Source organism: Halogeometricum pallidum JCM 14848, assembly GCF_000337095.1.
Taxonomy (GTDB): Archaea; Halobacteriota; Halobacteria; order Halobacteriales; family Haloferacaceae; genus Halogeometricum; species Halogeometricum pallidum.
Map to the genome: position 1 here is coordinate 112,205 of NZ_AOIV01000004.1, position 54,940 is coordinate 167,144.

The 54,940-nt window shown below is 67.9% G+C and carries 60 protein-coding genes and 1 pseudogene (2 of these 61 cut by a window edge); 33 read left to right on the forward strand and 28 right to left on the reverse strand.

Features of this window, described 5'->3' with window-relative positions:
* The 3 genes in view from C474_RS02250 to C474_RS02260 are tightly spaced (at most 11 nt apart) and all read left to right on the forward strand, a layout consistent with a single transcriptional unit that may run on beyond the window.
* Positions 1–1,496: the 3' portion of a cbb3-type cytochrome c oxidase subunit I gene (locus C474_RS02250; protein ID WP_008383534.1), read on the forward strand. It extends 1,072 nt beyond the left edge of the window; only the last 1,496 of its 2,568 coding nucleotides appear in the window; its start codon lies off the left edge, out of view; its stop codon occupies positions 1,494–1,496.
* An 11-nt stretch (positions 1,497–1,507) separates the two neighbouring features.
* A complete protein-coding gene (locus C474_RS02255; RefSeq protein WP_008383536.1) occupies positions 1,508–1,765 on the forward strand; it encodes a cytochrome C oxidase subunit IV family protein in 258 nt (85 codons plus the stop codon).
* A 9-nt stretch (positions 1,766–1,774) separates the two neighbouring features.
* Positions 1,775–1,996: a hypothetical protein gene (locus C474_RS02260; protein ID WP_008383538.1), complete on the forward strand. Its 222-nt coding sequence runs from the start codon at positions 1,775–1,777 to the stop codon at positions 1,994–1,996.
* A gap of 111 nt (positions 1,997–2,107) precedes the next feature.
* On the opposite strand, the pseudogene C474_RS23475 reads toward C474_RS02260, so the two are convergent.
* Positions 2,108–2,167, reverse strand: a pseudogene (locus tag C474_RS23475) (hypothetical protein); the annotation flags it as partial.
* Positions 2,168–2,418: 251 nt separating this feature from the next.
* Here C474_RS23475 and C474_RS02265 point away from each other — a divergent pair.
* Positions 2,419–2,622, forward strand: a complete 204-nt coding sequence (locus C474_RS02265) for a hypothetical protein (protein WP_008383540.1) — start codon at positions 2,419–2,421, stop codon at positions 2,620–2,622.
* 45 nt (positions 2,623–2,667) lie between these two features.
* On the opposite strand, the gene C474_RS02270 is transcribed toward C474_RS02265, so the two are convergent.
* Genes C474_RS02270 through C474_RS02280 form a run of 3 tightly spaced genes read right to left on the reverse strand, consistent with a single transcriptional unit; the run spans position 2,668 to position 4,838 of the window.
* The gene (locus C474_RS02270; RefSeq protein ID WP_008383542.1) at positions 2,668–2,955 is read right to left on the reverse strand and encodes a DUF7410 domain-containing protein; all 288 of its coding nucleotides are present in this window, start codon (positions 2,953–2,955) and stop codon (positions 2,668–2,670) included.
* Positions 2,952–4,379: a hypothetical protein gene (locus tag C474_RS02275; RefSeq protein ID WP_008383544.1), complete on the reverse strand. Its 1,428-nt coding sequence runs from the start codon at positions 4,377–4,379 to the stop codon at positions 2,952–2,954. The genes C474_RS02270 and C474_RS02275 overlap by 4 nt, the downstream gene beginning before the upstream one ends.
* Before the next feature lie 3 nt (positions 4,380–4,382).
* Positions 4,383–4,838, reverse strand: coding sequence for a hypothetical protein (locus tag C474_RS02280; RefSeq protein WP_239640362.1), 456 nt, complete (start codon positions 4,836–4,838; stop codon positions 4,383–4,385).
* Between the two features lie 236 nt (positions 4,839–5,074).
* On the opposite strand from C474_RS02280, the gene C474_RS02285 reads away from it, so the two are divergent.
* A complete protein-coding gene (locus C474_RS02285; RefSeq protein ID WP_008383548.1) occupies positions 5,075–6,082 on the forward strand; it encodes an FKBP-type peptidyl-prolyl cis-trans isomerase in 1,008 nt (335 codons plus the stop codon).
* Between the two features lie 75 nt (positions 6,083–6,157).
* Positions 6,158–6,427: a hypothetical protein gene (locus tag C474_RS02290; protein ID WP_008383550.1), complete on the forward strand. Its 270-nt coding sequence runs from the start codon at positions 6,158–6,160 to the stop codon at positions 6,425–6,427.
* A gap of 27 nt (positions 6,428–6,454) precedes the next feature.
* Here C474_RS02290 and C474_RS02295 read toward each other — a convergent pair whose 3' ends face one another.
* From C474_RS02295 to C474_RS02305, 3 genes are all read right to left on the reverse strand, one after another.
* Entirely contained in the window at positions 6,455–7,078 is a 624-nt protein-coding gene (locus tag C474_RS02295; protein ID WP_008383552.1) for an RAD55 family ATPase, read from the reverse strand.
* Between the two features lie 21 nt (positions 7,079–7,099).
* Positions 7,100–7,768 (reverse strand): nucleotide-binding protein, encoded by a 669-nt coding sequence (locus C474_RS02300; RefSeq protein ID WP_008383553.1) that lies wholly within the window; start codon positions 7,766–7,768, stop codon positions 7,100–7,102.
* An 82-nt stretch (positions 7,769–7,850) separates the two neighbouring features.
* A complete protein-coding gene (locus tag C474_RS02305) occupies positions 7,851–8,225 on the reverse strand; it encodes a YlbF family regulator (protein WP_008383554.1) in 375 nt (124 codons plus the stop codon).
* A gap of 121 nt (positions 8,226–8,346) precedes the next feature.
* Between C474_RS02305 and C474_RS02310 the strand changes: the two genes are divergently transcribed.
* Entirely contained in the window at positions 8,347–9,900 is a 1,554-nt protein-coding gene (locus C474_RS02310; RefSeq protein ID WP_008383555.1) for a hypothetical protein, read from the forward strand.
* Between the two features lie 209 nt (positions 9,901–10,109).
* Positions 10,110–11,144, forward strand: a complete 1,035-nt coding sequence (gene dph2, locus C474_RS02315; protein WP_008383556.1) for a diphthamide biosynthesis enzyme Dph2 — start codon at positions 10,110–10,112, stop codon at positions 11,142–11,144.
* Positions 11,145–11,274: 130 nt separating this feature from the next.
* Here dph2 and C474_RS02320 read toward each other — a convergent pair whose 3' ends face one another.
* Positions 11,275–11,721: a TIGR00725 family protein gene (locus tag C474_RS02320; protein WP_008383557.1), complete on the reverse strand. Its 447-nt coding sequence runs from the start codon at positions 11,719–11,721 to the stop codon at positions 11,275–11,277.
* Positions 11,722–12,259: 538 nt separating this feature from the next.
* Between C474_RS02320 and C474_RS02325 the strand changes: the two genes are divergently transcribed.
* The 3 genes from C474_RS02325 to C474_RS02335 all read left to right on the forward strand — a co-directional run bounded on the left by C474_RS02325 (position 12,260) and on the right by C474_RS02335 (position 15,790).
* Complete coding sequence (locus C474_RS02325; RefSeq protein WP_008383558.1) at positions 12,260–13,093, forward strand: MBL fold metallo-hydrolase; 834 nt, start codon at positions 12,260–12,262, stop codon at positions 13,091–13,093.
* Between the two features lie 67 nt (positions 13,094–13,160).
* Positions 13,161–14,774, forward strand: coding sequence for a hypothetical protein (locus C474_RS02330; protein ID WP_049916653.1), 1,614 nt, complete (start codon positions 13,161–13,163; stop codon positions 14,772–14,774).
* Between the two features lie 119 nt (positions 14,775–14,893).
* On the forward strand, positions 14,894–15,790 hold the full coding sequence (locus C474_RS02335) for a type 2 periplasmic-binding domain-containing protein (protein WP_008383560.1): 897 nt from the start codon (positions 14,894–14,896) through the stop codon (positions 15,788–15,790).
* Between the two features lie 35 nt (positions 15,791–15,825).
* Here C474_RS02335 and C474_RS02340 read toward each other — a convergent pair whose 3' ends face one another.
* The 4 genes from C474_RS02340 to C474_RS02355 all read right to left on the reverse strand — a co-directional run bounded on the left by C474_RS02340 (position 15,826) and on the right by C474_RS02355 (position 19,000).
* Complete coding sequence (locus C474_RS02340) at positions 15,826–17,067, reverse strand: AI-2E family transporter (RefSeq protein WP_008383561.1); 1,242 nt, start codon at positions 17,065–17,067, stop codon at positions 15,826–15,828.
* Positions 17,068–17,097: 30 nt separating this feature from the next.
* Positions 17,098–17,493, reverse strand: a complete 396-nt coding sequence (locus C474_RS02345; protein WP_008383562.1) for a hypothetical protein — start codon at positions 17,491–17,493, stop codon at positions 17,098–17,100.
* A gap of 72 nt (positions 17,494–17,565) precedes the next feature.
* On the reverse strand, positions 17,566–18,621 hold the full coding sequence (locus C474_RS02350) for a tyrosine-type recombinase/integrase (protein WP_008383563.1): 1,056 nt from the start codon (positions 18,619–18,621) through the stop codon (positions 17,566–17,568).
* Entirely contained in the window at positions 18,611–19,000 is a 390-nt protein-coding gene (locus C474_RS02355) for a DUF5805 domain-containing protein (protein WP_049916660.1), read from the reverse strand. Before C474_RS02355 ends, C474_RS02350 begins: the two co-directional genes overlap by 11 nt.
* A gap of 1,532 nt (positions 19,001–20,532) precedes the next feature.
* On the opposite strand from C474_RS02355, the gene C474_RS02360 reads away from it, so the two are divergent.
* The 7 genes from C474_RS02360 (at position 20,533) to C474_RS02390 (ending at position 30,308) form a co-directional block, all read left to right on the forward strand.
* A complete protein-coding gene (locus C474_RS02360; protein WP_008383565.1) occupies positions 20,533–21,090 on the forward strand; it encodes a gluconate 2-dehydrogenase subunit 3 family protein in 558 nt (185 codons plus the stop codon).
* Positions 21,087–22,709: a GMC family oxidoreductase gene (locus tag C474_RS02365; RefSeq protein ID WP_008383566.1), complete on the forward strand. Its 1,623-nt coding sequence runs from the start codon at positions 21,087–21,089 to the stop codon at positions 22,707–22,709. The genes C474_RS02360 and C474_RS02365 overlap by 4 nt, the downstream gene beginning before the upstream one ends.
* A gap of 73 nt (positions 22,710–22,782) precedes the next feature.
* Positions 22,783–23,955 carry a hypothetical protein gene (locus C474_RS02370; RefSeq protein ID WP_008383567.1) on the forward strand — a complete coding sequence of 391 codons (1,173 nt, stop codon included), beginning with the start codon at positions 22,783–22,785 and terminating at the stop codon, positions 23,953–23,955.
* The gene (locus C474_RS02375; protein ID WP_008383568.1) at positions 23,948–25,123 is read left to right on the forward strand and encodes an extracellular solute-binding protein; all 1,176 of its coding nucleotides are present in this window, start codon (positions 23,948–23,950) and stop codon (positions 25,121–25,123) included. Before C474_RS02370 ends, C474_RS02375 begins: the two co-directional genes overlap by 8 nt.
* 15 nt (positions 25,124–25,138) lie before the next feature.
* Positions 25,139–26,779: an ABC transporter permease gene (locus tag C474_RS02380; protein ID WP_008383569.1), complete on the forward strand. Its 1,641-nt coding sequence runs from the start codon at positions 25,139–25,141 to the stop codon at positions 26,777–26,779.
* On the forward strand, positions 26,772–28,073 hold the full coding sequence (locus C474_RS02385) for an ABC transporter ATP-binding protein (RefSeq protein ID WP_008383570.1): 1,302 nt from the start codon (positions 26,772–26,774) through the stop codon (positions 28,071–28,073). The genes C474_RS02380 and C474_RS02385 overlap by 8 nt, the downstream gene beginning before the upstream one ends.
* The gene (locus C474_RS02390) at positions 28,074–30,308 is read left to right on the forward strand and encodes a DUF7846 domain-containing protein (protein ID WP_008383571.1); all 2,235 of its coding nucleotides are present in this window, start codon (positions 28,074–28,076) and stop codon (positions 30,306–30,308) included.
* A 10-nt stretch (positions 30,309–30,318) separates the two neighbouring features.
* On the opposite strand, the gene C474_RS02395 is transcribed toward C474_RS02390, so the two are convergent.
* The 3 genes from C474_RS02395 to C474_RS02405 all read right to left on the reverse strand — a co-directional run bounded on the left by C474_RS02395 (position 30,319) and on the right by C474_RS02405 (position 32,318).
* Entirely contained in the window at positions 30,319–31,017 is a 699-nt protein-coding gene (locus C474_RS02395; RefSeq protein ID WP_008383572.1) for a dolichyl-phosphate hexose transferase, read from the reverse strand.
* Positions 31,018–31,078: 61 nt separating this feature from the next.
* Positions 31,079–32,110, reverse strand: a complete 1,032-nt coding sequence (locus C474_RS02400) for a hypothetical protein (protein ID WP_008383573.1) — start codon at positions 32,108–32,110, stop codon at positions 31,079–31,081.
* Positions 32,103–32,318: a hypothetical protein gene (locus C474_RS02405; RefSeq protein ID WP_008383574.1), complete on the reverse strand. Its 216-nt coding sequence runs from the start codon at positions 32,316–32,318 to the stop codon at positions 32,103–32,105. The genes C474_RS02400 and C474_RS02405 overlap by 8 nt, the downstream gene beginning before the upstream one ends.
* Positions 32,319–32,439: 121 nt before the next feature.
* Here C474_RS02405 and C474_RS02410 point away from each other — a divergent pair, with 121 nt between their 5' ends.
* A complete protein-coding gene (locus C474_RS02410; protein ID WP_008383575.1) occupies positions 32,440–33,750 on the forward strand; it encodes a DUF389 domain-containing protein in 1,311 nt (436 codons plus the stop codon).
* Between the two features lie 53 nt (positions 33,751–33,803).
* Here the strand turns inward: C474_RS02410 and C474_RS02415 are convergent, their stop codons facing one another.
* Complete coding sequence (locus tag C474_RS02415; protein ID WP_008383576.1) at positions 33,804–34,514, reverse strand: SOS response-associated peptidase; 711 nt, start codon at positions 34,512–34,514, stop codon at positions 33,804–33,806.
* Between the two features lie 124 nt (positions 34,515–34,638).
* Here C474_RS02415 and C474_RS02420 point away from each other — a divergent pair, with 124 nt between their 5' ends.
* On the forward strand, positions 34,639–35,445 hold the full coding sequence (locus tag C474_RS02420; RefSeq protein WP_008383577.1) for a ribonuclease H-like domain-containing protein: 807 nt from the start codon (positions 34,639–34,641) through the stop codon (positions 35,443–35,445).
* Between the two features lie 39 nt (positions 35,446–35,484).
* Positions 35,485–35,817 (forward strand): hypothetical protein, encoded by a 333-nt coding sequence (locus C474_RS02425; RefSeq protein WP_008383578.1) that lies wholly within the window; start codon positions 35,485–35,487, stop codon positions 35,815–35,817.
* Between the two features lie 67 nt (positions 35,818–35,884).
* Here the strand turns inward: C474_RS02425 and C474_RS02430 are convergent, their stop codons facing one another.
* Positions 35,885–36,085: a DUF5800 family protein gene (locus C474_RS02430; RefSeq protein ID WP_008383580.1), complete on the reverse strand. Its 201-nt coding sequence runs from the start codon at positions 36,083–36,085 to the stop codon at positions 35,885–35,887.
* Between the two features lie 98 nt (positions 36,086–36,183).
* Here C474_RS02430 and C474_RS02435 point away from each other — a divergent pair, with 98 nt between their 5' ends.
* The 3 genes from C474_RS02435 to C474_RS02445 all read left to right on the forward strand — a co-directional run bounded on the left by C474_RS02435 (position 36,184) and on the right by C474_RS02445 (position 39,249).
* Entirely contained in the window at positions 36,184–37,035 is an 852-nt protein-coding gene (locus C474_RS02435; RefSeq protein ID WP_008383583.1) for a polymer-forming cytoskeletal protein, read from the forward strand.
* 83 nt (positions 37,036–37,118) lie between these two features.
* The gene (locus C474_RS02440; RefSeq protein WP_008383584.1) at positions 37,119–38,015 is read left to right on the forward strand and encodes a DUF4349 domain-containing protein; all 897 of its coding nucleotides are present in this window, start codon (positions 37,119–37,121) and stop codon (positions 38,013–38,015) included.
* A gap of 58 nt (positions 38,016–38,073) precedes the next feature.
* A complete protein-coding gene (locus tag C474_RS02445) occupies positions 38,074–39,249 on the forward strand; it encodes a redox-regulated ATPase YchF (RefSeq protein WP_008383586.1) in 1,176 nt (391 codons plus the stop codon).
* A gap of 182 nt (positions 39,250–39,431) precedes the next feature.
* Here the strand turns inward: C474_RS02445 and C474_RS02450 are convergent, their stop codons facing one another.
* Both C474_RS02450 and C474_RS02455 read right to left on the reverse strand, forming a co-directional pair.
* Positions 39,432–39,728 (reverse strand): DUF7344 domain-containing protein, encoded by a 297-nt coding sequence (locus tag C474_RS02450; protein ID WP_008383588.1) that lies wholly within the window; start codon positions 39,726–39,728, stop codon positions 39,432–39,434.
* Positions 39,729–39,995: 267 nt separating this feature from the next.
* Positions 39,996–41,117, reverse strand: a complete 1,122-nt coding sequence (locus C474_RS02455) for a pyridoxal phosphate-dependent aminotransferase (protein WP_008383590.1) — start codon at positions 41,115–41,117, stop codon at positions 39,996–39,998.
* 254 nt (positions 41,118–41,371) lie between these two features.
* On the opposite strand from C474_RS02455, the gene C474_RS02460 reads away from it, so the two are divergent.
* Together C474_RS02460 and C474_RS02465 are read left to right on the forward strand one after the other, a co-directional pair.
* Positions 41,372–42,295, forward strand: a complete 924-nt coding sequence (locus C474_RS02460) for a sulfite exporter TauE/SafE family protein (protein WP_008383592.1) — start codon at positions 41,372–41,374, stop codon at positions 42,293–42,295.
* Between the two features lie 38 nt (positions 42,296–42,333).
* Positions 42,334–42,624, forward strand: a complete 291-nt coding sequence (locus C474_RS02465) for a hypothetical protein (RefSeq protein ID WP_008383594.1) — start codon at positions 42,334–42,336, stop codon at positions 42,622–42,624.
* 16 nt (positions 42,625–42,640) lie between these two features.
* Here C474_RS02465 and C474_RS22485 read toward each other — a convergent pair whose 3' ends face one another.
* A complete protein-coding gene (locus tag C474_RS22485; protein WP_008383596.1) occupies positions 42,641–42,793 on the reverse strand; it encodes a hypothetical protein in 153 nt (50 codons plus the stop codon).
* Between the two features lie 82 nt (positions 42,794–42,875).
* Here C474_RS22485 and C474_RS02470 point away from each other — a divergent pair, with 82 nt between their 5' ends.
* Positions 42,876–44,276 carry a DEAD/DEAH box helicase gene (locus C474_RS02470; RefSeq protein ID WP_008383598.1) on the forward strand — a complete coding sequence of 467 codons (1,401 nt, stop codon included), beginning with the start codon at positions 42,876–42,878 and terminating at the stop codon, positions 44,274–44,276.
* 28 nt (positions 44,277–44,304) lie between these two features.
* Here the strand turns inward: C474_RS02470 and C474_RS02475 are convergent, their stop codons facing one another.
* Positions 44,305–44,712 (reverse strand): hypothetical protein, encoded by a 408-nt coding sequence (locus C474_RS02475; protein WP_008383600.1) that lies wholly within the window; start codon positions 44,710–44,712, stop codon positions 44,305–44,307.
* Positions 44,713–44,799: 87 nt separating this feature from the next.
* A complete protein-coding gene (locus tag C474_RS02480; protein WP_008383602.1) occupies positions 44,800–45,180 on the reverse strand; it encodes a hypothetical protein in 381 nt (126 codons plus the stop codon).
* Positions 45,181–45,316: 136 nt separating this feature from the next.
* On the opposite strand from C474_RS02480, the gene C474_RS02485 reads away from it, so the two are divergent.
* Positions 45,317–46,906 (forward strand): DUF790 family protein, encoded by a 1,590-nt coding sequence (locus C474_RS02485; protein WP_008383603.1) that lies wholly within the window; start codon positions 45,317–45,319, stop codon positions 46,904–46,906.
* Between the two features lie 139 nt (positions 46,907–47,045).
* On the opposite strand, the gene C474_RS02490 is transcribed toward C474_RS02485, so the two are convergent.
* Positions 47,046–47,381: a hypothetical protein gene (locus C474_RS02490; protein ID WP_239640363.1), complete on the reverse strand. Its 336-nt coding sequence runs from the start codon at positions 47,379–47,381 to the stop codon at positions 47,046–47,048.
* Between the two features lie 169 nt (positions 47,382–47,550).
* Here C474_RS02490 and C474_RS02495 point away from each other — a divergent pair, with 169 nt between their 5' ends.
* Positions 47,551–47,928 (forward strand): hypothetical protein, encoded by a 378-nt coding sequence (locus C474_RS02495; RefSeq protein ID WP_008383607.1) that lies wholly within the window; start codon positions 47,551–47,553, stop codon positions 47,926–47,928.
* A 127-nt stretch (positions 47,929–48,055) separates the two neighbouring features.
* Here C474_RS02495 and C474_RS02500 read toward each other — a convergent pair whose 3' ends face one another.
* From C474_RS02500 to C474_RS02515, 4 genes are read right to left on the reverse strand one after another with little or no spacing between them, the layout of a single operon-like run.
* Complete coding sequence (locus tag C474_RS02500) at positions 48,056–48,262, reverse strand: cold-shock protein (RefSeq protein ID WP_004978121.1); 207 nt, start codon at positions 48,260–48,262, stop codon at positions 48,056–48,058.
* Positions 48,263–48,278: 16 nt separating this feature from the next.
* Positions 48,279–48,533, reverse strand: a complete 255-nt coding sequence (locus C474_RS02505; RefSeq protein ID WP_008383608.1) for a hypothetical protein — start codon at positions 48,531–48,533, stop codon at positions 48,279–48,281.
* A 47-nt stretch (positions 48,534–48,580) separates the two neighbouring features.
* Entirely contained in the window at positions 48,581–49,135 is a 555-nt protein-coding gene (locus C474_RS02510; protein ID WP_008383610.1) for a DUF7122 family protein, read from the reverse strand.
* Positions 49,132–50,070, reverse strand: coding sequence for an RsmB/NOP family class I SAM-dependent RNA methyltransferase (locus C474_RS02515; protein ID WP_008383612.1), 939 nt, complete (start codon positions 50,068–50,070; stop codon positions 49,132–49,134). Before C474_RS02515 ends, C474_RS02510 begins: the two co-directional genes overlap by 4 nt.
* Positions 50,071–50,202: 132 nt before the next feature.
* Between C474_RS02515 and C474_RS02520 the strand changes: the two genes are divergently transcribed.
* The gene (locus tag C474_RS02520; RefSeq protein ID WP_008383614.1) at positions 50,203–50,943 is read left to right on the forward strand and encodes a proteasome assembly chaperone family protein; all 741 of its coding nucleotides are present in this window, start codon (positions 50,203–50,205) and stop codon (positions 50,941–50,943) included.
* A 14-nt stretch (positions 50,944–50,957) separates the two neighbouring features.
* Here the strand turns inward: C474_RS02520 and C474_RS02525 are convergent, their stop codons facing one another.
* Positions 50,958–51,695: a hypothetical protein gene (locus C474_RS02525; RefSeq protein ID WP_008383616.1), complete on the reverse strand. Its 738-nt coding sequence runs from the start codon at positions 51,693–51,695 to the stop codon at positions 50,958–50,960.
* A gap of 101 nt (positions 51,696–51,796) precedes the next feature.
* On the opposite strand from C474_RS02525, the gene C474_RS02530 reads away from it, so the two are divergent.
* The 3 genes from C474_RS02530 to dnaK all read left to right on the forward strand — a co-directional run.
* On the forward strand, positions 51,797–52,480 hold the full coding sequence (locus C474_RS02530; protein WP_049916662.1) for a nucleotide exchange factor GrpE: 684 nt from the start codon (positions 51,797–51,799) through the stop codon (positions 52,478–52,480).
* 104 nt (positions 52,481–52,584) lie between these two features.
* Positions 52,585–53,316 (forward strand): alpha/beta hydrolase, encoded by a 732-nt coding sequence (locus C474_RS02535; RefSeq protein ID WP_049916663.1) that lies wholly within the window; start codon positions 52,585–52,587, stop codon positions 53,314–53,316.
* Positions 53,317–53,507: 191 nt separating this feature from the next.
* Positions 53,508–54,940, forward strand: the 5' portion of a protein-coding gene (gene dnaK, locus C474_RS02540) for a molecular chaperone DnaK (RefSeq protein ID WP_008383621.1). The gene runs 502 nt beyond the window's last position; the window shows 1,433 of its 1,935 coding nt (coding positions 1–1,433); the start codon lies at positions 53,508–53,510; its stop codon lies beyond the right edge, outside the window.

Below are 54,940 nucleotides of genomic sequence, written 5' to 3' on the forward strand. Positions count from 1 at the left end.
TTATGATAACCCCCATCGGCATCTCGCTGCCGTTCGACCTGATGGTGTTCGCGCTCATCTACACGATGCTGAAGGGGAAGATACGCTTCACGACGCCGTTCCTGTTCGTGTTCGGCGCCCTGCTGCTGTTCATCATCGGGGGAATCACCGGCGTCTTCCTCGGCGCCATCGTCTTAGACTACGAGTTCCGCGGCACCTACTGGGTCGTCGCGCACTTCCACTACGTGATGGTCGGCGGCGTCACCGCCCTCGTGGGGGGACTGTACTACTGGTTCCCGAAGATGACCGGGCGGATGTACGACGAGTTCCTCGGGAAACTCCACTTCGGCGTCTACTTCGTCGGGTTCAACCTGCTGTACTTCCCGCTGTTCGTCGCGTGGGAGACGCCGCGCCGCGTGTTCGACTACTCGGCCGGCCTCCAGGTGTGGCACCAACTCGCCACCGTCGGGGCGTTCGTCCTCGGCCTCTCCTTTCTGATCATGTTCTACAATCTGACGAAGAGCGCGCTCTCCGGGGACCCGGTGGGTGACAACCCCTGGGAGTACGCGACGACGGCAGAGTGGGCCGTCCCCTCGCCGCCGCCGTTGGAAAACTTCCCGGGCCTGCCGACGTACCGCGACGGGTCGCTCGGGTTCCGCGAGGAGTCGACGGCGACGGACGGCGGCGTCGCCACGGCGGAGGCGGCCACTCCGTCCGCCGCGCACCACGACGAACGCGAGGAACACGTCAGCCACGCGAGTTTCTGGCCGTTCGTCGTCGGCGCCGGGACGTTCCTGCTGTTCCTCGGCCTCTCGGGTCTTCGGGACGCGTCGTTCCCCGAGGGGATATTGGGGAGCGCCTACCTCGGCACCGCCGCCCTCGGCGGCGTCGTCACCCTCGGGTCGCTCGTGTTCATGGGGCTGGAACCGTTCCACGGACCCGCGCTCGCGGACGGCGAGGCGTGGCCCTTCGACGGACTGGAGTACGGTAAGGTGGGGATGTGGATATTCCTCGCCAGCGACGTGGTGCTGTTCGGCGGATTCATCGGCGCCTACGTGTTCACGCGCGTCGCGTTCGGGTGGACGCTCTGGGAGCCGATTCCGGAGAACCCCGTCCCGGGGCTGGTGAACACCTACCTCCTCCTGACGAGCAGTTTCACCGTCGTGTTGGCGCTCGTCGCCGCCGAGAAGCGAAACCGGCCGGGACTGGTCGCCAGCCTCGTCGCGACGTTCCTCCTCGGCGTCGGCTTCCTCGGAAACAAGGCAATCGAGTGGAACCACCTGTTCCACGAGGGCCTGTGGCTCTCCTCGAACGTGCGCGCCTCGACGTTCTTCCTCACGACCGGACTGCACGCGGCGCACGTCATCGTGGGACTGGTCGTGACGCTGTATCTGGCCGCGCGGGCGTGGCGCGGCGCCTACTTGGAGGACAGCAGTTCGGTGGAGTACTTCGGTCTGTACTGGCACTTCGTCGATATCGTCTGGCTGTTCCTCTTCCCGCTGTTCTACATCCTGTGAGGTGACAAGACATGAACACCAAACTGTACACGGTAATCTACGTCGTGCTGTTCGTCTCGGCGACGGTGCAAGTGCTGGTCGAGTTCGCCGGACTCGCCTACTGGACGGCGTTCGCGCTCATCATCGTGCTGTCCGCGATGAAGGCGGTGCTCGTCGCCGCCTACTTCCAGCACCTGCGGTGGGAGCCCCGTTCGTTGACGTACCTCATCGGCATCGGCCTCGCGGCGGCGCTAGCGCTGACGTTCGCGGCGTCGTACTCCATCCTCTGAGGTGCGCGGATGAGGACTCACATCCGCGTCCGCACGAGGCGGTTCGACCGGACGGCCCTCGGGTACGCCCTGCTGTTCTCGCTCCCGATGGCGCTGGGAATCACGGTGATGATGCTGAAGGTGGTCGGCGGACCGCTCTCGCGGCCCCTCGTGTTCGCGCCGGGCGCCGTCGTCGCCGCCTGCGTCTTCCTCCTCGTCGCCGTCGCGGCGACGGGGGGCGAGGCGGAGTGAGGGGCCGCCTCCGCCCTACAGTTCGTCCGCGGCGACGACCATCCGGTACCGACGGGTCTCGAACCCCAGCGAGTCGTAGAACGAGCGCGCCCGTTCGTTGTCCGCGTCCACGTCGAGGGCGAGTTCGCCGCACCCGGCCTCCCGTCCGTAGCGCGCGGCCCGGCGGACCAGTCAGTGCGCGAGCCCCGTCCCCCGGAACGCCGAGCGCACGTAGATATCCCCGACGACCAGCCTGTCGGGCCGGTCGAAGACGCTCGGGACCGCTCGACGTCCGCTGAGACGAACTCGGCGAGCGCGCTCCCGGGGTCGGTCAGCGGGTCGTCGCCGTCCGTCCGTTCCTCCGCCGGTTTCGACGGAGCGAACTTCGTTCCACCGCCGTCGGAGAGCTAGTATTTAACACGGTCCGTGACAACACAAATCACATGAACGGAGAGCTGTTCGTACTCGGCGCCGCGACGGCGGCACTCGTCGTCGGACTGGTCGCGCTTCTGTACGGCGAGTACGCCGGTATGACGACCACGCTCGTTCCGGCCGGGGGCGTCGTCGCCCTCGCGGGGGTCGGTATCCTCACCGCGCACGTCGCCCGCCTCCCGGACCCGGAGGAGTCGGACGAAGCGGGGCACTGAGCGCCCTCCCGCTTCTCGCCTCCTCGCTCCCGCGGCGCGGGCGGTTCACCCGGCGATGCTGAACCCGATGATGCCGAGGATGACGAACGCGGCGTAGACGCTCCCGAGCGCCGCGACCACCTTCAGGTGATAGAGGAAGAGGTCGTCCTCCTCCGCCGCCACCGCCGACTCGTGGGCCGCCCGCTCGGCGTCCGTCCGCCGCGCCGCGTGCGCCTCGCCGACGTGGAGGACCCGGAGCCGCATCGTTCGGAACGGGCGGCCGCAGTACGGACACGTCGCCGGGGGCGCTTCCCCGTCGGGAACCGCTGTCTCGGGGCGAACGTCTTCTTTCATCGTATCGCCTCCGCGACGGGTTGCGCGACGACCCAGAGGCTGATCACGGTGTACAGCACGGTGACGGCGACGAACGGGTACTGGCTCCGGAGCGGTTGGAGTCGACCGGGGAACACGTCGAACGACCGCGCGTGCGCCACCCAGACGGCGACGAGGTGTCCCCCGACGACGACGGCCAACTGGACCGCGCCGAACCACGACGGGAGGACGAGGACGGGCACGGCCGCGGGCGGCGAGAGGGGTGTCGAGACGACAGCGACGAACGCCGGGAACAGACCGAGGAAGTAGCCGAGAAAGTGCGCGAGGTGGTAGCCGGCGGCGATGGGGACGAGCGCGGGTGCGAACCATCCGGCGACGAACCGCGCGGTGACGTAGGTGTCCGCAGTCCGGCGGGCGAGGCGGGCCGCGAGGCGGTAGACGGCGAGGAAGCAGGCGAACCCCGCGAACGCGAGGGCGAGGCCGAGGAGCCATCCGGGCGCTCCGACGCCCGCCGCCCACTCGCGGGCGCCGCGCCACGCGACGGTGGCGACGAGGCCGTCGTACGTCGTCACCCAGAGCAGGGCGACGACGAACGCCGCGTCGTCCTCGGCCATCGCCTCCGGATAGCGGACGAGCGAGGACCCCGGCACCGAGACGGCGACGCCGTCGTCGGTCCGGCGGACGGGCGCGAGCAGCCCGTAGAGGCGGAAGACGCGCGAGACGGGGTCGACGCGCTCGAACCACGCGGACCCGTACCGCGCCGCCCCGGCGACGGTGACGGCGGTGTACGCGACGACGGCCGCGGCGAGGACGCGCGGGTCCGAGGCGACGGGGCTCTCCACCTCGACCCAGACGAGAACGAGGAGGCCCAGGACGCTCGGCCACGCGCCGAGGCGGGCGGGGAGTCGGGCGGATGCATCGCGGGGCGCCCCCTCGGCGGTGATTCGACGGACGGCGCGCGCGAGCGTCCGCCACGGGTTCACGGCCGGCCACGCGTCGACGACGAGGTAGGTGAACATCGTGAACCCGGCCCACCAGCCGACCCAGACGACGAGGACGGCGAAGTTCGCGAGCGGGGCCGTCGGCCCGGTCAGCCCCGCCCACACGACGAGCACGAGGACGGCGACGCCCGTCCACCCGAGGAGTCGGCGGCCCCGTTCGGCGGCCGCGCGGAGTCGGCGGCGGGACCGAAGGCGGCGAGGGCGAGCGAACGCGTCCAGCGCGGCCGCGTCGGTGACGAAACTGGAGAAGAGAAAGGAGACGCCGACGACGCCGCCGCCCGAGAGGACGACCAGCCAGAACGGGACGGGCGCGGAGCGGAGCGACCCGGCCAGCGACCCCGCGTGCGCGAGCGCCGGCCGGGAGCACAGCGTCGCTGCGAGGACGGCGGCGACGGCGAGTGACGCGAGGCGGGCGGACCGAACGCGGGCGGGGGGCGGAGTCACGGGTCAGAACGCGCCGAGCAGTTTGAGGACGACGGCGAGGACGAACAGCGACCCGAGCGCCCACACCCCCAGCAGGGCGGCCTGCGCGTCCTTCAGGCCGTGCCCGCGCGCGGAGACGAACGTACCGTAGAAGACGTAGAGGCCGAAGACGAGCACCGCGGCGACGAGGAGGAACGCCCCGCCGGCGGCGGCCAGTTCGGTCGGGATGTCCTCGCCGGCGGCGAACAGGACGGCGGCCCCGCCGAACGCCAACGCGACGGCGACGAACGCCGTAGTCCACACTGCGGGGCTATCGGCGGTCCGGGACAGCGCCGACGGCCGCGTCCCGCCCCGCGTCGTCCACCCGCCGACGACCGAGTGCTCCCGCCGCCCCCGACCGGTGAGGACGACGGCGGCCACGAGGGCGACTCCGAAGAGGAGACCGACGAACAGCGTTTCCTGTGTCATGCCAACACTCACCTATCATTAACAATGATTACAGTATCGGGCATAAACGTTCGCTTCCCCGACCGTCCGGTCGGCGGGGTCCGAGGAGACGACGGGAGACGGGCGACGCGGCGGTCCTTCGGGCGCGCGGGGGAGAGAGCGAGCGGTGGTCGCCGCGGCCCGACGAGTCCGTACTGCGGTCGTGAGCGGTCCGTTTCGGCCATCGACGAAACGTGATTCTTAAGGGTCGCACGGGTATTGTTGCGGGTATGAGTGACGAACAGCAGGCGGAGGCCGCCGAGGCGGAGGCCGATGCAGCGGAAGATGTCGAAGAAGAGGTCGCCGAGGAAGAGAGCGAGGGCGGGATTCAGGACGGCGACTTCGTCCGCCTCGCCTACACGGTCCGAACGGTCGAGGACGACACCGTCGTCGACACGACCGACCAGGAAGTGGCCGAAGAGGCCGAGATAGACACCGACGAGTACGACTTCGAACCCCGCGTCATCATCGTCGGCGCGGGCCACATCTTCGAGTCGGTCGACGAGGCACTCATCGGCGCCGAAGTCGGCGACACGGACACCGTCGAGATTCCGTCCGTCGAGGCGTTCGGCGAGTTCGACGACGACGAGGTGCGGACGATCAGCGCGAACAAGATCGACGAGGACGACCGCTACCCCGGCGCGCAGGTGCAGGTCGACGGCGACCAGGGCCGCGTCGAGACCATCATCGGCGGCCGCGCCCGCGTCAACTTCAACCACCCCCTCGCCGGCGAGGACCTCGAGTACGAGTACGAGATCCTCGAACTCGTCGACGACCGCGAGGAGCAGGCCGAGGGCCTCCTCGGCATGTACCTCCAGCAGGTCCCCGAGGTGTGGATCCAGACCGACGAGGAGGAAGAAGAGCAGGCCGTCGAGTCCGACGACGGAGACGAGGAGGGCGAACCCGAGACGGAGACCGTCTCCGTCGAGAAGGAGACGCTGTACATCGAGGCCACCCAGCAGATGACGATGAATCAGCAGTGGATGTTCTCGAAGCAGCAGATCGCACAGGACCTCATGGACCGCCTCGACCTCGACCGCGTCATCGTGCAGGAGACCATCGACGGGATGGGCGGCATGATGGGCGGCATGGGCGGTATGATGGGCGGCATGGGCGGCGGCGCCGACGCCGAGGACATCGAGGACGCCATCGAGGACGTCGACGTCGACGCGGACGAACTCGTTGAGGAACTCGAAGAGGGCGACCTCGACGTCGAGGCGGACGCCGACGAGGAGTAGACGCGACTTTCGGGGCCGACCCGACTCCGGACCAGCGCTTTCTTTTGGGACACCCGCGCAGAGAGACCGAGAGCCATGTCCGAGGAGTCACCCCCGACGCTCGCCCCCACCGACGACCTGAAACTGGCCGCCGTCGCCGCCGGGTGTACGGTCGGGTTGACGCTGCTCCTCCAGTTCGGTCTGGACCGCGACGTCTCCTTTCTCGTTCGCCTCGTGCCCCTGCTCCCCTACTTCGCGTACGTCTTCACCCGGCGCGTGGACTTCGGCGCACTCGACACCGTCCGCAACTGGTCGGCGCTGACGCTCGCGGTGACGGTTCTGACGCTGCTGTACTACGCGGTGTGAACGTCCGTACGGTCACAACTCCCCGATTCAGGCGATGTCGCGACTCGTGTCGACGGCCACCTGATCGCTGAGGCGGAGTTTGATGGTCTCCTCGGGCGCGCGGCCGCCGCGGAACTTGGGGACGGCGAGGCGGTTCTCTATCTCCGCGCCGTCGACGGTCGTCCGCAGGTCGAACACCACGTCGGCCATGTGCTCGGTGTACCGCCGGTTCGCCGGTTCGCCGCCCTTCATCCCGTGGAGGACGGCGAGACCGCCGGTGTTCACCATGTGCGTCTGGAGGCCGTTCAGGAACGCCCGGTAGCGGACGGGGTCGTTCGACTCCAACACGTCGACGATGTCCACGATGAGGTTCGCGCCCTCGGGCAAGTCGCGGACGAGTTTGTTCGCCACGTCCAACGGCGCCTCCCCGCCCACGTCCCGGACGGTGGGCGACCCGGTGCGCGTCCGGGTCCGCGCGATGGCGTCTTCGACCGCCTGATCCGAGCGGACGGTCGTCAGATACAGGGTCCCGCGGACGGCGGTGAGTTCGTAGAGGAACAGTTCGGACTGACTGGCCGGGTCGGCCAACAGGGCGACGATGCTCCCCGCCGGGATGCCGCCGCCGAGTTCGCGGTCGAGGACCGTGATACCGGTCGTCAGTCGATCAGACACGACACGTACACAGACAGTCCGCTATAATAGCTCTTTACGATGCTGTAGATCCGCTGCCACGTCCCGGTACGCACTCCCGACGCGCGCGGCGTCGAGTACGGGCGGGTCGACGGGCGGGACGACGCCCAGGAGGGGGCACCCCAGCAGCGACTCGACGCCGCTGGGCGCTAGCCGCGACCGCGTGAGGACGGCGCCGACGACGGGCGTTCCGAGCGATCGGGCCGTCGCTCCCGTCTTCACCGCGTCGCGCAGGGAGGGGGCGCACGCGGACGCGACGAGGAGGACGCCGTCCGCCACGCGCACCGGCGCGGCGGCGTCCGGTCCCGCGCCGGCGGGGCAGTCGACGAGCACCGCCCCCTCGCTCGGCGCGGCTTCGCGAATCCGGTCGAGACGCGCGGCGGTCCGGTCGCCCGCCCGTCTCCCCGAACCCGACGCGCCCGTCGGCGCCGGACGGACCGTCACGTCGTCGTGGTCGGGGTGGCGGTGGCCGAGGCGGTCCGAGTCGCGGTCGGAGTCCGGGTCCGGGTCCGGCCCCGACGGCGGGTCGCGGGGGACGTCCGCCATCGCGTGGAGGTTCGGCATGTCGGCGTCGGCGTCGACGACGACGGTCGGACCGTTGAGCGCGACGGCCAGTCCGAGCGCCGTCGTGGTCTTCCCGCATCCGCCCTTACCGCCGGCTATCGCGAGCATGGGGCGACTGGCCGCCTCATCGGAGAAAAAGCCGAGGTCGGTGGGCGCGAGTCGGAACCGACCAACCCGCATCAATCGCAACTCAGTCCTGACAGCAACCGCCGGCCTCGCCGCCGAAGTCGACGGCGAGGGGGTCGGAGATGGCGCGGTTCACGTCTTCGAGCCGCTCCTGCAACGTCTCCTGGGCCTCCAGGTACGCCGCCATCTTGTCCTTCGAGTGCAGTTCGTTCTGTGCGGTCTGAACCTCCTCCAGTCGCTCCTGCGTCGCCTCGCCGCGCTGTCGGGCGAGCATGAACTCCTCGCGGCGCTGCTGGAACTCGCGTATCTCCGCCTGCAGTTCCTCGTCGTCCTCGACGGCGGCCTTCGCCTCCTCGAACGCCTCGTACTCGGCCGTTTCGGCTATCGCGTCGCCGAGTTCGCGCCCCAGGTCCTCGAGTCGCTCCGTCTGGATGCTCATACTCCGAGTTGGGAGTCGATTCGTTTGAACCTGCCGGAGGCGGCGGTGGTCGGTCGCGGCCGCTCTCCCGCCGGAACATCGGAGGGAAAGAGTCGTCACTCTCCGAGTGGTACGGTATCATATGCCAGTCGTCACGCCCGACGAGTTCGCCGGGTGGCTCCGCCGGCTCGACGGGGACGCGCTGACGGCGTTCGTCGCCGACCTGTACGCCGACCGGGGGGAATCGGTCGCCGTCCGCGACGACGGGGCGGTCGTCCTCGGCGACGGCGACCGGGTGCTTTCGCCCGTCTCCGGTCGACGACGGCTTCGCCGACCGAGCGTCGCTCCCGACGCCGACGTCGTGGTCGCGGCGAGACCCACGCCCGCGCTTCTGCGCCGCGCCGCGCGAACGGACGCGTCCGTCGTCGGTCCCGCGGAACTCCGCAATATCGCGTTGTACGGCCTCGACCGCCGAGACGCCGAGCGCCTCTTTCGGGAGCACTTCGACGCCTCACCCGTCGTCGATGCGCGGGATCCCGACGACTCGCTCGACCGCCACGCCGCGCTCGGACGAGTCGGCGATTCCCTCGGCGTCGGCGTCATCGCCGTCGTTCTCGCCGTGCTCGCCGTCGCGGTGCTGTTCGGCCCGTTCGGTCTCGCGCTCTCCCCGACGGACGACGCCGCCGGGTCGCAACCGGATTCGGGGGACGGGAGCACGGACTCGGCGACCGCCCGGACCGAGGCCGAGTCGTTCCCCCCGGGAATCGCCCCGACGGGCGTGACGAATCCCGAACGGCTCGCGGCCGCCCACGCCGACGCCGTCGTCGGCCGGTCCTACCGCCTCGTCGTCAGCGAGTCGGGCACCGAGAACTGGGAGGGAGAGGTCTGGGGCGACGTCTGGAAGGAGGCGGCCGTCGAGAGCCCGCGACGGTTCCGCTACATCGTCACCGGATCCGTCCGCGGCGAGGAGCGCGACGCCGGCGCGAACGCCTCCGGCGGGGCGAGCGGACCCGACGACCCGACCGAGACCGCCGGAGGCGACGGTACCGCCGCCGGCGACGGCGACGGACTGGTCCACTACACCGCGTACGCGGACGGGCAGTACACCTACGTCCGCAACGAACGGGGGGACGGGAGCGTCTCCCGCTTCCCCGTTCGCCTCGATGGGAACGGCCACGGCCCGTTCGAGCGACGTACCGCCGCCGCCGTCGAGCGATACCTGAACGCCACCCGGACGTCCGTCGCGCGCGAGGCGGAGTCGGAACCGGACGCACCGTACCACGTCGTCGCCACGGGGACACCGGAGGCGTTCGCGGACCCCGAGAACGTCAGTAACTACCGCGCCGAGGCGCGGGTCGACCCCGACGGATTCGTCCGGACGCTCACCGTCTCGTACGCCGTCACCGACGGCGGAGAGACCCGGAAAGTGCGGTACCACCTGTCGTACTCGGGCGTCGACGCCGTCGAACTCTCGCCACCGCCGTGGTACGAACGCGCTCGGGGCGCGACGGAGTCCGAATCGCCGCCCCCGATGTCGACGCCCGACCGGACGCCCGTGAACCGGACCGGAACCGCCACCCGCGCGGACGACGCCCGCGCACCGACGACGACCACCGGGTCGAACGCGACTGCGCCCCGCTTTGCGAGCGACCGACGCTACCGCTTTACGCCGAGCGACGCCCCGCAGTTCCCGTAGAGTCACCCGTCCCTCACGTCCCGGCCGACGTACGTCCCTCGGCGGTCGGTCGACGGTCCGTTCGAGTTTCTCTGCGGACGAGACGGGATACGACTCGCGGCGAGTACGCCGTCGCGGGAGGGTGCGAGCGGCTCACAGACCTCTCCCGCCGGAAACCGAGGGGTCAGCAACCGCCGACGTTATCCCTCCCGACTGGCAAGAGAGGTGCAATGAGTCAAGACGCGACCACCGAGGGGGACCTCAGAAACACCGGGATGTCGCTGCGGCACGACCGGGAGTGGGACTACGAACTCGAACGCATCGTTGAGGAAGTCGAAGAACGGGACGCGAACCGTGTCGGCCTCCAGTTCCCCGAGGGACTGAAGCGCCGCGGTCCGGCCGTCGCCGACGACCTGCGCGAACTGTGCGGCGACGACGTGACGTTCATGCTGTCGGGACAGCCCTGTTACGGCGCCTGCGACCTCGACACCTACCTGATGCGACGGACGGACGTGTTCGTCCACTTCGGCCACTCGCCGATGAAGGAGTCGGACAAGATCATCTATGTGCCGCTGTTCTCGAACGTCGACCCGATGCCCATCCTGGAGGACTCCCTCGAGGAACTCGACGGCGAGGAGGTCGGTCTCGTGACGACCGCCCAGCACATGAACCGCTTCGAGGACATGGCCGACTGGCTCGAAGAGCGCGGCTACGACGTCCACACCCGCCGCGGCGACGACCGCCTGACGTACGAGGGTCAGGTGTTGGGCTGCAACTACGCCTCCGCCGACATCGACGCCGACCAGGTGCTGTACGTCGGCGGCGGGAAGTTCCACCCGCTCGGATTGGCGATGGAGCACCCCGACAAGACCGTCGTCATCGCCGACCCCGTCAACAACGTCGTGAAGATAGCCGACACGGAGCAGTTCATGAAACAGCGCTACGCCTCCGTCCACAAGGCGATGGACGCCGAGAAGTGGGGCGTCATCTTCTGTACGAAGATCGGACAGGGTCGAATGGAGATAGCCGAGAAGATCATCGAGGACAACCCGAACGCCTACCTCATCACGATGGACGAAGTGACGCCCGACCGCCTCCGAAACTTCGACATGGACGCGTTCGTCAACACGGGCTGTCCGCGAATCACCACCGACGACGGCCCGCGCTTCCACAAGCCGATGCTGACGCCGGGCGAGTACCGCATCGCCGTCGGCGACAAACCGCTCGACTCGCTGGAGTTCGACACGTTCCACGGCACCTGGTAGGCGGTTCCTCCCCGTCGTCCGCCGTCTCTCTTTCGTTTCTTCTCTCCGTTGCTTCCGAACGTGACGTTCGTCCAACTCTCCGACGTAAAGCACGACGCGACGGCCGGTATCGGACTCCTAACTCGCGTTCTCAGACGCCTAACTCCGATTCGACGTATCGAACCGCCTCCTCGGGCGTCTCGCACGCTTTCACGCCCGGCACGTCGTGCGTGTCTAATCCGGCGATTGGGCGGTCGAACACGAGCGAGAAACCCACCTCCGTGAGCGTCCCGTCCGCGCCGTCGATGGCGATAACGGCATCGCCGTTCATGACGACGAGTCCGTTCCGCGCGTGACCGAGGCCCGTGGCGACGGGGACGTCGACGTACTCGTTCGCGTCCGCGCGTCGCTCCGTGGGGAGGATGCCGACGGTGTCGCCGCCGACTTCCTTCGCGCCGCGGCAGGCCGCCTCCATCACGCCGCCGAGGCCGCCGCAGACGACGGTGTGACCCTGTTGGGCGACGAGGCGGCCGGTGTCGGCGGCCGTCTCTCTGGTCTCCTCTCCGACCGTGCCGCCGCCGATGATACTGACTCGCATACTGTTTGGTCGTGGCCGTCGCTGGTACGCGTTTCGTCCGTGAAAACGGACCGAGAAATCGGTCGTCGTCGAGGGCGGTTGATTCGACTGTGGGGGACGGGCGGCGCGCCGTGCGGGTTCAGTCCAAGTCGGAGGCCGGAGGTTCCGGCTCCCAACTTCCGAGCAGGCGCATCGTCTCGTCCATCTGCGAGAAGTCGGCCGTCTGTCTGCGATGAACTGACATAACGTACTATCAAACGCCGGTGGATGATATATAGCTTATGCCGGATATTAGTTCGCTAACGTGTAGCAGTGAGTAGATTCCCTATTCGTATGTAGGTTATATAGTACCTAATCGGTACGTTCGTTGTTTTCTTTCGTGAGGGTTACGCCTCCCCCCAACGCGCGAAACGAGGGGCAAGCGAGTCACGGCCATCGGGTCGGCGGCCCGAAGCGTTCGTCTTTGTTTCGTACCTCGGGAGTATGAATCCGCACCCCTACATAGTTTGGTTCGCCGGGGTCCGCAACACTTAGTCCCCGCCCGGACGCACGCACGGGCATGAGCGTCAGCGACTGGGGCGATTGGGTCCCGCGCGCCGTCGAGGCGGCGTCGCCGGACACCGTCGCCGCCTGGTATCTCGGCTGCAACGGCTTCTTCCTGAAGGGCAGCGAGGGGACGACCGTCGCCATCGACCCGTACGTCGGCCTGGGCGACCCGCCGCGGACCGTCCGCATGATTCCGGTGCCGTTCGACCCCGACGACGTCGAGGAGATGGACGCGGTCCTCGCGACCCACGAGCACACCGACCATGTCCACGGGCCGAGTCAGGCGCCCATCCTCGAATCGACCGGCGCGCAGTACTACGCGCCGGACGACTCCCTGGACGTGGCGTTCGAGGACGAGGCGTGGTTGGACGAGTACGACCTCTCGGAGGAGCAGTTCACCGAGGTCGCGGAGGACGACACTTTCGAGGTCGGAGAGTTCACGATTCACGTCGAGTTCTCCCACGACCCCGACTCAACGCACCCCGTCTCCTACGTCATCGAGCACGAGTCGGGGACGTTCTTCCACGGCGGCGACACCAAACCGCACGAGGACTTCGACGAACTCGCCGAGGCGTACGACATCGACGTCGGCGTCCTCGCCTTCGGCGCGGTCGGTAACATCGACGACAAGGAGACGGGCGAGCCTCAGCGGACGAAGTGGTACTCCACGGAGAACGAGGTGGTGAAGGCCGCTTCCGACCTGCAGTTCGACCGTCTCGTTCCGACTCACTGGGACATGTGGAAGGGCCTGACCGCCGACCCGACCGTGCTCCACCACCACGCGAAGAGCTACGACCACCCCGAACGGCTCGATATCGTGGAGATAGGCGACCGCGTGGACCTGTAGCACTCCCTTTCTCAGATCTCATATTTTCCCCGGTTGTTTTATGTCATCTCTTCTGGTAGGAGGGGTCATGAGTCGTGAGTCCGATGTGGGGGAACCGGTGTCCGTCTCCAATGGAGACGTGCAGGTGGAGAAGTCATTCGTCGCCGACGAGTTCCCGGTACCCGCCATCAAGTTCCGAATCACCTCGAACAGCGAGGAGTCCGAGCATATCCGTATCGTCGATCAGATTCCCGAAGAGTTCCCGATGGAGGGCGTCGGGTTCCACCCGGAGTACGAGAGCGACAACTGGGCGGCGTACAAAGACCACCGCGTCGAGTACGAGCGAACGCTCGAACCGAACGAGGAGGTGATCACCGTCTACGGCGTCCGACTCGACGAACTGAGCGAGGCCGAGGCGTTCCTCGTCGACCCCGTCCTCGAACGACCGCCCGTCCCCGAGGAGGGCGAGGAACCGGGCGACGGCGGCGTCGAGGACATCCTCGGCGAGGACCGAAGCCAACTCGTCCGCGACGCCCTTCAGGGGCACGGGAGTCTCGCCGACGAGGAGGACCGAGAGACCGTCGAAGCCACTGTCAGCGACGCCGAAAGCGGGGTTCCGGAGGCCGAGTCGACGGCGTCCGCGTCGGCCTCCGCTTCGGACGTGGAGGCGGCCCTCGATGAACGAGAGGAGGAAATGGCTGACCCCGCGGCCGCCGGCGTCGCCCCGCGGGAACTCACCGCCGAATCGACGCCCGCGATAACGCGCGTGTCGAACCCCGAGGTCGACGTTGCGGTCGAGACGCCCGCGGATACGGCGGACGAGACGGTCGACGACGAAGCGGCCGACGACTACGTCGACCTCGAGGCGTCGGTGGGTGAGGAAGCGGCCGAGGACATCGATGCTGACGCGACGGCCCCCTCCGGTGGCGCGGCGTCGGGGTCGTTCGCGGCCGGTCTGGCGGCCGAACTGCGGGCGGGCGAGGTGTCCGACGAGGACCTCGACCTCCTCCGCTCGGAACTCGACTTCGGCCTGCCGCGCAGCGCCGACGTCCGCATCCACCGGCTTCAGGCCCAGATGGACGACCTGCAGGCGTACAGCGACGCGCTCGCGGAGTTCATCGACGAGGAGGGCACCGGTCAGGACCTCGTCGACGGCCTGCGGCGCGAAGTGGAGGCGCTGAACGAGGAGATAGACACGTTCAGCGATAATCTCACCGCCCTCGACGCCGAGGTGACCGCGGCCGACGCCGACCGCGACGACATCCGCGAGGGCGTCTCGACCCTCGAAGGCGACGTCTCGGCTCTCGACCAACGCGTCGAGGACGCCGCTTCGCGCCTCTCGGACGTCGACGACCGGGCGACCGAGGCCGTCGCGGGCGTCGAGGAACTGAGCGCGACGCTGGACGAGGAGATGGAGACGGTCCACGCCGATGTCGAGGAACTGTCGGACGACCTGAGCCAGACCGCCTCCGCGACGGCCGGACTGGACGAGGAACTCGGCGACGTGCGCGAGGACATCGCCGAACTCGACGGAGACGTGGTCTCCGCGCGCGAGTCGCTGGAGGGCGATATCGACGACTTGCGTTCGGAACTCGAAGAACTGGACGAGGTGAAATCCCGCGTCGACAGCATCGAGGACGACATCGAGGTGCTGATGGCGTTCCGCGAGCGGTTGAACGACGCGTTCGGGTCCGGCGAGTAAGCGCCCGGACGCTCCCTTTCTCGCGGTCGCCGATCCGCGCTCGCACCGTACGCGGTCGAACGACGGCAGTACCGCGTCGAAGCGCAACCTGTTTAGTCGCCCTCCCCGTGCACCCCACAATGACAGAGACGGTGCGCGTCGCCGTTCCGCGCAAGGGGCGACCGCTCGAAGCCGTGCTCGACCGGTTCGCCGCGAGCGCCGACGCGGCGCAGGTCGCAGACGACATCACCTCGACGCTCCGGCACGAGAAGGCGGTCACCAAGGGGAAAGCGCATCCCGACCGCGACGTGTACGAGCGACTCGCGGCCTACTCCGACCTCTCGGACCCCGCGATCCCGGAGTACACGCTCCTCCGCGACGACCGGGAGGGGATGCCCCGTCGCATCGTCTTCGACAGCGTCACGTTCGACGTCGACGGCGTCGCCGTCCAACTCGTCGGGCGCGAGGAGCCGTTCCGGGCGCTCCGAACCCACGAGTTCGGCCTCGGGTTCGACAGCGCCGACCTCGTCCTCGAAGAGGTCGTCCAGTTGCGGGAGGAGGGCGTCGGCTCCCTCGCCGACATCAACGCCCGCATCGACCCGATGGACACCGACGTGCGCGTCGTGAGCGGACTCGGAGACACGGTCTACCACACGCTGATGGCGAAACCGGAACTCCTGCCGCCGGGGTCGGAGCTGAACCGCGAGTTCGTCGCCGACTACGAGGGGCCGCTCTGCATCTCGCCGCGCTACGAGCGACTCGTCGAGGCCGTCCTCGGCACCGGCCCCCTTGACGGCGTCTCCTTCGCCTACCCCGACGAGTCCGTAGAGGAGGAGGCGGCCATCGCGGACGTGGGTCTCGGCGTCTACCTCACGATGACCGGATCGACCGCGCGCGAGAACGGTCTCGTCCTCGGCGAACACCTCTTTCCCTCCGAGACGGTGTTGATGGAGAACGTCGCCGAAACGACCGAGACAGCCGAACGGGTCGAACGGGCCATCGCCGGTCCCGACGTCGAGACGGAACTGGTCGTCTGAGCGGCCGTCTTCTCCGTTCTCTTCCCACTTAGACGCTAGACGCCGCGGTCGCCTTCGCTCGCGTTCTCTCTTTCGCCCCCGCTCTCGTGTCCGTCTGCGGAGTCGTCGCTCGGGGCCGGCCCCTCGTCCGTCGCGGCGTCGGCGGTGGTCGCCTTCATCTCGGTCGGGTCGGTGCCGAGATTCGTCGTGTCCGTCGGGGCCGCCGAGAACGGACGCCCCCACAGGAGGTCCTCCAGCACGAAGTTGGCGAACTGGACGACGACGACCAACAGCAGGGGACCGAGAAACAGCCCGTACCAGCCGAACAGGGCCGTGCCGAGGATGTACGCGAACAGCACCGCACCCTCGTGCATCGTCTGTCCCGAGATGTACGGCCGAACGATGGACTGCGGGAGGATGTCGAGGAGGAGGAAGACGACGACGAGGAAGCCGACGGGGTAGACGAGGAGGCTCCCGTCGGCCTGCACCGCCCGCAGGGCGAGGTAGGCCGTCGCCGGAACGTACACCAACTTTCCGACGACGAGGGGGACGAACGTCGAGAGTCCGGTGAGAATCGCCAACAGCGTCGGGAACGGAAGGGAGACCGGCCCGGGAGCGAGGAAGTTGTAGCCGTTGTAGATAGCCATCGAACCGAGCGTCACCGCGAGGACGGTGAGGACGTTACCGAAGTAGACCACTTCGAGGTCCGCGTCGATGCCCGCGAGAAACGCGTACGCCGCGGTGTCGCGGCCGCCGACCGTCTCGCGGTACCACGCCTGCAGTCGGTGCCCGTCCCGGTAGAGGAAGAACGCGAACGCCAGCGCCAGCGTCAGATGGAGTAGTCCCGTCGTCACCGCGCCGAGTACGCCGGCCAGCGTCCCGAGAGCCTGTTGGAACTGCGATATCTCTCCGAGCTGTCGAACGAACTGCGGGAAGTTCTGGACGACGTCCGCGAGCGTCTGTTGGTCGCCGGGGAGGTGGTTCAACAGCAGCGTGACCGTTCCCGAGTCGAGCGTGGCCGTGAGTTCTCGGAGGGCGACGAACCCGGCGTACCCCAACAGCGCCAGCGTCGGCACGACGATGAACAGGAGGGTAACCGTCGCCGCCAGCCCCCGAGAGTCGATCCATCGCTGGATACGTCGGTTGACGGGCCGAGCCCCGTAGTACACGAAGAGTCCGAGGACGAACGTTCCGACGAACGAGAACACGAACAGTCCGACGATACCGGCCACCACCGCTGCGACGAGCCACCAGCCGACGCGCCGCCGGTCGATAGCGGCCGCTCTTCCAGCGTTCATACTATCGCGTTCAGCCACTGCCGATTATAGCTACTGCCCGATACGTCGGCGGCGCTCCCCAGTCACCGACGTCGCAGTCCGAGGAAGTACGCCGGGTTGCTGCTGTGTCGCCGCTCGAACACCGTCCGGTCCGAACTCCATCTTCCACTCACCCGTCGCCTCGAACCGGGCGCGGACCTCCTCGGAGGTGATGCCGTACTCCGAGCGGTCGTTCGCGCTGGCATCGCCGAGAACGCAGTAGCGGCCGCCCGATGGGACGACGGCGCCGAGGCCGTCGGAGTAGAGGGCTCCCCACACGAGGAACTCGGCGTCGATTCGGCGCCACCGAGCCTTCTCGCCGGTCTGCCGAACGGCGACGAACGAGATGTCGAATATCCCGATACCGCGTCCGAAAACCGGCGGCTCGGCCGAACGACGTATTCGCATCGACTCCGGTTTCAAACCCAATTTGATATAGCGATATAGAATTTAACTGGCCTTCTTCAGACGGACAAAATATCAGAGAAGCGAGTAGATATGCCGATCGTACGTCTCGTGCACCCGGTCGCCCCAGTTGTGGGTGTACGTGTCGATGATGTCGCCGCCGACGTCGCCGCGGAGGTACTTGACGATGCCGCGGTCGCCGGTCCGGTCCCGGAGGTGGGTGGTGAAGAAGTGCCGGAAGTAGTGCGGCGTGACGTTCTCCTCGCTGTCCCCGCCGGGGCGGTGCCACCCTCGTTCGGCGGCGTGACGTTCGACGAGGTGGTGAACCATGTCGGTCGTCAGTCGCTCGCCCCAACTCCCGGAAGTGCTGACGAATAGCGGGTCTGCGGGCGAACGCACGTCGGGTCTGATAGCCAACCAACGCGAGAGGACCGTCTCCAATTCCCCGTCGACGGGAACCACCGTAGAGCGCTTGCGTTTGTTCGACGCCGTCCGTCGTTCGCCGTCGGTCGTCTCGCCGGCCGACGGTTCGGCGGAGATGTACAGCGACGGGCCGCGGCCCTCGAGTTGCGCTCGTCTCGGCGCGTCGCCCAACGGCGTCCCGTCCGCGAGCGATACGTCCCGACAGTCGAGGTTGCAGAGTTCGCCGACGCGCATCCCCGTCTTGAGGAGCGTACACAGCACGGCGTGGTCGAGGGGGTGGTGGACCTCCCGCAGGAACTCCCGCATCTGCGGGACGGATATCTCCCGGCGCGAGGGATTCGCGTCTATCTGCTCGTCCATCTCCTCCATGACGAGCGTCATCGGATTCCCCTCGAACGCGCCGACCTGCGTCATGTACGCGTAGAATCGGTGGAGGTAGGTCGCGTACGTGGCGATGGTGCTGTCGGCGGCCTCGGACCCCCGAAGCGAGTGAATCCACGCCATGCAGTCGCGGTGGGACGCCTCCTCGACGCGCTTGTCGACGCCCATCGGGTTCGCGTCGGCGTCCGTGAGGAACGCCTCGAACCGCCGCAGGACGCGCTCGTAAGCCTCTCTGGTCCGTTCGGTCCGCCCGTGGTACGTCATGTCCTGCAGGAAGTACGCGACCGGGTCCTCGACGGTCTCCCCGTCGGCCGTCTCAACGGCCATCGTCGCCCCCGGACGCCCCCGACGCGAGCGAGTAGCCCCCGTGCCGACCGCTGTACTGCACCCGGTTCGACGCCTGCAGGTCCTGTAGCGTCTCGTCGAGGCGGTCCTCGATGTCGTCGGTCAGAGCCTCTAGGAGTTCGTCCCACGAGCGGTGGTCGGTCGCCGAGAGGGTGCTGAGGACGCGCTCTTCGAACTCGCCTTTTCGGCCCTCCGCGTCGTCGTCCACTTCGCTATCTTCGGTCTCTCCGTACCGGTCGGGCACCTCGAAGTCGCTGCGACCCGCCTGTACCATGGTCCGCACGAACTCGCTTTGGCTCATCCCGAGTCGTTCGGCGTGGCGCTTCCACTCGTCTTTCTGGTAGACGGGGACGTAGGTCATCACCGACTTCTGTTCGGTCTGCGAATCATCACTCGACACGGAATCGAACCTCCTCCTTATCCCGTTCCTCGGTGACTCGCGTGGGATGACATCCGGTCGTTCGCATCTGGGTTGGTTCTCGGTTCTTTTCGTCGGGCTTGGAGGTGAGTCGACCGACGAGCGCTCCCGTCCCTTCCGCCGGAATCTGCCACTCATAGGTGAGTGCTACTGTCGCAGATCGCAGTTCGTTCTCCAACACGGTGGCTCGTTTCGCGGTACCGCATTTACCAATATAACTCTACTTATATTGCCAGAGCATGTCCCGAAATCCGGGGTTATTTGTATACATACTCTGATTATTCGCCTCTCTGCAGCACTCACACAGATAACCCGCCACCGAATCCGTTGTTTCGTGTCCGACTCGGTAGATGCGCCCCGCCGAAACGACGCCGTCATTTCGCGCCCGCTCTCGGGTGTACGACTCTCCCTCACACAGAATAATATTCCTGTGTACTAAACAAGAAATAAATGGTCAGTGGAACCCCATTCTCTGACCGCACACCCTAGGGGTTACGACCCGAGAACACCTGTGTAGAATGCAGTTAATACTGCCGGTAATCGCCGGTGGTTGAGGCACGGTTCTGGTAGCCATCGAGGCCCGGGAATCGAAACCTCGACGCGGTGTGGACCACCGGCGTCCGCCCCACCAAAGAACACGTCCGAGAACACGCGGGACGTCCCGGGCACCGACCCGCCTACTCCGACGGATGGTATTTGGTCTCTAATTGGAACAGATAATGGACGGAAGCCTCCCTCAGAGGTCACCGGTGACCGTCCCGGTCGACGCCCACTGCTCGGACACTCCGTCACTCCGAACGGGGCGCCTGTACCCGATGCTCGGTACGCAGACTACCCGCCTAGCACCTGACCGTTCCCCGATCAGACAACCGGTCGCATCCGTTAAACGTCCTCCCGTCGATAACTTCGGCTCCAGTCGCTCCGGCGACGTGGACGACCGCACGCGGGAGACAGGCGACGCGTCTGTGAGAACTGTCCACCATGAATCCCCTTGAACCAGACTATCGGTACCGAATCGGGGCCGCACCGTCTAACGGAGTCCGCCGAACATCGGAACGTCGCGGCGTCGTAGGTTCTCAATCCCTCAATCGGCCCCGGCGGCCTCATCGGGTCGTCGCGTCACAGAGTCGTCCGGCGACGCCTCCTATTCTCTTCGGGCCACTCCTGGTTTCCTCATTTCCGCTGAGTTCGCCGAGACTTCGAGTCTTCTGGTGGCCCCCTGGTGATCGACTCGGAACCGACGCTCGTCCGTTCGCCGAACGCCGGCCGGGGTTCCTTCGAGTCGTTGCCTCGGACTACGAGCGCAGGTCTCCAACCTTATGTGCTCCGTGCTACCCTCGAACACTTGACCTCCGCGAGTCATGTAAACTCCATAGTGCTATACTAAACTATCCGGTTCCTCTTCGATCTCGTACTCCGAAATCGGATGAATCCGAACGCAAGGCTCTTGTTTAGGTCGGCCAAATCCCGACCGAATGGAGTTGACGCGTCGGGACGCTCTCGCGGTCCTCGTCGCGGCGGGTGCCGGGTCGCTCGCGGGTTGTGCGGCGCCGCGGGCGTCCGACGGCGACGCGGGGACGGGAGATGCAGGAGATGCGGGACCGGTGCCGGTCGGGGACTCGGAGATGGAGACGCTCGTCGCCGTCGCGGAGGTGGTCTACCCGTCGGCGGTCGACGGCGTTCCGAAGTTCGTTCGCACGTACACGGGCGGGCGCGTCGACGCTGACGACGCCTACGCCCGCGGCGTCGCCGCCGCGGTCGGGTCGCTCGACGAGTACGCGGAGGAGTTCCACGGCGACCGGTACGCCGCGCTTTCGGAGTCGACGCGCCGGGAGGCGTTAGACTACATGAGCGTGGACGTGGTCGACCCCGTCCCCGACGGCACCGCGGCCCAACGAGTGCGCCACTACGTCGTGAACGAACTGCTGTACGCGTTCTACACCTCGCCGACGGGCGCGGGACTGGCCGGTTTGGAGAACCCACCCGGCCATCCCGGCGGAACCGAGTCGTACCGCGAGGGTCCCGGCCGATGAGCGACGGACCCGCCGACGAATCCGCCGCCGCGCCGGACCGCACGCCCTCCCCCCGCGCGGACGTCTGCGTCGTCGGTGCGGGGCCGGCGGGGTCGCTCGTCGCCGCGCGCCTGTCGCGGGCGGAGTACGACGTGGTGGTGCTCGACGCCGGACCCCGATTCGACCCGGACGAGAGGTCCGACCGGATGGAGCGACACCTCCGGCCGGGTCTCGACGAGCCGATTTGGGGGATGGGCGGCGAGCGAGACGCCTACTCCTCGTCGGGGGGGCGCTCCTACCCGCTGAACGCCGCGCGGGTGAAGGGCGTCGGCGGGAGCACCCTCCACTGGCAGGGGATGGTGATGCGCCTGCACGAACAGGACTTCGAACTCGACTCCTCGGTCGGACTGGGTGCCGACTGGCCCCTCGACTACGAGGACCTGCGTCCGTACTACGCCGCCGCCGAACGGGAGTTGAACGTCTCGGGCGCCTCCGACAATCCGTTCGCGCCGCCGCGGGAGCGCCCCCACCCGCTCCCGGCGTTCCCCCCGTCCTACAGCGACTCGCTGTTCGCCGAGGCGTGCGAGACGCTCGAAATCGCCACCCACTCGGTGCCGAACGCTCGCAACTCCGAACCGGTCGACGGGCAGAGCGCCTGCGTCGGGTACGGCACCTGCGACCCGGTGTGTCCCTCGGGGGCGAAGTACGACGCCACCCGGCACGTCGAACGCGCGGAGGCGAACGGCGCGCGGGTGCTCGACCGAGTGCCCGTCCAGCGCCTCGAACACGACGGCGCCGGCGACCGGGTGACGGCGGCGGTGTACGCCACGCCCGACGGCGAAGAACACAGACAGACGGCCCGCGAGTTCGTCGTCGCCGCCGGCGGGGTGGAGACGCCGCGCCTCCTCCTCCTCTCGGCCAGCGAGGCGTACCCCGACGGCCTCGCGAACTCCTCGGGGGTCGTGGGGCGGTACTTCATGGACCACCTGTTCGCGGGCGTCGGGGGAACGCTGGACGAACCCACCCGACAGAAACACGTCGGCTTCAACACCACCGAGAGCCACCAGTTCTACGACCGCCCGGACGACTCGCGGACGGCCATCAAACTGGAGTTTCTCAACTACGCCGGCCCGGCCCCCGCGGACGTGGCCCTCGGCGCGGACGTCTTCGGCGACGCGTTACTCGAACGGGTCCGCGACGCCTACGGAAACCGGGTGGCGATGGGCGCCCTCGTCGAGCAACTCCCTCGCGCGGAGAACCGCGTCCGACTGGACCCCTCGCGCACCGACGACCACGGCAACCCCGTCCCCGACGTCGTCTGGAGCCTCGACGACCGGACGCGCCGAACCCTCGAACGAGCCAACGAGATTCAACGCGCCGTGCTGACCGAGATGGGGGCGGACGTGAAGTGGACCGTCGGCCCGGAGAACACCGGCCCCGCGTACCACCACATGGGCACGACGCGGATGGGAACGGACCCGAAGACCAGCGTCGTGAGCCCCCGACTGCGGACGCACGACCTCTCGAACCTCACGCTCGCGGGGAGTTCCGTCTTCGTCACCGGCGGCGCGATGAACCCGACGCTCACCATCGCGGCCCTCGCGCTGAAGGCCGCCGACCACGTCTCCGAACGTCTCTAACCGTCTCCGAGCCTCGCGTCCGGCGAACCGGCCATCGACACTCTTTAGGTGGGCCTAATCCTGTTCCCGAACAATGAGTATACGGCAGGACATATGCGTCGTCGTCCCGACGATTCGGGAGTACGAGTGTGTCCGAAAGTACGTCGCTAACGCCCGCGAACACGGCTTCGATACCGACCGACTGTTCTTCGTCTTGGTGACCGAAGACTTCTGCGACGCCGACGCAATGCGCGCGATGCTGGCCGAGGAGGGTGTCGACGGCGCCGTCTTCGACGGGAGCGACCGCGAGGCGTGGTTCGAATCGCGCGGCGTCGCCGACTACGACCACCTCGTCCCTGCGGCGAGTCACGCGCAGACCTCTTTCGGACTGCTGTACCTGTGGGCGCACGACCGCTTCGAGTACGGCGTGTTCATCGACGACGACACGCTACCGCACGCCGACGAAGATTTCTTCGGCACCCACATGGCGAACCTCGCCTACGAGGGGAAAGTCGAGTCGGTCCGCTCGGACGAGTCGTGGGTGAACGTCCTCTACCAGAGCGACACCGACCTCTATCCGCGCGGCTACCCCTACGCCGCGATGGACGAGAACGTCGAGACCAGTATCGAGAGAGTCGACTCCGTCGTCGCCTCTCAGGGGCTCTGGACGAACGTCCCCGACCTCGACGCCGTTCGCATCCTGATGGACGGCGACCTGCGGGGACAGGCCGAGACGCGGACCGAGGCGGCCGACTTCGAGCGGGATTTCGTCGCCGCGGAGGGCCAGTATCTCACCGTCTGCTCGATGAACCTCGCGTTTCGTCGGGAGGTGGTTCCGGCGTTCTACCAACTGCCGATGGACGACAACGAGTGGTCGGTCGGCCGGTTCGACGACATCTGGTCCGGACTGTTCCTCAAGCGCGCCGCGGACGTGCTCGGCAAGCGGGTGTACAACGGCGGTCCGCTCTGCGAGCACAACAAAGCCCCCCGCTCGACGTTCGACGACCTGGCGAACGAAGTCGCCGGCCTCGAACTGAACGAGTACGTCTGGCGGGTCGTCGACGGCGTCGCCGACGACGCCGACTCCTTCGAGGAGGCGTTCGCCGCGATGGCGGACGCCCTCGCCGAGGGCGACTTCTCCGAGTGGAACAACGGCGCGTTCCTGAACCACTGCGGCGAGTACATGCGCGAGTGGCTCGACTGCTTGGCGGCGCTCGAACCGCGTCCTGTCGACGCCGAGGAAGGGGCGGTGGTCGCCGATGACTGAGCGACGTTACGGCCGCCGACGCGTCCTCGCGGGCCTCGGCGCCGCGGGTCTCTCGGGCCTCGCCGGGTGCGGCGGGTTCACCCCCGAGCAGAACGAGGCGACCGGTACCGACGGCGCCGGGAACGGAACCGTCGGCGGGACGGCGGGGGACTCCTTCGGGGAGTTCCGCGGTTCGGGCCCCCTCGCGGAGGGACGCGGTGACGTCGGCGGGACGGCTATCGCCGACCTGCCGGACCTCAGCGGCGAGTTGACCATCTACCTCGGCGGCGGCGAGGGCGGCCTCTACCGCGACCTGTTGGCGAGATTCGAGGGGATGTACGACGACTTCAGTTACAACGCGCGCGAGTCCGGGACGTCCGACGCGGCGAACACGCTCATCAACGAAGGGTCGGCGACACCCGCCGACGTGTTCTGGTCGGTCGACGCCGGGTCGCTGGCGGCCGTCGCCAACCGAGGACTCACCGCGAAACTCCCCTCGAACGTCGTCGACCCGGTGCCCGACGAGTTCCACCCTGACGACCAGTGGGTCGGCACCGCCGGCCGCGCCCGCGCCGTTCCGTACAACACCTCGGCGCTGTCCGGGGGAGACGTGCCCGACAGCGTGATGGAGTTTCCGAACTCCGAAGCGCTGGCGAACGCGATGGGTTGGGCGCCGACGTACGGCGCGTTCCAGGCGTTCGTCACGGCGATGCGACTCATCGAGGGCGCCGACGCCACGCGCCAGTGGCTCCGCGGGATGCTCGACGCCGGCGTCTCCGAGTACAACAACGAGTTCCTCGTCTCCAACGCCGTCGCCGACGGCGAACTCGACGCCGGATTCGCCAACCACTACTACGCCCTGCGCGTGAAGGCGTCCCGACCGAACGCGCCTCTCGACCTGGCGTTCACCAGCGGCGACGCCGGCGCCCTCATCAACGCCGCCGGCGCGGAGGTGCTCTCGGCCAGCGGGAACCAGGAACTCGCGTTCACGTTCGTCCGCCACCTGCTGTCGGCGGAGGCTCAGGAGTTCTTCGCCACGCGGACGTACGCATACCCGATGATTCCCGACATCCCGCCCGTCGGGGGCCTCCCCACCATCGACGAGTTGAACCCCCCGAGCATCGACCTGAGCCGACTGTCCGAGATTCAGCCGACGCTGGAACTGATGCGGGACGTGGGAGTGCTCTGATGGGGGTTTCCTGAGATGGTGTCGGACGGGGGGTTCGGCCGCGTCCGCCGACTGCTCGACGACGACGAACCCGGGACGGCCGTCGTCGTCCTCGCCGCCGCCGTCGCCGCCGCGGTGCTGTCGCCGCTGGTGTGGCTGCTCGTCGGCGCCTCGTCGCTCGACGCCGATGCCGCCGTCTCGCTTCTCACCTCCGGGACGGCGACGACGGTGCTGGTCAACAGTCTCGTACTCGCCGCCGTCGTCACCGCCGCCTCCGTCGTTCTCGGCGTCCCGCTCGCGGTGTTGACGGTGCAGACGGACCTCCCGTTCCGGCGGCTGTGGACGGTGCTCGCGGCGCTTCCGCTTGTCGTTCCGAGTTACATCGGCGCGTTCGCGTACGTCTCGGCGTTCGGTCCGAGCGGGGCGCTCGCGGACCTGCTCGCGCCGCTCGGTATCGGAATCCCGACGGTCTACGGCCTCGGCGGCACGGCGCTCGTGCTGACGCTCTTTACGTACCCCTACGTCTTTCTCACCACGCGCGCCTCGCTGCTGTCGTTCGACGCGACGCAGTTGGAGGCCGCCCGGACGCTGAACCACACCTACCCCGAGGCGTTCCGGCGCGTCATCCTGCCGCAAATCGCGCCCGGGGTGACGGCGGGGGCGCTACTCGTCGCGCTGTACACCATCTCGGACTTCGGGACGCCCGCCATCATGCGCTACGACGTGTTCACGCGCGTCATCTACGTCGAACTGAACAGCTTCGGCGTCGGACGGGCGAACGCGACGCTGCTGTCGATGCAACTGCTCGCCGTGACCGCCCTGATACTCGCCCTCGAATCGCGCGTCGGCGGCGACGCCGCCGCCGGTTACGGGACGCCCTCCTCCGTCGAGACGGTGGTCTCACTCGGTCGCTTCCGATGGGTCGCCGCCGCGGCCGCCGGGGGGGTGAGCCTGTTCACGCTCGCGCTTCCGGTCGGCATCCTCGGGATGTGGCTCGTCCGCTCGGGCCCCGGCTACGGCGGCGGCGGCCTCGCGTTCCACCCCGCGTTCGCGGCTAACTCGGTGTACGCGGCCGCGCTGACTGCCGGCGTGACGGTGCTGTTCGCCCTCCCCGTCGCCTACTACGCGGGGCGGTCGGAGTCGGCGTTCGCCGCTCTGGTCGAACGGGCGACGTACCTCGGCTACGCGATGCCGGGCGTCGTGCTGGGTCTGGCGCTCGTGTTCTTCTCCAGTCAGTGGCTCCGCGACGCCGTCGGTCCGACCGCCGCGCAACTCGTCTACCAGTCGCTCCCCCTGCTCGTCTTCGCCTACGTCGTCCGCTTCCTCCCGCAGGCCGTCGGGTCGACGCGCTCGTCGGTGCTCGGGGTGGACCGCGACCTCATCGGCGCGGCCCGGTTGCTCGGCGCCTCCCCGCGCCGCGCGTTCCGCCGGGTGACGCTCCCGCTCATTTCGCCGGGGCTGCTCGCGGGCGCGGCGCTCGTGTTCCTCACGACGATGAAGGAACTCGACACGACGCTCATCCTCCATCCGACAGGGTTTACAACCATTGTGACCTACATCTGGCGAGTTCAAGAGGCCGGCTACTACGGCCGGGCGGCGCTGCCGGCGCTGGTCTTAATCGCCGTCTCCGGCCTCTCGATGATCCCGCTGCTCAGCGGAGGACGCGACGATGCGTGAGGAACCCACCACCACGAACCGCGAGGAGACGCGTCGAAACCGAGACGAGGGCGTCAACGCCGATACCGATCCGGGCGCCGACTCACTCTCAGACACCGACGCGGAGAGCGAACGCGCCGAATCCGCCGCGAGCGCGGCGGACCCGAACCTGACCGACGGCGGCGCCGCCGTCGGCGCGCACGAGGACCCGGCTGTCGTCCCCGAGACGGCCGCGACCGACGACGACTCCGAGGCGGACGCCGTGCTCGAACTGGAGGGCGTCGTCAAACGCTACGGCTCCGAGACGGCCGTCTCGGGGCTCGACCTGACCGTCAGGGAGGGCGAACTCGTCACGCTTCTCGGTCCGTCCGGGTGCGGGAAGACGACGACGCTGCGCATGATTGCCGGTCTGGAGACGGCCACGGAGGGAACCATCGCCGTCGGCGGCGACGTGGTCGACGACGGGGGCACTCCGACGCCCCCCGAGGACCGCGACGTAGGGTTGGTGTTCCAAGAGTTCGCGCTGTTTCCCCACCTCAGCGTCGCCGAGAACGTCGCCTTCGGACTGGACGACCCCGACTCCGCCGAGGCGGAGCGCCGCACGTCCGACCTGCTCGAACTGGTCGGGTTGGGCGACTACGGCGACCGCTCGCCGGCGGACCTCTCGGGCGGCCAGCGCCAGCGGGTCGCCCTCGCGCGGTCGCTGGCCCCCGAACCCGACGTGCTCCTGCTCGACGAGCCGTTCTCGAACCTCGACGTGAGCCTCCGCGTGCGGATGCGTGAGGAGGTCAAACGAATCCTCGAGGAGGCCGGCGTCACCGCCGTCTCCGTCACGCACGACCAAGAGGAGGCGCTGTCCATCTCCGACCGCGTCGCCGTCGTCAACGACGGCCGGGTCGAACAGGTGGGGTCGCCCGGCGAGGTGTTCGAGAACCCCACTTCGCGGTTCGTCGCCTCCTTCCTCGGACAGGCGAGTTTCCTCCCCGCGACGGTGACCGACGAGGCCGTGGAGACGGCCGTCGGGTCGTACCACCGCGACCTGCTGACGGGTCTCGGGGACGGCTACGCCGGCAGTAGCGTCGACGTGTTGGTCCGCCCGGACGACCTGCGAGCGACGCCCACCGCCGAGGGCGACGCCGACGGCACCGTCGTCCGCCGGCAGTACACCGGTCCGTCGTTCGTCTACCACGTCCGCCTCAACGACGGCACCGTCGTCCGCTGTCTCCACAACCACACCGAGGAGTTCGACGTCGGGGAACCGGTCGCCGTGACGCTCGTGGCCGACCACGCCCTCGCGTGGTACCCCTCTCAGTAGATGTCCGGCGGGTCGACGGACGATGACGGGTCGGTCGGCGCGTCCCCTGGCCTCGGGGCCGCCCTCGAACGCTTCGACCGCGGCCGACTCGCCGCGCTCTGTCTCGCACTCCTCGCCGCCGCCGTCGCCCTCCTCGTCGCGACGGAGCTGTTTCCGTACCGCTCGCTGAACCACGACGAGGCGGTCTACCTCCAGCAGGCGGACCTCCTCCTGCACGGTCGACTGTTCCTCCGCCCGCCCGTCGAGGAGGCGTTCCGGCCGTGGTTCTTCGTCGAGAGCGACCGGGGCCTGTACCCGAAGTACGCTCCGGGACCGGCCGCCGTCTTCGCCCTCGGGAAGACCCTCGGCGGTTACCCGCTGGCGCTGGCGGGCGTCGCCGCCGCCCTCGTCGCGGGCGTCGCCGCCCTCGGCCGGGAACTGTTCGACGCCCGCGTCGGCGTCCTCGCGGGCCTCCTCTTGCTCCTCACGCCACTGTTCGTCGTCCAGTCCGGAGTCTACCTGCCGTACGCGCTGACGACGGCGTTGAACGTCGCGTTCGTCGTCGCGTACCTCCGGAGCGAGCGACGGCGGAGCCTCCGCGACGCGGCGGCCGCCGGCCTCGCCGTCGGCGCCGCCTTCTTCTCTCGCCCGTACACCGCCGTGCTGTTCGCACTCCCCTTCGTCGCGCACGCCGCCGTTACGCTCTTGCAGTCGGGCCGGAACGGTCGAATCGATCGCGCACAGATCGCCCGACGCCTCGTCACCGCGACCGGCGGAACGGCTGGCGTGCTCGCCGCCCTCGGCTACAACGCCGTCGTCACGGGCGACCCGCTCGTGTTCCCGTACCTCGCGTTCGCCCCGGCCGACGGGCTCGGTTTCGGCCGCCGGGCCATCCTCGGCCACGAGGTGGTCTACACGCCCGAACTCGGCGTCCGCGCGAACGCGCTCGTCCTCGCGGACCTGTTCTCAGAGTGGGTCGTCGCCGGACGGACCGGCACCGTTCTCGCCGCTCTCGGCGTCGCTCTCGCTCTCTTCCGCCGCTCGGTCGTTCTCGGCGGACGCGCCCGTCCCGGCCTCCTCGCGGCGACGTATCTTACCGTCGCCGCCGGCAACGTCGCCTTCTGGGGGAACTACAACGTCCTCGGCGCCCTCGAAGACGGCTCGGACGGCCTCGTCCACTATCTCGGCCCGTACTACCACTACGATCTCATCGTCCCGACGGCGGTGTTCGCCGCCCTCGCCCTCGTCGTCGTCGCCGACCGCTTCCGGCGCGGCGTCGCCGTGCGCGCCGCAAACCGAGACGGGGTCGACGTCGGTCGAGCGCGCGCGCTCGCGACCCTCACCCTCGTGGTCTGCGCCGCCGTCGGTGGCGCCCTCGCCGTCTCGGCCGTCGACGAGGTGACCGACCGCGACGCCGCCGTGACCGCGGAGTACCGCGCGGCCTACGCCCCCTTCGCCGACGGCGATTCTCCGTCGGTCGCCTCGGTTCCGTCGCCGGCCAGCGCCTCGGGAGACGCCGTGGTGTTCCTCCCGACGCCGTACGGGCCGTGGCTGAACCACCCGTTTCAGACGCTCCGCAACGACGCCGACTACGACGACGGAGCGGTGTACGCGCTGGGCGATACCCGCGAACTCGCCGTCGCGGCGGCGTTCCCGGACCGCGACCTCCGCCGGTACGTGTACGCCGGGTCGTGGGCGCCCACGGACGACTCGACGGTCCGAGCGGCCGTCGTCCCCGTCTCCCGTGTCTCGGGCGAACGGGTCGTCCTCGACGCGTCGTTCGGCCTCCCCGAGGGGGCCGAGAGCGCGACGGTCAGGGTACACGCCGACGGCGGGTCGGCGTACCTCGTCGCGGACGACGCGGAGGGGCCGGTCTCGCTGTCCGCGGCGGCCGCTCCGGGTCGGCTGACCGTCTCCGGTCCGGGGCTCGAACCCGCGTCCGGAAGCGGGGGCGACGACGGCGAGAACGGGAACGCGAGCGTCGTGCTTCCTCTCGCCGACGCCGACGAGGTGGCCGTCGAGGTGTTCGTCGAGACCGGCCCGGCGAGCGGGTTCGGCTACGAGGTGGTGTTCCCCGTCGAGCGCACCGACGACGGCGGGGTCCGCGCGCTCTCGCCCACCGTCGAGCGGTGTCCGGTACCGACGCGGTGCGTCCCGCGGGCCGTCGACGACTCCCCACCGGGCGTCGGGGTGAACGCGACGCTCTCGGACGGTTCGAATGCATCGAACGGGTCGAACGGGCCTGCGGAAGGGTAGCGCGCGGCGCTCACCGACGCCGCCGGAGTCGCTCCTCGGCGCAGACGCGGAGGATGGACGCGGCTATCTCGCGGCCGCCGGCGAACGGGTCGAGTTTCGTCTCTCCGAGTCGCTCGGCGTACTCGATTGGCTCCTGTCGGACTCGGTAGCCCCGCATCGCCGGCCGGACGAGGAGTTCGGCGGACAGCCCCGTGTTCTCCGTCCACTGAATCGACTCGACCACGTCCTCGTGGTAGGCGCGCATGCCCGTCGTCACGTCGTACAGTCGCTCCCCGGAGAGGAGACTCGCCGTCGCCGCGAAGGCGCGGTTGCCCAGGCGGTTCAGCGCCGGCATCGCCTCGGCGCCGTGGTACAGTCGGTCGCCGCTCACCACGTCGTACCCCTCGTTCACCAGTTCGAGGAAGTCGGGGATGCGGTCCATCGGGTACGTGCCGTCGCAGTCGGTGGTGACGCGGACCGGGTTCGACGCCTCGGTCAGCGCCCGTTCCACCGCCGCCCCGTACCCCTTCGGGGGCTGTTTTACGACCGTCGCGCCGCGCTCTCGGGCGACGGCGGCGGTGCCGTCGTCGGAACTGTCGACGACGACCACCTCCGCCCGCCCCTCGGTCGCGGCGTCGACGTCCGCGAGGACCGACCCGATAGCCTCCACCTCGTTGTACGCCCCCATGACGACGCTCACGTCGCCGAGGTCGTACGCTCGCTCGGTCATACACGCAACTCGACGGCGAATCTTTTAGGTGTGCCGAAAAATACTCCGAAGTCGCCGAGAGTTACCGCTGGGAGTCACGGAGGATGAGCGGTCCGATGGCGAGCGTCCGTTTCGCCACCGTGGCGATGCGGAGGATGTAGGAGGTAAACAGTAAGAACGGAATCAGCGTAAAGGTGAACGCCGCGCTCACGACCCACGTGATGACGGGCACGTCGAGGAACTGCGTCGATCCGAACGTCTCCGCGCCGACGAACGTGAGCATGACGCCGGCGACGAGGAGGGCGGGCACCGCGACGTAGAGGATGTACTGCGAGAGGTCGACCAGCGCCCACTGGAAGTACAGCGTCTTGATGTGCTCGCGGGCCGGACCGAACATCGACAGCGAGGTTCGGAGGTCATCGAACGCCCGCTTCTGGTCGTCCGTGAGCGAGTCGCCGAACTCGCCGGTGATGCGCTCGACCTGGTATATCTTCCACGAGTAGTTGAAGTTGAGCGCGGCGAACAGCACCTCGAACGTCCCGAAGGAGGCGCCGTCCAACTCGTCTTCGACTTCCTGGGCGTTGCCGTGGATGCTGTCGACGAACTCCGTCACCTGTTCGCGCAGTTCCTCGTCGTCGCTCTCGGCGGCGAGTCGGTCGACCACCTCGCTCCGCCGTTCGGTCTCGACCACGAGTGCTTGGAGGAACGCGGAGGGGTCGGCCGGCACCGACTCCCCGAGCAGGTCCTTCGCGTACGTGCGGAAGTCCATCGCGTCGCTCATCCGCTCGCGCTGGTCGCCCAGCGGGCCGTTCTCCTGTGAGAGCACCAGTTGGTTGATGGTGATGACGAGCGTCGTCCCCGTGACGAGCACGCTGATCATCGTCGAGAAGATGGTCTCTATCGTGTCCGTCGATTTGATCTCTGCGTCCAGCGACGGCGCGAAGAAGACGCTGAAGAGGATGAAGCCGACGAAGATGAACAGCGCGAACGCCCCGGTCACGACCACCCGGTTCGCCTGCAGGAGGAGTTTGACTTTCAGTCGGCTCTCGTCGGCCCGCCCCCGCATCGTGTTCGCGGTGCCGATGTCGCTGCTGTCGCCACCGTCATCACTCATCGTCGCCCCCCGACTCGCTGTCGGCCGGCCGTTTCAGGACGATGAACTTCGTTCCACCTCCGACGTAGTCGAGCGTATCCGCGAGTTCCCACCCGTCCGCCCCGAGTTCGTTCAGCTTCTCGGCCGGGTCGCTCGTCTCTTTTTTCGTCTCCTCGCGCGGCGGGCGAAGCGTCCGATACTCCCACGTCCGCGTTTCGTTCGATGACACAGACCGGCGTTCGTCGCCGTGCGATAAGCGCATTGGGGCCGTCGGAACGACCCCGCCGGTTAAAGTGCTGGTTTATGGAGGCATAAGCTATAGCCCCCGTCTGGTCGACGCGTCTAGTTAGATGCGCGAACTTCATCTCTCTGTCTCTGCGGACAAGCGAGACGAGGTCGTCCCCGTCCTCGACGACAACGACATCGACTACGTGACGATACCGCGCGACGGCGACGAGACGTTCTTCATGCTCCCCGTCCCGACGGCGGCCGTCTCCACGGTGCTCGAAGGCCTCGAAGAGGCCGACGTCGACGAGGAGTCCTACACGGTGGTGACGAAGGCCGAGACGGTGGAGATGTCCCAGTACGAGGGGCTCCGCGAGCGCTACTCCGCGACGGTCAGAAAGCTCTCGAAGCAGGAACTGCACGCGAAGATACGCGAGATGCAGTGGCCGTATCAGATCTACTACGTGGGGACGGTGCTGAGCGTCCTCGCCGGGGCGGCGGGACTGCTCCTCGACCAACCCGCGCTCATCATCGGCGCGATGATCATCGCCCCGCAGGCCAGTTCCGCGCTCGCCGCTCCCGCCGGCGCCCTCCTCGACGACTGGGAGATGTTCGTCGCCAGCATCAGAGAGCAGTTTCTCAGCCTCGGACTCGCTATCGTCGGCGCCGCCCTGTTCGGGTGGTTAGTGCAGGCAATCGGCGTCGTTCCCCCGGCGCTCGAACCCTCGGAGATAGAACTCGTCGGCGTCAGACTGGCGCCGACGTTCCTGTCGACGTTGGGGGCCATCATCGCGGGCATCGTCGGCGCGTTCGGCTACACGACCGAGCAGTCGACGGCCATCATCGGGGTGATGATAGCCGCCGCACTGATTCCCTCCGCCGCGGCCGCCGGACTCGGTATCGCGTGGGCGTCTCCGCTCTTGGCGACGGGCGCAGTTCTCCTGTTGCTCGTCAACATCCTCGCCATCAACCTCGGCGCGTTCGTCACCCTCCGGGTGATGGGCTACGTCCCGGACTGGCGCGAGGAGGGAAAGTCGTTCCGAGAGTCTCTCGAGGACGACCGGATGGCAGTCTACGGGACGCTCCTCGTCCTCCTCGTCGCCGTCGTCGGCACCGGCTACTTCACCGGCGTCAGCATCGTGTTCTCCCAGTCGGTCAACCAGGAGGTCCAGACGACGTTCGAGCAGCCCTCGTACGCCAACCTCACGCTGTCGGGCGTGCAAGTCGGCTACGTCGGCACCTCGCTGGAGAACGAACCGACGAGCGTCACCGTCCACGTCGGCCGCACGTCGAACAACGCCTACCCGGACCTCGCCTCGCGGTTGGAACAACAGGTCGAACGGCGGACCGGTCGGAACGTGGCGGTCACCGTCCAGTACACCGAGTCTCGGACGTCGAGTGCGACCCGTCCGACGGGGAACCCGGCGGCGGCGTGACCCGGTGACGCCGGGGACGGAAGAAACGGGAACGAAGGGATTGGGCGCCGCTCTCAGACGTCGACCGGTTCGACGATGTCGGCGTCGTCGTTCGCGGGACTGTTCACCCGCGTCGAGACGGGGTACGCCCGCATCTCCGCGTCGGGGAACGTATCGAGCAGCGACGCCGCCTCCTCGGCGTCGCCGCGGAGCCACGTCTCCTCTTCCTCCGGTGCGAGGATGACCGACATCCGGTCGTGGAGTTCGGAGACGAGGTCGTTCGGTTCGGCGGTGACGACGGTGAACGTCTCCAGTACCTCCGCCTCGGCGTCCGCGCCGGCGGACCCCTCGGCGAAGTCGCCGAGGCCGGTCTGCGTCTGCGTCGGCTTCCAGCGCTCCCAGAGGCCCGCCATGGCGAACGGCCGGTCGTCCTCGAAGGCGACGCGGTAGGGTCGCTTGCCGCCCTCCGCCTGCACCCACTCGTAGAAGCCGTCGGCGGGGACGAGACAGCGCCGGCGCTCGAACGCCTCGCGGAAACTCGGCTTCTCGCGCACCGTCTCCGCGCGCGCGTTGATGAGATTGTTGCCGACCGACCGGTCGTCGGCCCAGGAGGGGACGAGTCCCCACGTCAGCGACCGGAAGGCGTCGGGGTCGTCGTCCGTCACGACCGGAAGCTCCTGTCCCGGCGCGCAGTTGTACCGCGGTTCCGGCGGCGCCTCGAACTCGGCGCCGAACCGCGCTTCCAGTTCCTCCGCCGGGGTGAACAGGCTGTACCGGCCACACATACCTCCCGCTACGCGCGCGGCGGTGAAAACGGTGCGGTCGCCCGGCGAGACGGTCCGTCGTCGGGGCGTCCCGGCCCGCACCCCACTCGAAGGGTTTAGGCGTCGCCGTCCCCCGGTTGGTGGTATGCGCATCGAGAACAGCTTCATCCCCGTCCGCGGTGTGGGCGAACGGACCGAACGGGGACTGTGGGAGGAGGGCGTCCTGACGTGGGAGGCGTTCGACCCGCGGTCGGCGCCCGTCGGCGAGAAGACCGGCGCCCGAATCGAGACGTTCGTCGCCGACTCCCTCGAACGTCTGGACGACGGCGACGCGCGCTACTTCGGCGAGGTGTTCCCCTCCGGCGAGCGCTGGCGCCTGTACGAGAACTTCCGGGAGGAAACCTGCTTTTTCGACATCGAGACGACCGGACTCGACGCCGCGAGCAACGACGTGACCACCGTCTCCTTCCACCGGGACGGCGAGACGACGACGCTCGTCCGCGGCGAGGACCTCACCGCCGAGGCCCTCCGCGAGCAGTTCGCCGACGCCGCCCTCGTCGCGTCGTTCAACGGCAAGCGCTTCGACGTTCCGTTTTTGGAGGAGAACTTCGACGTCTCCGTCGACGCCCCGCACATCGACCTGATGTACCCCTGCCGCCGCCTCGACCTGACGGGCGGGCTGAAGTCCATCGAGCGGGAGGTAGGCATCGACCGCGACAGACCGGACCTCTCGGGCCGCGACGCGGTGCGACTGTGGCACCGGTACGAACGCGACGGCGACGAGGACGCCCTCGACACCCTCGTCTCCTACAACCGCGACGACACCGCCAACCTGACGAACCTGATGGATATCGTCGCGTCCTCGCTCCACGAGGACTCGCTCGGCCCGTTCGTCGACGGCGCGGACGCCGACCGAGCGGTGAGCGGTCGGTCGCCGCCGGAAGAGAGGTAGACGAGAGTACTTTTGTACCACGGGCGATAGGCGCCGCACATGACCGACGACGCGGATTCTGAGGAGGCGGTCGACCCCGAACAGGAGGCCGACGTCGACGCGGGCGAGGGTGAGGGGCAGTCGGCGTCGGCGGAGGCCGACGGCAGCGACGTGGCCGACGACGAGGACGGGCGGGACCCTGAACTATCGAACGGCGCCGACGATACCGTCCCGAACGTCGAACTCGGTCTCTACCAGCTATCGGTCCGCGTCAGCGGCCGTTCGGGCGACGACCTGCAGACCGTCGAGGACTCGGCGAAGCGTCTCATGGACTACCTCATCGACCGCGCCGGGGAACTCGAAGAGCGGCCCGACGACCGGGGTCTGGGCTGAGGAGGGGGTCGAACGGTCGGTTCGGGCGACGGGGACGGAACGGTACGACCGCCCATCCTCGGCGGAGTCAGGTGTTCAGGATGTCCTGGATTCGGCGGGGTTCGCCGCTGAGCGCGGGGTTTTTCTCGACTATCTGTAGTACCTCGTGGTCGGTGACGTCGGGGTAAGACTTCTCGGTGGCGTTCTCGATGAGCGTCTTTTCGAGGCGGAACTCGGTCCCCTCGTACTCGACGTCCACGCCTTTGTCGTCGAACGACAAAACCGTCATAGCGCAGGATAGTCCGGGGACCTACAAAAGCCCGTCCCCCCGGCGTCAGCTCTCCGTCTTGCGGGGCGCTTATAACGGAGGACGCGTCACAAGGGAGTGTGTCACTCGGTTCGGACCCGCTCGACGCCCTCGAGATACCCGACGGCACCACCGTCGAAGAGCACGCGCTGGTGACCGACGGCGACGTCATCGTCGGAGGGCAGAGCACCGTCGAGTTCGGGGTCCGCGGCCGGAACGTGTTCGCCGGCGAACGGGTGCAGTTCGGCGGCGACATCGAGGCGGAGGGCGACTGCCGCCTCGACGTCTGGTGCGACGTAGCCGGCAACGTCCTCGTCGGGCAGGACGCCTACCTCGGCGAACGGGTCCACGTCGGCGGCCGACTCATGGTGTCGGGCGACCTCGACATCGGCGACGACGTGGACATCGAGGAGGGGTTCGAGGCCAGCGGATGGATCGTCATCCGGAACCCGGTGCCGACGCTCGTCTTCTACTTTATCGTCCTCTCGCAACTCCTCCGACTCGGGGAGAACGAGACGGCCGACGAACTCGCCGACTCGCTGTCAGGCGACGGCGACGTGGACCCGCTGGTCATCCCGCGCGGGTCCACCGTCTCCGACGACGCGTGGCGGGCGTCGACGCCCGCCGTCGTCGGCGACGACTGCCGCCTGCACGGCAACATCCGCGCGGAGTCCATCGCTATCGGCGAGGACGACAACATCTTCGGCAGTCTCCGCGCCAGAGGGGACGTCTCCGTCGGGTCGGGCACCCGCGTCCACGGCGACGTGACGACGCGCGACGGCACCGTCACCATCGAGTCGGGGGCCCGCGTCCTGGGCGACGTCTCCTGCGCGGAACTGAAACTCCACGAGGACGCCGCCGTCGACGGGACGATGCGCGCGAAGGGCGAGATGCGAATCGTTCGCGCCGACGTCTCCCGCGACGCCGAGTGAGATGAGACCGTCCGGGCCAGACTGAAACGTCCGCTTGAGTCTACGGTACATATTTTTGATGGGTCGCCGTACGTTCCCCCATCATGTCACAGAGACGAACGCTCGTCGCCGTCGCTCTCGTCCTCCTCGTCGCCCTCGCGGGGTGCAACGGGGCGGCCAACGGCGGCGAGAGTGGCGGTATGAGTACCCAGGTGGCCGACGGCGGGGCCGCGACGGAGGCCGAAGCCGCGTCGGGTGGGTCGGGCGGCGGGAACGCCGACGCGTCCGCGCAGGCGAACGTGCAGAGTCGTCGACTCATCAAGACCGGAACCGTGGGCGTCGAAGTCGACTCCTTCGACGCCTCGACGGCGAATCTCACCGCGGCCGTCGAGGGCTACGGGGGGTTCGTCTCCGATTCGACCCAGGAGCGACACCGCGTCGACAACGAGACGTACACGACGGGTCGACTCGTCCTGCGCGTCCCCGCCGACGACTTCGACGCCCTCGTGGAGGACGCGAAGGCCGAGGGCGACGTCCAAGTGGTCAAAACGAACACCGAGGACGTGACCGACCGACTCGTCGACTTGGAAGCGCGATTGGAGAACCTCCGCGCGCAACGCGACCAACTCCGCGACCTGTACGCGCGCGCGAACACGACGGAGGACGTGCTGGCGGTCCAGCGCGAACTCTCGGACGTGCAGGGGGAGATAGAGCGACTGGAGGCACAAAAGCAGTCCTTGGAGGACCGCGTCGCCTACTCCACGCTCACGGTCCGACTGAACGAACCGCGGCCGACGCCGAACCGAATCGCGCCGGACCGCTGGTACGACACGCCCGTCGTCTCGGCGTTCCTCCAGTCCGTCGACGGCGTCGTCGTCGTCGCCCGCGCCCTCGTCGTCGGCGTCGCCTACGCCCTCCCGTACGTCATCGCGTTCGTCCTGCCCCTCGTCGTTCTCGCGGGACTCGCGTGGCGCTTCCGCCACCGACTCCCGCGCGTCTGAGCGGTCGTTCGACTGCGGGGACCGAAAGGATGTTCCGGCCGTCTCTCCATCATCGACCATGCTCTCTGTCGCTCTCGCGGGCAAGCCCAACGCGGGCAAGTCCACCTTCTACAAGGCGGCGACCCTGGCGGACGTCGACGTGGGGAACTACCCGTTCACGACCATCGACCCGAACCGGGGGGTGAGTTACGCCCGCACGCGGTGTCCCTGCCTCGACCGGGAGGAACGCTGCGGCAACTGCGAGGACGGCGTGCGCTACGTCGGCGTCGAACTCCTCGACGTGGCCGGCCTCGTCCCTGGCGCGCACGAGGGCCGAGGGCTGGGAAACCAGTTCCTCGACGCTCTCACGAACGCCGACGTCATCCTCGCCGTCGTGGACGCCTCCGGCGGCACGAACGAGGAGGGCGAACCCGTCGAAGTCGGCACGTACGACCCCGTCGAGGAGGCCGACTTCGTCGAAGAGGAGCTAGAGCAGTGGCTCGCCGGCATCATCGAGAAGAACTGGGAGTCGGTCGTCCGCAAGTCCCGGTCGCCGGACTTCGACATCGACGAAGCGCTCTCGGAGATGCTGACGGGGTTCGGCGCGACGGAGTACGACGTGGCCGCTTCCCTGCGCGCGTTGGAGTACCCCGAGGACCCCCAGCAGTGGACCGACGAGCACCGCGAGGCCCTCGCGAGCGACGTGCGCGAGCGAACGAAACCCATCGTCCTCGTCGCCAACAAGGCGGACGCGGCCCCGCCGGAGAACCTCGAACGCCTCCGCGAGACGGACAAGCCCGTCGTCGCCGCCACCGCCGACGGCGAACTCGCCCTGCGGAAGGCCGCCGAGGCCGGCGTCGTCGACTACCTCCCCGGCGACGACGACTTCGACATCGTCGGCGACGTGAGCGACGCGCAGGCGACGGGACTGGAAAAGATCCGCGAGGTGTCCGAGGCCAACGGTGGCACCGGTGTCCAGGAGGCTCTCAACACCGCCGTCTACGACGTGCTCGACATGGTGACCGCCTACCCCGTACAGAACGAGACGAAGTGGACCGACGGCACGGGCGAGATGCTCCCCGACGCTTTCCTCCTCGAACGCGGGTCGACGCCGAAGGACCTCGCGTACGCCGTCCACTCGGATATCGGCGAGGGCTACCTCCACGCGGTCGACGCCCGCTCCGCCCGCCGTATCGGCGAGGACTACGAACTGGAGGAGGGCGACGTGATAAAGATAGTCAGTACCGCGAACTGAACGGCTCGCTTCGGGGCCGCCGCTCGCGCGGGGTCGGAGAACTGAAGGATGGACGCGTCGCTCGGAGGCTAGCGTCCGTGAAAACCGGGGATGTGAGGACCTACGTGTCCATGGCAGAGTCCTGTGTACGTCCCGGCCGGTTACTCCTCCGCACCGAAACGGTATAAGTTTACCTCGACGCCTCAGTCCGAGTGCACGGTTGACGTCGGGGCGGGCCTCGCGCGGCGGTCGACCGTGCCGGTCTCGTGGTCGAAGTCGACGAAACCTGCCTTGTCGAGTTTCGGCAGGTCGACGTGGTGGAGTCGAATCAGGGCGGCGTCGCGATCTTCGTCGGTCACTTCGTCACGGCTCGTGCACTCGCGTTCGGCAACGACGTCGGCGGCGAGCGCTTCGATATCGGCCGTCCCGCGGCGGTCGTCGAGGCAGGACAGCACGGTTTGTCGGTCACGGTCGGCGAAGGTGGCGATTGTATCGTTCATCGTTCGTGGTGTGATTCGGAGGGACTTCTCGTCCCTTCGACCGTACTCCGTAGAGACGAGAGTGGAGTATCAGTCCCGGCCCTAATCGGTTAGGTTTTAAGACGACCTTCGCTCTGATTTGACCGAGCGTAAACGACGCGCATCTACTTCGTCCCGTGAAAAATATCTCATTTCAGACAGTATTTCTCTCGACAGGGAGCGCGCGTGTAACCGCCCGACTACGGCAGTTAATGTCGAGTTATCCGGAGCGGGAAAGCGGAGATACTCTCAGACGACGGCGTCGTAGGCGTCGGCCATGATGTCGAGGGCCTCGCGGAGCGATTCCTCGTCGGTCGCATACGAGAGGCGGGCGTAGCCCTCGCCGTGGGCGCCGAACGCCTCGCCGGGGACGACGATGACGCCGCGTTCGAGGCACTCGTCGACGAACCCCGCCGGCACCTCGGGCATCACGTAGAACGCGCCCGTCGGCGTCGGGACGGTGAGACCGATGTCTTCGAGGCCCTCGACCACGATGTCGCGCCGGCGCCGAAACGACTCGGTCATCTCCTCGACCCGGTCCTGCGGGCCGGTGAGCGCCGCTTCGGCGGCGAACTGCGCGGGGGCAGAGGCGCACGCCTGCGCGTACTGGTGGACGCGGAGCATGCGCTCGATTCGCCGCGACGACCCGTGCACCCATCCAAGGCGCCACCCCGTCATCGAGTACAGTTTCGAGGCGGAGTTGACGACGACGACGTTGTCCGTCTCGGCGAACTCGGCGGGCGAGCGGAACTCGCCGTCGAAGACGGTGTACTCGTACACCTCGTCGGAGATGCAGAGCACGTCGTGTTCGTCCGCGATGCGGGCGAACTCCTCGACGTCCTCCGGCGGCGACACCGCGCCCGTCGGGTTGCCCGGACTGTTGACGACGAACGCCGCGGTGTCGTCGGTGATGGCCTCCTCGACGGCGGCGGGGTCGAGCGTCAGGTCGTCGCGCAGGGGGACGGGCACGGGCGTCCCGTCGGCGAGTTTCGTGAGAGCGTCGTAGGAGACGAATCCCGGGTCGGGGATGACGACTTCGTCGCCGGCGTCGACGTGCGCCTCCATCGCGATGTGGAGCGCTTCGGACCCCCCCGCCGTCGCGATGACGTCGTCGGGATGCAGGTCGATTCCCTGGTCGCGTTTGTGCTTCGCCGCGATGGCCTCGCGGAGCGACAGTATCCCCTTGTTCTCGGTGTAGGCGTCCGCGCGCCCGTCCCGGATGGCCTCGATGGCGGCCCGGCGCGCGTGGTCGGGGGCGGCGAAGTCGGGTTGTCCGAGGCCGAGGTTTATCGCCCCCTCCCCGGCGGCCTCGAACACCTCTCGAATTCCGCTTATCGACACCTTCTCGACTCGTTCTGAAAAGTCCGACATACGCTACCCCGCGTCCGCCGCCGGGATAGTTCTTCCCTCACACGGCCGCGGGCCCGCGCACGGGAAATAATCCGGCAATAAGGTCCGGAATACGTGACGCCGAAGTACGGTCTCTTTCGCAGAAATCGACGGCCGAGAGCCCCTATCCCGACGGAATTACCCTTCCGTCGGCGACGCGGATTCGATACAACCGTCGCCGCCGCCGCACACCGAAAGACCGTCCGTCCCGTACCCCCGGTCCGGAGAGTCCACACGTGACCACAAACAACGCGCGCGTCGACCCCGCACAGTTTCTCGAGCACCTCCGTGCGTTCCGGTACCGCGAGGTGACGATGACCGCGGCGGCGCTCGTCGTCCTCGTCGGCGCCGTCGTCCTCTTCCCCGGGGCGGGGAACGTCACCGCCGGGATTCGGGCCGACGTAGGGGCGTCGACGCTCGCTCTCTTCGTCGCCGTGGCGATTCTTGCGGGGGCGATAAAGGGCATGTTGGGGTTCGGCTACGCCCTCGTGGCCACGCCCATCTTTGCCACCGTCATCGACCCGACGCTGGCCGTCGTCGTCCTCGCCATCCCGCCGTGGATGATAAACATGTTCCAGATAGGTGAGACGGACACCGGACTCGACTTCGTCCGCGAGGAGTGGCTCCTGATGCTCTTAGCGGGCATCGGCGCCGTCCTCGGCGTTTCCTTCCTCGCGGCGTACAGTACGGGCCCCATCGTCCCGTTCCTCATCGGCCTCGTCATCCTCGGTTACGTCATCTTTCAGGTGCTGCAGGGGTTCGTCACCGTCGAGGAGGCTCACCACCCCGTCGCGCTCTCGGTCGCGGGCTTTCTCGAAGGCTTCCTCTTGGCCGTCTCGAATCTCGGACCGCTCCTGCCCGCTTACTTTCACACCTTCGAACGCGACGCCGAGCGGTACATCGGCGGCCTGTCGATGGTGCTCGGTCTCATCTTCACCGTCCGCATCGTCCAGATGGCGTTGTTCACCGACCTCATGACGACCTACCGTCTCTGGTTGGGATGCGTCATCGCCGTCGTGACGCTCGTCGGTCTCCTCGCGGGGACGTATCTCAGACGCGTCGAGGTGAACGAGACGTGGTTCAACCGGTTCGTCGTCGGTCTGCTGTTCGTCATCTCGCTGAACATCTTCCGGAAGACGATTCCGGCGCTGTTCCTGTAGAAGAAGGCTTTTTGCGCGCGCTCGGAACGTCCCGCGCGATGCCCTCCGGACGCGACTTTCTCGCCTCCGCGAGCGTCGTGCTCGGTGCCGGCGTCGCCGGGTGCTCGGCCGTCCCCGCGCCGCGTCCGACGATGGACGTGGGCGTGATGAACTGGCGCGACCGCACGCTGACCGTGACGGTGCTCGAAGAGGCGTCGCACCACTACCACTATCGGCCGGACTGCGGCGGGCCGGACGACCCGGAGCCCGGGTTGCTGGTGACGCTCACCGGCGACCGATCGGTGAGGTTCACGCAGGCGACCTGCTCGGACGACGAGCCGTTCGTCTGAGTCCTGTCCGACCCACTCAGCCCTCGTACTCGTCTCGCAGGTCCTCGATGTGACTCATCACGAGCGCCAACGTCGCGTCCGCGTCCGCGTAGCCCTGTTCGTACTCCCCGTACGCGGTGTCCACGTCGTCGAGGAACGTCTCAACCGCGGTTTCGAGTTCATCGCTCATGGTCGAAACTCTCCCCGCGGCGTGAAAAACGCCCCGCCGTCCGGTCCGTCGATTTATACCCGACGCCGACCCATCTCTCCCCGTGCTCACGCTGACGTTCGATGACGGGACGGTTCGCGTCGGCGGCCTGTCGGAATCGGCCGTCGAGGCGGCCGACCTGCCCGGCGTTCGGTGGGACGACCGGGGACTCGTCGCTCGCGCGCCCGCCCACCGCTACGCCGACCTGCGCGCGGTGCTGGACGACCGGGGCGTCGACTACGAGGACCGCGTCCTCCCCGAGACGCGTCTGGATCTCTCGCACGCCTACGACCTGCGCGACTACCAGCGCGACGCCCTCGACGCGTGGCGCGAGAACGGAGACCGAGGGGTACTCGAACTGCCGACGGGGGCCGGAAAGACCGTCGTCGCCGTCGCCGCGATGGCCGAACTCGGCGTTCCGACCATCGTCGTCGTCCCGACGGTGGATCTGCTCACGCAGTGGCGGCGCGAACTGGAGACGGAGTTCGGCGTCCCCGTCGGCCAGTTCGGCGGCGGCGAGCAGAACCGGGAGGCGATAACCGTCTCGACGTACGACTCGGCGTACCTCCGCGCCGAGGACGTGGGCGGCGACTTCGGCCTCGTCGTCTTCGACGAGGTGCACCACCTCGGCGGCGAGGGCTACCGCGACGTGGCCCGGTTGCTCGCCGCGCCGGCCCGACTCGGCCTCACCGCGACGTTCGAGCGTCCGGACGGCGCCCACGAGGCCGTCGCCGAACTCGTCGGGCCGAAGGTGTACGACCGCTCGGTCGACGACTTGGCGGGCGACCACCTCGCCGACTACGAGGTGCGCCGGGTCGAAGTCGACCTCTCGCCGGAAGAACGCGAGCGCTACGAGGAGGCGCAGGGGACGTTCGTCGACTACCTCAAGCGCTCGAACCTCTCCTTTCGTTCGGGGTCTGACTACCAGAAACTCGTGATGCGGTCGGGGTCTGACCCGAAAGCGAGGGAGGCGCTCCTCGCAAAGCAGCGCGCCCGGCGCATCATGATGAACGCCGACGAGAAGGTCGAGCGACTGGGTCGCATCCTCCATAAGCACCGCGACGACCGTATCATCGTCTTCACGGCGCACACCGACCTCGTCTACCGCCTCTCCGAGCGCTACCTGCTCCCGGCAATAACGAGCGAAACCGGCGCCGAGGAGCGGCGCGAACTCCTCGAACGCTTCCGCGACGGCACCTACTCCCGCATCGTCGCCGCGAACGTCCTCGACGAGGGCGTCGACGTGCCCGACGCGAACGTCGCCGTCCTCCTCGCGGGCAGCGGGTCCGAGCGGGAGTTCACCCAGCGACTCGGCCGCGTCCTCCGGCCGAAACCCGACGGCGGGACCGCGAGCGGAGCGAACGGTCCCTCGTCGGAGCGAGGCTCAGATGTCGGGACTGCGATACTGTACGAACTCGTCAGCGCCGAGACGGCGGAGGAGCGGGTCGCGTCGCGTCGCCGCTGACGGGCCGGACGCGAGCCTCTCCGAGTTTTCAGACCAGCGTCACGTCGAGGCCGCCGGCGCGCTCGAACTCCTCGGCGCTCACGTCGAACGTCGCCGAGAACGCCGCCGTGCCGCTGGGCGAAACGCTCACCGACCGCTCCTGTGCGTACGTCTCGTCGCCCATCCGAACGCGCACGCGGACGGTGGCGACTCGTTCGACGCCGCCGCGGTTGCCCACCTCGCCGAACACGCGGAGGCTCCCGCCGTCGGTCGCCTCGTAATCGAACGTCGACACGTACAGGTCCGGCTGGGCGGGCGTGTTGCGCGGCTGTCCCTCCGGGGGCGCGGGCGGTCGGCGCGGACCCGTCGCGCTCGGAGGCGAGCCGAGACATCCCGACGAGAGACCGACGAGGAGGGCGAGGAGGCCCCTCCGCGTCGTCGGCCGCGGCGACTTCATACACGCCCGTCGGCGGACGCTCTCAATAGTCTTTCCGACCGGGCGCGAGGGCGACGCGGTCGTCGCCCGTTAGGCTGCCGTCGCCGCTTAAGCCGCCGTCGCGCCGCTTGACCCGTCGTACCAGAACAGCACCGCGCCGACGGCGGCGATGATAGCCAGTGCGAGGGTCGTCGTCGACCCGAGGACGGCCCACGTCAGACCGAACCAGCCCGTCACGTCGATAATCCAGAGCAGACTCAGAACGGCCGCTCCGGCCGCGGAGAACCACAGCAGCCCCGTGTGACTGTCGTCGCGGCCGTCCGTCCGGGTCGCCTCGTCGTCCGGTTCGGGGTCGGTGGTTCCGTCCCGCACCGTAGTCCCGCCGGCCGTCCGCGCCTCGCCGGCGTCGTCCGTTCGCGTCGCACCGTCCGATTCGTTTGCGACTGTCTCTTCCCCTCTCGTTCGGTCGTCGGTGGGAGCGTCGGACATATAGGTAGTGATCGTGTCCTGACACCATAATATTTTACGGTGAAACGAGTCTGATATTATCGCGAGCGGTGGTAATTTCATCGAGATCTCGGCTCGTGACACGCGACTTTAGGCGGTCCGCCGCGAACGTCTCTCCGTGCTGACGAAAAACCTCCTGCGCGTCTCCCGGGCCGGCGGCGGCTACCGCCCGCAGTTCGTCGGTTCGGAGTCGCGCCCGCTGGCCGCTCGGGTCCTCGGCGTCTTCCAGGGCCACGTCGGCGAACCCCGCCGCCGCCTCGACGACGCCCTCTCGTCGCTGGAGGCCGAAGCCGAGGATTTCAAGCTCGTCCGCGGGTTCGCGGCGCTCCTCGACCGGGAGGCGACGTTCGAGGTGTCGGCCCCCCTGCCGCCCCGGCGCGTCAGGCGCACGGCGTTCGAGGAGGCCGAACGGGCGGGCGTCCCGACCACGCCCGACGAGCGAGCGGCCGTCCTCGACGCCGCGGCGGACCGACTCGGGAGCGACGCCTCGGCCGTCGAGTCGTCGCTGTACGCCGACCGGGAGGTCAACGAGGTGCTGACCGGGTTCGACGCGCGGTGGTCGCCGGACGACCTGCTGGCGCGGTACGACCGCTCGCCCGCTCAGACCGAAGAGTGGGACCGTTCGGACGGCGTCGATATCTCGCCGGACAACCTCGTCCGACTCTACAACATCTCGCTCGCCCAGACCGCCCTCTTCGACGCTACCGAGCTTCGTATCCGGTGTTCGGACCCACGAACGCTCGTGACGGCGGTCAAACGGCTCCGTCTCATGTACGAGATACGGACCGACGACGACGGCTGGGAGGTCGTCGTCACCGGCCCGGATTCGCTGTTCCGAAACACGCGGCGATACGGAACGACGTTCGCGCGATTGCTCCGGACGGTTGCGAAGATGGCGGAGTGGGAGGTGACGGCGACTATCGACGACCGGGGGACCGAGCGCACGATGAAACTCTCCGACGAGGACCCCATCGACGTTCTCGGCCCCGAAACGGTCGCCGAGATGAGCTTCGATAGCGGCGTCGAGGCCGACTTCGCGGCCCGGTTCGGGTCCGTCGACCTCGATTGGGAACTCGCTCGCGAGCCCGAACCGTTAGCGGTCGGAGCGAGCGTGATGATTCCGGACTTCGCCTTCGATTACAAGTTCGGCGACTTCCGGGTGTTCTTCGAGATTATGGGCTTTTGGACCCCCGAGTACGTCGAGAAGAAGCTCGAACAACTCGAAACGGTCGACGACGTGGAGATGCTCGTCGCCGTCGACGAGAGCCTCGGCGTGAGCGAAGACATCGAAGCTCGCGACCACCGGGCGATTCCGTACTCCGGGTCGGTTCGCCTGAAAGACGTGCGTGACGCGCTCCGACGATACGAGGAGCAGTTGACCACGGCGGCCGTCTCCGAGTTGCCCGACGAACTCCGGCCGGACGCCGACGCAATCTCGTTGGAAGCGCTCGCCGCTGAACGGGGCGTCAGCGAGGACGTGCTCGACGGCGTGGCGTTCCCCGAGCACCAACGAGTGGGACGGACGCTCGTCCGTTCGGCGGCGTTGGAGGATATTGCTGCGAAACTCGAACCCGGCCTGTCGTATCGCGAGGCCGAGGAAGCGATAGCAAGCTGGAATATAACTGACACCAGCTCGGTTCTTTCGACGTTGGGTTACGAAGTGAAGTGGGAGGGACTCAGCGGCGGGACGCTCCGACCGAAGCGTTGAGACGGCGGCTCTGTCGAGCCACCTCGGTACGTTCTGTGCTTGCGCTCGGAGACCAAACGCACAGAGAACGACTGATTTCGAGCGGTAGGCTCGATGTGCCGTTCGGATGCCGCGGGCCGGCGACGTGTGCGGTCCGAACCTATCGCTGCTGAATACATTTGCTAGCGACTTCGACGCGCTCGGCGGTCACGCGAACGGTTCCCCGAAACCGGAGGCAGGAATCGACGTTCCACGCGAGTTGGCTGCGCCGGTCGTCTCCGGTGACCGTTACTTCGTGGCGGCCGTCGGTACCGACGAGGACCCCGAACGTTTCGGCAACGCCGCTGTCGATTCGGACCTCCTCGAACTCGTAGTTCAGTCCCTCGGCATCGACGACCTCCACTTGGACGGTGATGGCGTCGGCGCGGTCGTTCCGAACGGTGAGGTTGAGGCGGCCGTGCTGCTCGCCGCCGAACGACCCGGAACACCCTGCCACGGAAACCACCGCCCCGAGAGCGAGGAACTGACGCCGACGCATGAACATCCCTGGGCGAAGGCAGAAGTTAACTCCCGGGTTGACCGCTCGTCTAGACGGTCGATTCGGATAGCGGGTGCCGAATCGGCCGAAACTGGATTTTAACCGTCGTCCGCACCGTGAAGAAACTGTGAACCGTCGTCACTTCATCGCCCTTGCAGCGACCGGGTCCCTGGCGGGTTGTACGGGGCGGTTCGGGAACGAGGAGAACAGTCGCCTCGACCTCACCGTCCGGAACGACCGCACTGACCCGGTGACGGTCCAAGTTGTGGTGGTCGGTGCGGACGGAACGACCTACACGGAGGAGTCGGACACGCTCGAACCCGGGGTCAGTCGCGCCTTCGAGGCGGTCGTCGGCAGAGAGGGACGGCGCGAGGTGACCGTCTCCGGCGACGACTTCAGCGGGCAACTCGCCTGGGACGCCGGAACGTGCCGGCTCTTCGACGGGACCGTCCGCGTGACCGACGAGGCTGTCGAAGTCGCTGGCGAGTGTGTCGACCAACGGTAGTTTCCCGTCCGAAGCCGTTCGGTGTCGGCGTCTCTGAAGCGAACGGATAGGCTTCGCTGGAGCGGATAATCGTCTGAAAAAATCGAGAGTACTGTTTGTCGCTGTGAGCGACGAGTGTGTCTCGGTATTACTGCCGGACGACGTTCGCCGCGCGAGGCCCCTTCGGCGAGGACTCGATGTCGAATTCGACCTCAGTACCTTCCGTCAGGTCCTCTCCGCCGACGTCTTCCATGTGGAAGAAGACGTCTTCGTCGTCGTCGAGGTCGCCGTCGTCAGTCGAGATGAAACCGTAGCCGCCAGTGTCGTTGAAGAAATCAACTTTCCCGTGTGCCATTGCAACCAAACGTTGACTACGGGGACTGATAACCCTTCCGAGCGTCGCGGTACCATGGCCCCCGTTTTATATACACGCGGAGCGGGTGAGCGGCTATACCTCCGACGAAAAGAGCGAAACCGCCGGCGAACCCGCCGACGACGATGATCGCCTCGCCGACCGACGGAACGGACGTCCCGGAGAGCAGCTCCCGGGTCGAGACGGCGAGGAAGAACGCGAGGGCGAACAGTCCGCCGATGATTCCGAACGTCGCCGTCGGGTGGCGACGCACGGCGGCGAGCGACTGGTAGACGATGTAAAATATTCGCGTCGGGCCGCCTACGAAAGGTCCTCTTGCCGGCCCTTCGGAACCGTCGAGCGGAGTTCGCCGTGGAGGTAGAGGCCGACGCCGATGGATTCTCTCGCGCCCTCGAACTCGTGGGCGGCGACGAGGTAGCCCCAGTCGCCGTCCCAGCGTTCGAGTTCCTGGTCCTCCCCGCGCACGAACCGGTCGGCCTCCTCGCCGTCGAGGAAGACGACGTTTTTCGTCGCTTCTCCGCAGAACCGCTGGACGGCGTTCGTCGAGGGTTTCCAGTGTTCCTGTCGGGCGCGGAGGATGCGAAGACCGAGCCCCTCGACGGGGTTCGGACTCACGAGGTCGCCCGCGAACGCCCATATCTTCCCTTTCCCCTTCTCCCAGAACGTGTGTCCGTCCCACGTCTCCGGGGGGACGCCGTAGCGCTCCGCCCACCACTCGACGACTTCCTCGCGGGTGGGGCGCCCGGCGACGACTCGCTCGTCGGCCGTCGCCGGCAGGCGGTCGAACCGCTGGCCGTCGTTCTCTCTCTCGTCCGTCCCGTTCGCTTCGTTCGCTCCGTTTCGGTCGTCGCTCATGCGGTCACCTCGAGTTTCGCGCAGAAGAACCCGCCCGTGTCGTTGTGGTGGGGGTAGACGCGGTGGGCGAGTTCCACGGCGGGGTCGTACTCCTCGCCCTCCCACTCGGTGATACCCGGGACCGTCTCGAAGTTCTCCGGAGCGTCCCACTCGACTAGCTCGCAGTCCTCTTCCTCGATGGCGTGGTCCAACACGGCCTCGTTCTCCTCGGGCGCGAACGTGCACGTCGAGTAGACGACGGTGCCGCCCGGCCGCGTCGCCTGCACCGCGCGGCGGAGAATGCCCTTCTGGATGCCAGCGACGCTGTGGACGTGGTCCATCGTCCACCGGTCCAAGGCGTCGGGGTTCTTCCGAATCGTCCCCTCGCAGGAGCAGGGAGCGTCGACGAGCGCTCGGTCGAAGGCGCCGACCGTCTGGGGGTCGTCGGTATCCTCGCCGAACGGCTTCAGCGAGTAGTTCCGCGCGTCCTGATTCGTCACGACGAGGTTGCTCACGCCGAGTCGCTCGGCGTTGTGCCGGAGGGCCGAGAGGCGACCGAGGTTGTTGTCGTTGCCGATGAGTATGCCGGTATCGTCCATCAGGTCCGCCAGTTGCGTCGTCTTGCTGCCGGGGGCGGCGCAGGCGTCCCACACCACCTCGCCCGGTTCGGGGTCGAGGGCGAGAGCGGGGAGCGCAGACACCTCTTCCTGTCCGTGTAGCCACCCGTGGAAGTACGGCCACGTCGTTCCGGGGCCGCGTTCGTCCAGCTTCAGGATGCCGGGGTGCCAGTCGGTGACCTCGTAGCCGACGCCCTCGGCGTCGAGAGCCGACCGCGCGCGCTCGGCCGTCGCCTTGATGGTGTTGACGCGGACGACCGACGGGAGCGGCCGGTCGCAGGCCGACAGAAACGCCTCCTCGTCGTCCACGAGCGGTGCGTACCGCCCTAAGGGGTTCATTGCCCTTCCCTACCGGGGGGGACCGCTTGTGGGTTTCGGACCGTCGGTCGGAGACGGGACGGCGCCGAATCGTTGGCGGGCGCGGGACCGGCACCGCCGCGGTTTTACGTCCCTCCCGCGCCAACCTCCTGCATGGCCGAGATAACCGTTCTCGAGGACGACGTATCGCTCTCGGAACCGACGATGGTGGAAGGGCTACCCGGAATCGGGTTGGTCGGGAAGATAGCGGCCGACCACCTCGTGGAGGCGTTCGACATGGTCCACTACGCGAACGTCCACTGCGACGCCATTCCGAAGGTCGCCGTCTACCACGAGGGCGACGCGTCGCTTGCGACGCCGGTCCGCATCTACGCCGACGAGGAACGCGACCTGCTCGTCCTCCAGAGCGACGTGCCCATCGCGCCGCAGGCCGCCTCGCAACTCGCGACGTGCCTCGCCGGGTGGTTCGACGAAACGCCCGTCACGCCCCTCTTCATCTCGGGACTCCCCCACGAGAAGGACGACGACGTGCCGCGTCTGTACGCCGTCGGGACCGGCGGCGGCGAGGCGGCCGCGGCCGACGCCGACATCGCCCTCCCGGACGAGATGGGACTCATCTCCGGACCGACGGGGGCGCTCCTGAACGACGCCGTCGAACAGGGTCGGCGGGCGGTCTGTCTCGTCGTCGAATCCGACCCGCAGTTCCCCGACCCGGAGGCGGCCCGCGTCGTCATCAAAGACGGGGTCGAACCCCTCACCGAACTCGAGGTGCCGGTCGACAACCTCGTCGAACGCGCCGAGGAGATACGGAACGCGAAGGAGCAACTCGCCCAGCGAATGCAGCAGGGCGACGAGGAGAGCACGCAGGCGCAACCGCTCCGGATGTACCAGTAGCGGCGTCCGGCACCTCAGTCCCGCCGGAGGTGTGCCGCCGCCCCGCCCAGGAGGCCCGCCACGCCCGCGGCGACGCCGAATCCGGGCGATTCGGCGCTCGTCCCGGTCTGGGACCCCGTCTCGCTTCCGACTTGGGTCTCGGAGAGAGACCCTTCGCTCGGTTCGCCGACGGCCTCGTCCTCCGAGAGGGAGCCCTCGACGTTCGTCTGCGCGGAGTTGTCTATCTGGAGACCCTCCTCCTCGGGGTCGACCCGCCTCAGCGTCAGGGCGATGTGTTCCTGGCACCGCGTCGCATCGAATATCTGCCACGTCGACCCCACCTCGAACGAGTCGCCCGACCCCGGGGTGTAGAAGTTCGTCCCCTTGATGACCTCCGTGGTCTGGTCGAGTTTTTCGAGGATGGACACCTCGTAGGTGGCCGTCCGGTCGGCGCTCCACTCGGCGGCGCCGCAGTTCGAGACGGCGCCCTCCGGGGGTTCCTCGTCCGTCGGGTCGCTGATCAGGAGGTACTGGCTCCGATAGGACTCCTGCTCGCCGCTGAACTCCTCGTAGGCGGGAATCAGCCCGCGCCGCCCGTCGGTCGCCGAGTCGGTTCCGGTCCCCGTCGACGTTCCGGTTCCGGTCTCGGTTTCGGTCGATTGTCCGACCGCAGTTCCGACGCCTGCGGCGAGACCCGTCGTCGCGCCGACACCGGCGAGGAACGTCCGACGGGAGACGGATTCAACACTTCGAGTGATTGGTTTATCTGTCACAAAGTTCGTATCGAACGGCGACGGAATTACGCTTTGTGGCGGCGGGCCCCGGTTCGGACGATTCTACAACCCTTATGCCCGGCGAGGTACTTCCCCGAATCATGACCGAAGACGCGTCCGACCCGACGGACGGCGACCCCGCCGACGCGGAGAGAGAGCAGTCGGCCACCGACGCCTCCGCGACGGGGGCCGAAGCGACGGACTCCGAGGCGGAGGCGGCGTCGAACGCGAGCGCCAACGGGCAGACTGGGGACCCGCTCGTCGCCCGGGCCGCCGAGTACGACGAGGAACTCGCGGAGGACGTGGCCGCCCTCCGCGGACGCGCCGACGAACTCGAGGCCGAACTCGCCGAGGCCGACGAGGAGAACGAGGAGTTGGAGAACCGCCTCAAGCGGACGCAGGCGGACTTCCAGAACTACAAGAAGCGCGCGAAGAAGCGACAGGACCAGATCCGAGCGACGGCGACCGAGGACTTCGTCGAACGCGTCGTCACCGTTCGCGACAACCTCGTGCGCGCTCTCGACCAGGACGAGGAGGCCGACATCCGGCCGGGCATCGAGTCCACCCTCGAGGAGTTCGACCGCATCCTCGCCTCCGAGGACGTGGGAACCATCGACCCCGACCCCGGCGAGGCGGTGGACCCGACGCGCCACGAGGTGATGATGCGCGTCGACAGCGACCAACCCGAGGGCACCGTCGCCGACGTCTACCAGGCCGGCTACGAGATGGGCGAGAAGGTCATCCGCGCCGCGCAGGTAACCGTCAGTACCGGCGACGGGCAGTAAGCGGTCCGCCGACGGACGACCGGTTCGCGTACGCTTTTGTCGGACCCGCGCCACGTCCACCCGTGCGACTCCCGTTCCGCAACCGCTTCCGCGAGACGCCCCGAATTCGCTTCTCCGTTCACGGCGACGGGCGAACGGCGTCCGAGGGGAGCGACGGCCCCGACGACCTGCTGTTCGTTCTCGGATGGGGAAACGAACCCGGGCACCACCCCGTCTCATGGCTCCTCGACCGACTCGCCGACGAGTACCGCGTCCACGCCGTCACTCTCCCGACGAACGGGTGGGACTTCGAGGACCAGTATCTCGACCCCGTGCGGGCGTACTACGAGGACCGCGAGTTCGACGCGGTGTTGAGCCACAGCACCGGGGGACTCGTGGCCGCCCACCTCGCCGCCGTCGTCGACGTCCCGCCGCAGGTCTTCTTGAGTCCGTGGTGGGGGATGGCGCCGGGCGGAGGGTTCGAGTCCGCCGTCCTCCCGTACTTTCTGCGCCTCCCGACGGCGCGGCGACTGTTCGAACCGGACCGCGACCGGACCGACATCGGGAATCTGAAGCCCGAAGCCGAGTTCGAGGCGGGACCCCGCGGAGTCTCGCCGGCGTTCCTCCGTACCGTCGTCGACGCGCAGGCGCGCCTGCCGCCGTTCGACCCCGCGGACGCGGTGTTCTGCACGCTGTCGGACCGCATCGTCAGCGTCCGCGCCATCGGCGACCGGACGCCCGCGGCGAACCTCCGACCGTACGACGGCGGCCACGAGTTCTTTGCCTCGTCGGGCCGGGAAGCGGTGGTCGAAGACGTGCTGGCCGCCCTCGACGGGGGCGTCAACGCGATTCGCTGAGGGCGGTTGGTTTGGCGTCTCGCCCGACTTGGGGATACGGTCGCGGGGATTGACTGCGGTTCGATAAAAAACCCGGCCACGCGGCGCGAGCCGAGGAGTCGAAACCGGGAGACGGCGGCGACCCGTCCGCAGAGCCGGTACGGTCCCATCTAGTAACCTTTAACCGATTTAGACCAGTAGTTGCCGTCAAGATGGCGAGCAACAAGATTCTCGGTATCGACCTCGGTACCACGAACAGCGCATTCGCGGTGATGGAGGGGGGCGACCCCGAGATCATCGTGAACGCCGAGGGAGACCGCACCACACCCTCCGTGGTCGCGTTCACCGAGGACGATGAGCGACTCGTCGGAAAGCCCGCGAAGAACCAGGCGATTCAGAACCCCGACCACACCATCCGGTCGATCAAGCGCCACATGGGCGAAGACGGGTACACCGTCGACGTCGACGGCGAGGAGTACACGCCGGAGCAGCTTTCGGCGATGATCCTCCAGAAGATAAAGCGCGACGCCGAGGACTACCTCGGCGACGAGGTCGAGAAGGCCGTCATCACGGTCCCGGCGTACTTCAACGACCGCCAGCGCCAGGCGACGAAGGACGCCGGCGAAATCGCCGGCTTCGAGGTCGAGCGCATCATCAACGAGCCGACCGCCGCGTCGATGGCGTACGGCCTCGACGACGACTCCGACCAGACGGTCATGGTGTACGACCTCGGGGGCGGGACGTTCGACGTGAGCGTGCTGGACCTCGGCGGGGGCGTCTACGAAGTCGTCGCCACGAACGGGGACAACGACCTCGGCGGCGACGATTGGGACCAGGCCATCATCGACTATCTGGCCGACGAGTTCCAGAACAACCACAACATCGACCTCCGCGAGGACCGACAGGCGCTCCAGCGGCTGAAGGACGCCGCCGAGGAGGCGAAAATCGAACTCTCCTCGCGCAAGGAGACGACCATCAATCTGCCGTTCATCACGGCGACGGACTCCGGTCCGGTCCACCTCGAAGAGAAACTCACGCGCGCGAAGTTCGAGTCGCTCACCGCCGACCTCATCGACCGCACCGTCGGCCCGACGGAGCAGGCGCTCGAAGACGCCGGCTACTCGAAGGACGACATCGACGAGGTTATTCTCGTCGGCGGGTCCACGCGGATGCCGCAGGTCCACGACAAAGTCGAGGAGATACTCGGTTCCGAACCGAAGAAGAACGTCAACCCCGACGAGGCCGTCGCTCTCGGCGCCGCGATTCAGGGCGGCGTGCTCGGCGGCGAGGTCGACGACATCGTCCTGCTCGACGTGACGCCGCTCAGCCTCGGCATCGAGGTGAAGGGCGGTCTGTTCGAGCGACTCATCGAGAAGAACACCACCATCCCCACCGAGGAGTCGAAGATATTCACCACGGCCGCGGCGAACCAGACGTCCGTGCAGGTGCGCGTCTTCCAGGGCGAACGCGAGATCGCCGAGGAGAACGACATGCTCGGCGAGTTCCAACTGAACGGCATCCCGCCGGCCCCCGCCGGCACGCCGCAGATAGAGGTCACGTTCAGCATCGACGAGAACGGCATCGTCACCGTCGAAGCCGAGGACAAGGGCTCCGGTAACGCCGAGTCCGTCACCATCGAGGGCGG

Excerpts from the sequence above, each read along its gene's own strand:
- C474_RS02325 (WP_008383558.1), top strand. The coding sequence starts at position 12,260 with ATGAGCGTCAGCGACTGGGGCGATTGGGTCCCGCGCGCCGTCGAGGCG.
- C474_RS02320 (WP_008383557.1), bottom strand. The coding sequence starts at position 11,721 with ATGCGAGTCAGTATCATCGGCGGCGGCACGGTCGGAGAGGAGACCAGA.
- C474_RS02420 (WP_008383577.1), top strand. The coding sequence starts at position 34,639 with ATGCGCATCGAGAACAGCTTCATCCCCGTCCGCGGTGTGGGCGAACGG.
- C474_RS02365 (WP_008383566.1), top strand. The coding sequence starts at position 21,087 with ATGAGCGACGGACCCGCCGACGAATCCGCCGCCGCGCCGGACCGCACG.
- C474_RS02350 (WP_008383563.1), bottom strand. The coding sequence starts at position 18,621 with ATGGCCGTTGAGACGGCCGACGGGGAGACCGTCGAGGACCCGGTCGCG.
- C474_RS02390 (WP_008383571.1), top strand. The coding sequence starts at position 28,074 with ATGTCCGGCGGGTCGACGGACGATGACGGGTCGGTCGGCGCGTCCCCT.
- C474_RS02360 (WP_008383565.1), top strand. The coding sequence starts at position 20,533 with ATGGAGTTGACGCGTCGGGACGCTCTCGCGGTCCTCGTCGCGGCGGGT.
- C474_RS02300 (WP_008383553.1), bottom strand. The coding sequence starts at position 7,768 with ATGCTCGCGATAGCCGGCGGTAAGGGCGGATGCGGGAAGACCACGACG.
- C474_RS02290 (WP_008383550.1), top strand. The coding sequence starts at position 6,158 with ATGTCCGAGGAGTCACCCCCGACGCTCGCCCCCACCGACGACCTGAAA.
- C474_RS02355 (WP_049916660.1), bottom strand. The coding sequence starts at position 19,000 with ATGACCTACGTCCCCGTCTACCAGAAAGACGAGTGGAAGCGCCACGCC.
- C474_RS02310 (WP_008383555.1), top strand. The coding sequence starts at position 8,347 with ATGCCAGTCGTCACGCCCGACGAGTTCGCCGGGTGGCTCCGCCGGCTC.
- C474_RS02380 (WP_008383569.1), top strand. The coding sequence starts at position 25,139 with ATGGTGTCGGACGGGGGGTTCGGCCGCGTCCGCCGACTGCTCGACGAC.
- C474_RS02465 (WP_008383594.1), top strand. The coding sequence starts at position 42,334 with ATGCCCTCCGGACGCGACTTTCTCGCCTCCGCGAGCGTCGTGCTCGGT.
- C474_RS02330 (WP_049916653.1), top strand. The coding sequence starts at position 13,161 with ATGAGTCGTGAGTCCGATGTGGGGGAACCGGTGTCCGTCTCCAATGGA.
- C474_RS02285 (WP_008383548.1), top strand. The coding sequence starts at position 5,075 with ATGAGTGACGAACAGCAGGCGGAGGCCGCCGAGGCGGAGGCCGATGCA.
- C474_RS02385 (WP_008383570.1), top strand. The coding sequence starts at position 26,772 with ATGCGTGAGGAACCCACCACCACGAACCGCGAGGAGACGCGTCGAAAC.
- C474_RS02270 (WP_008383542.1), bottom strand. The coding sequence starts at position 2,955 with ATGAAAGAAGACGTTCGCCCCGAGACAGCGGTTCCCGACGGGGAAGCG.
- C474_RS02530 (WP_049916662.1), top strand. The coding sequence starts at position 51,797 with ATGACCGAAGACGCGTCCGACCCGACGGACGGCGACCCCGCCGACGCG.
- C474_RS02255 (WP_008383536.1), top strand. The coding sequence starts at position 1,508 with ATGAACACCAAACTGTACACGGTAATCTACGTCGTGCTGTTCGTCTCG.
- C474_RS02260 (WP_008383538.1), top strand. The coding sequence starts at position 1,775 with ATGAGGACTCACATCCGCGTCCGCACGAGGCGGTTCGACCGGACGGCC.
- C474_RS02455 (WP_008383590.1), bottom strand. The coding sequence starts at position 41,117 with ATGTCGGACTTTTCAGAACGAGTCGAGAAGGTGTCGATAAGCGGAATT.
- C474_RS02400 (WP_008383573.1), bottom strand. The coding sequence starts at position 32,110 with ATGAGTGATGACGGTGGCGACAGCAGCGACATCGGCACCGCGAACACG.
- C474_RS22485 (WP_008383596.1), bottom strand. The coding sequence starts at position 42,793 with ATGAGCGATGAACTCGAAACCGCGGTTGAGACGTTCCTCGACGACGTG.
- C474_RS02440 (WP_008383584.1), top strand. The coding sequence starts at position 37,119 with ATGTCACAGAGACGAACGCTCGTCGCCGTCGCTCTCGTCCTCCTCGTC.
- C474_RS02305 (WP_008383554.1), bottom strand. The coding sequence starts at position 8,225 with ATGAGCATCCAGACGGAGCGACTCGAGGACCTGGGGCGCGAACTCGGC.
- C474_RS02480 (WP_008383602.1), bottom strand. The coding sequence starts at position 45,180 with ATGTCCGACGCTCCCACCGACGACCGAACGAGAGGGGAAGAGACAGTC.
- C474_RS02265 (WP_008383540.1), top strand. The coding sequence starts at position 2,419 with ATGAACGGAGAGCTGTTCGTACTCGGCGCCGCGACGGCGGCACTCGTC.
- C474_RS02475 (WP_008383600.1), bottom strand. The coding sequence starts at position 44,712 with ATGAAGTCGCCGCGGCCGACGACGCGGAGGGGCCTCCTCGCCCTCCTC.
- C474_RS02430 (WP_008383580.1), bottom strand. The coding sequence starts at position 36,085 with ATGACGGTTTTGTCGTTCGACGACAAAGGCGTGGACGTCGAGTACGAG.
- C474_RS02515 (WP_008383612.1), bottom strand. The coding sequence starts at position 50,070 with ATGAACCCCTTAGGGCGGTACGCACCGCTCGTGGACGACGAGGAGGCG.
- C474_RS02445 (WP_008383586.1), top strand. The coding sequence starts at position 38,074 with ATGCTCTCTGTCGCTCTCGCGGGCAAGCCCAACGCGGGCAAGTCCACC.
- C474_RS02410 (WP_008383575.1), top strand. The coding sequence starts at position 32,440 with ATGCGCGAACTTCATCTCTCTGTCTCTGCGGACAAGCGAGACGAGGTC.
- C474_RS02375 (WP_008383568.1), top strand. The coding sequence starts at position 23,948 with ATGACTGAGCGACGTTACGGCCGCCGACGCGTCCTCGCGGGCCTCGGC.
- C474_RS02335 (WP_008383560.1), top strand. The coding sequence starts at position 14,894 with ATGACAGAGACGGTGCGCGTCGCCGTTCCGCGCAAGGGGCGACCGCTC.
- C474_RS02415 (WP_008383576.1), bottom strand. The coding sequence starts at position 34,514 with ATGTGTGGCCGGTACAGCCTGTTCACCCCGGCGGAGGAACTGGAAGCG.
- C474_RS02340 (WP_008383561.1), bottom strand. The coding sequence starts at position 17,067 with ATGAACGCTGGAAGAGCGGCCGCTATCGACCGGCGGCGCGTCGGCTGG.
- C474_RS02425 (WP_008383578.1), top strand. The coding sequence starts at position 35,485 with ATGACCGACGACGCGGATTCTGAGGAGGCGGTCGACCCCGAACAGGAG.
- dph2 (WP_008383556.1), top strand. The coding sequence starts at position 10,110 with ATGAGTCAAGACGCGACCACCGAGGGGGACCTCAGAAACACCGGGATG.
- C474_RS02395 (WP_008383572.1), bottom strand. The coding sequence starts at position 31,017 with ATGACCGAGCGAGCGTACGACCTCGGCGACGTGAGCGTCGTCATGGGG.
- C474_RS02500 (WP_004978121.1), bottom strand. The coding sequence starts at position 48,262 with ATGGCACACGGGAAAGTTGATTTCTTCAACGACACTGGCGGCTACGGT.
- C474_RS02345 (WP_008383562.1), bottom strand. The coding sequence starts at position 17,493 with ATGCGAATACGTCGTTCGGCCGAGCCGCCGGTTTTCGGACGCGGTATC.
- C474_RS02510 (WP_008383610.1), bottom strand. The coding sequence starts at position 49,135 with ATGAGCGACGACCGAAACGGAGCGAACGAAGCGAACGGGACGGACGAG.
- C474_RS02450 (WP_008383588.1), bottom strand. The coding sequence starts at position 39,728 with ATGAACGATACAATCGCCACCTTCGCCGACCGTGACCGACAAACCGTG.
- C474_RS02370 (WP_008383567.1), top strand. The coding sequence starts at position 22,783 with ATGAGTATACGGCAGGACATATGCGTCGTCGTCCCGACGATTCGGGAG.
- C474_RS02520 (WP_008383614.1), top strand. The coding sequence starts at position 50,203 with ATGGCCGAGATAACCGTTCTCGAGGACGACGTATCGCTCTCGGAACCG.